Raw genomic sequence first — 56,817 nt, forward strand, 5'->3', positions numbered from 1 at the left:
ACGGTGCACAATCCGCTCGACCTCGGGCCGGTGGCCCCGGTGCCGGTGCTGGTCGCCGCGCTCGGTCCGGTGATGCTGCGCATCGCCGGTGAACAGGCCGACGGGACCATTCTCTGGATGGCCGACGAGCGCGCGGTGGGAGCCCATGTCGTGCCGCGGATCACGAAGGCGGCGGCCGAGGCCGGTCGTCCCGCGCCGCGTGTGGTCGCCGGTCTGCCGGTCTGCCTGTGCCGTCCCTCCGAGGTCGCCGAGGCCAAGGCCAGAGCGAACCGCATTCTCGGCGAAGCCGAGGTCTCACCGAACTACCAGCGGTTGCTCGAAACCGGCGACGCCCGCGACATCGGCGACATCTGCGTCGCCGGTGACGAGAGCGCCATCGCCGAGGGGCTGCGCCGATACGGCGACGCCGGGGCCACCGATCTGTCGGTGCGCCTGCTGCCCATCGGCGACACCCGCGACGAGCTGGTCGCCTCCAAACGGCGGACCAGGGAGATGATCGCCGCGCTGGCGAAGGACTTGCGATGATCGGGGCGCGGGGCGAGGGCGTCCGGCCCTCGGGCGCCCGTGCCGCGCGGGACGGGTCGGCGACCGGGCCGCTGGCCGGCGTCCGGATTCTCGAGGTCGGCACCATGCTGGCCGGGCCGTACGCCACCATGATGCTCGCCGATCTCGGCGCCGAGGTCACCAAGGTGGAACCGGCGGGCGGCGACATCTCCCGGCAGGTGAGTGACAGCTACTTCGCCAGCCTCAACCGGGGCAAGCGCAGCATCAGCATCGACCTGAACACCGCGCGCGGCCAGGACCAGCTCGGGGAGCTGGCCGCGAACGCGCATGCGCTGCTGGTGAATCTGAAGCCGTCGGCGATCCACCGGCTCGGCCTGACCTACGAAGCGCTACGCCGGTGGAACGAGCGCCTCGTGTGTGTCGCGATCACCGGATTCGGTTTGGACGCCGGTGACGACCCGGCCTTCGACTACGTCATCCAGGCGGCCACCGGCATCGCGGCGCTCACCGGCGATCCCGCGGGCCCGCCGACGCTGCCCGGCTACTCCTCGGCCGACAACTCCACCGGATTGACCGCGGCGCTGGGTCTGCTCGCGCAGATCGTGTCCGGGCAGGGCGGCCAGGTGGAGGTGTCGCTGCGCGATGTCATGCTCTCGCAGCTGAACTACCACGCCTCGGCCTACCTCAACGACGGCACGGCGCCACAGCGGCGCCCGTTCGGAGCGCACACGTATTACGTTCCCGCGCAGATGTTTCCGACCGCCGAGGGGTATCTGGCGCTGTTCATCACTCACGACGGATTCTGGCGGCGCTTCGCCGGGGAAGCGGCGGTGGCGGGGTTCGAGACGATGGTCGAGCGCGCGAGCCGGCGTGAGGAGGTGCTCGCGGCGGTCACCACCGCGCTCGCGGCCGACACCGCGGTGGGCTGGGAATCGCGGCTGCGCCCCCTCGGCATCCCGGCCGCAGCCGTCCGGACACTGCCCGAGGCGCTGGAGGCGACGCCGGAGGTGCTGGTGCAGGCGGGACCACATCGACTGGTGGGCAGTCCGATTCGGATCGCCGGGTACGAGCCCACCTACGGCCCGCCACCGCGTTTGGGCGAGCACAACATCTGATCACTCATCCGAGCCAGGGGGAGCCGGACCCCGGGACCTGTTCAGGTCCCGGGGTCCGTCGGCGTGCGCCGGGCGCTCACTCGTAGCGAACGGTGGTCTCGGCCGTGTCGGGAATCGCCTGGCAGGTGAGCACGTAGCCCTCGGCGACCTCGTCGTCGGTGAGCGCGTCGTTGACGCGCATCGTCGCCGAACCCTGGGTGAGCACGGCCATGCAGGTCGCGCAGTTTCCCGATTCGCAGGAGAACGGCGGGGTGAGGCCGCCGCGTCGCGCGCTCTCCAGCAGCGTCTCGCCCGCATTGCGCGGCACGGTCACCTTCTTGCGACCGAGGATGACGGTGACCGTGCCCGCGGTGGCGGCGGGCTCCGGCGTGGCGGTGGGTTCCGGTTCGGCCACCGCGACAACCGGTTCGGCCGCGCCGAAGCGCTCACTGAAGATCGCGCCCGGACCCGGCAGCGCTTCCTCCACCATCGCCATGAACGCCTCCGGCCCACAGATGTAGCTGTCGGCCGCGCCGTCGTCGGCGACGAACGCGCGCACGGCGGCCGGATCGAGCAACCCGCTGTCGGCATCCAGATGCCGGAGCACCTCGAGCCGGGTGGGGTAGCGCGCGACCAGTTCCTCGAGGGTGGCATCGAAGATCGCCGACGCCCGGTCACGGTCGACACACAGCAGACGCACCCGACGATCGGTCGTGGCCAGCGCGCTCTTGGCCAGCGACAGGACCGGGGTGATGCCGCTGCCACCGGAGAAGCCGAGCAGGGGGCGCTCGCTCTCGCGCAGACAGAATTTGCCCGCCGGCCTGCTCATCTCGATCACATCCCCCTCGCTGAGGTTGTCGATCAGCCAGTTCGACACCCGGCCGCCGACGACCCGCTTGACCGTTGTCATGAGCTCGGCATCGGTTTCGGGCGCGCTCGACATGGAGTACGACCGGAACAGCTCGACATCGTCGACGCGCACCCGGAACGTGCAGAACTGGCCGGCGACATAGGACACCGCGCCCTCGTGTGGAGCGAGGACGAAGGTGCGGGCGTCGGCTGTCTCCTTGATGATCCGGGTCACCGTCGCGCGTTGGAACAGGGGAGTTCTCGCCATGGACCGGCTCCTTCTGGTATGAAGATTCTTATGGAAAGAGAATACTATTCTCTCTTGCAAGATGGGATCTTCTCAGTCCCGGCCGCGGAGGCGAGATGAACGACCGGATCGCACTCAGTTTCGATGAGCGGCACTACACGCTCAGCGAGTTGGACGGGCTCACCGCTGGCCTGGCCGAAGCCCTGATCGAACGCGGTGTGCGCCAGGGGGATCGGGTCGCGCTGATGTCGTCGAACCGGCCGGAGTTCGTGCTCGCGGTGCGCGCGATCTGGCTGGCCGGCGGCGCGGTGGTGCTCATCAGCCCGGCGTGGAAGCGCGGTGATGTCGAGCACGCGCTGGCCGTCACCGAGCCCGCCTACGCCATCGGTGACCAGCCGGTGCTGGCCGAGCTGATGCCCACGCTCTCGCTCGACGCCCCGATCACCCCGAGCACCGCCACTTTCGCCGAGCCGGTGCCATCCGAGGACGCCGTGCTCGTCTTCAGTTCGGGCACAACGGGATTGCCGAAAGCGGTGCGCCACACGCACGCGTCGTTCGCGGCCGCGGTAGAGCACTGGCGGGTGGCGCTCGGCTTCACCGGCGACGACCGGATTCAGATCGTCACCCCGCCCTCGCACATCCTCGGGCTGCTCAATATCGTGCTGGCGCTGCGGACCGGCGCCTGGATGCGCCTGCATCGCCGGTTTGACCTCGATCGGATGCTGCACCACATCGAGGCCGACCGGATCACCGTGGAGATGGCGGTCGCGCCGATCGCGCTGGCGATCGCCTCCCATCCCGACCTCGAGTCCTATGACCTGTCGTCGCTGCGCTACATCATGTGGGGCGCGACGCCGGTGACGCCGAGCGTCGCCGAGACCGTCACGCGCCGAACCGGCGTCGCGTGGGTGCCCGCCTACGGCGCCAGCGAACTGCCGGTGATCGCCTGCAATCCGCTCGAGGGCGCACGCCTCGACAGCGTGGGACGCCCGGTGCCCGGCGTCGAGATCCGGGTGGTCTCCACGACCTCCGGCGAGGAGGTCGAAACCGGCGATACCGGCGAGATCCAGGCTCGCTCCGCGTCGTCGATGGCCGGATACCTCCCCGACGACGCGACCGCGGCGGCCTACGCCGACGGCTGGTACCGCACCGGCGATGTCGGCTATCTCGACGACGACGGCTGGTTGCGGCTGACCGACCGGCTCAAGGAGATGATCAAGGTGCGCGGATTCCAAGTGGCGCCCGCCGAGGTGGAAGCCGTCCTGCACGGCCACCCGGCCGTGGCCGACTGCGCGGTCTTCGGTGTTCCCGATCCGGCCGACGGCGAGGTGATCGTCGCCGCCGTCACCACCACGGGCTCGGTCGACGCCGACGAACTCATAGAGCTGGTCGGCACCCGGCTGGCCTCCTACAAGCGGCCGCGCCGAGTGGTGTTCGTGCCCGAAATCCCGCGCCTGCCCTCCGGCAAGGTGCTGCGCCGAGTACTGAAGGAGAGCCATGGACGTCCGGCTGACCTCTGAACAGCGACAGCTGCGCGACGCCGCTGCGAAACTGGCCGACGACCTCGGCCCCGGCTCGGTCAGCGACCTGGCCGACGAACAGCGGATCGCCCGGCTCGAGAAGACGGTCGCCAGCACCGGCTGGCGAGCCCTGCGCTCCGACGGCGCCTCCGGCGTCGAAGTGGCCATCGTCGCCGAGGAATTCGGCCGCGGGCTCGTCGACGTGCCGTTCCTCGGTCCACTTCTCGCCGACGACCTCTGGTCGCCCCCCGAATCGGTACCGCACTGGACCGTCGCCGTCGACGACCGCGCGATCGACGCGCGAGGCGCCCGCCAGGCCCTGATCGTGCGGGGCGAGTCGATGCTGGCCAGCGCGGTCGCCACCGCGACGACCGGCGCCGATCAGACACGGGCCGAGGCCGCGCTCACCGGCGTACCGAAACTGCTCGGCGAGCTGTCCCCGGCGCAGGTCACCCAGTGGCGAGCGCTGGCGCTCGTGAGCACCTGCGCCGATCTGGTCGGCACCGCGCGCGGTGCGCACGCACTGGCCACCGACTACGCGAAAGTCCGTGCGCAATACGGCAAGACGATCGGTTCCTATCAGGCCGTCGCCCATCTGCTCGCGGAGAGCCTCGCGCTGATCGAGGGCTCGGTGAGCGTGCTGCGCCACGCCGCGTGGGCCGTGGACGCGATCGAACCCGAGCGAGCCGTACAGGCGGCCGTGATCGCCAAACTCTATTGCGCCAGAGCGGCATTGACCGTGTGCGAGACCGCGGTGCAGGTGCACGGCGGAATCGGCAACACCTGGGAGTGCCTGGCGCACGTGTATCTACGGCGGGCGCTGACGTCCACCGAGCTGTTCCCCACGAGCCTGGAGGAGATCGACCGTGGACTTTCGTGATTCGCCCGAGGAAGCGGCGTTCCGGGAACGCCTGCGCGAGTGGCTGTCCGGTGTCGCGGGACAGTTCCCGACCTCGGGTGACGAGTACTGGGCCAAGCAGGGCGAGTGGCACCGAGCGCTGCACGCGGCGGGTTTCTTCGGGCTGTCGTGGCCGCGCGAACACGGCGGCCACGAACTGCCCCCGGTCTACGACGTCATCCTCGACGAGGAGCTCGCCCTGGCCGGCGCGCCACCGCGGCCCAGCCTGGGCTATCTGATCCAGGGTCTGGGCAGGCACGCGAGCAAGCAACTGCAACAGCGCTTCCTGCCCGGCATGATCGACGGGACGCAACGCTGGTGCCAGGGGTTCAGCGAACCGGACGCGGGTTCGGACCTGGCCGCGCTGCGGACCACGGCCACCCGTGAGGGCGATTCCTATGTGCTGCACGGGCACAAGATCTGGACGAGCTATTCCGACGTCGCGGACTGGTGCCTGCTGCTGGCCCGCACCGACTCCGAAGTGCCACGGCACAAAGGCATCTCGGCCTTCGTGGTGTCGATGAAACAACCCGGCGTGCAGCAGCGGCCGCTGCGCATGATCAGCGGGATCACCACCGAATTCGGGCAGGTGGCCTTCGACGGCGCGGTCGTGCCCGCCGATCAGATGGTCGGATCGCCCGGCGACGGGTGGAAATTGGCGATGACAGTGGTCGGGCACGAGCGCGAACCCTCCACGCTCGGCTACGCGGCCCGCTACGGCAAGCTGGTGCGCCAGATGGCGGCCCGGACCTCGGGCCCGCTGCCCGCCGAGCTGGCCTGGGCCGCCGTGCAGACCGAGATGCTGCGCCTGCACGTGCGCCGGCGACTGTCCGAACAGCTCGACGGCGTCTCGCACGGCCCGGAGGGTTCGCTCGACAAACTGCTCATGACCTGGGTGGAACAGTCGGTCGGCCACGCCGCGCTCACCGTCGGCGGCACCCGCGATCCCGAACTGCTCAGCGCCTACCTCTACAGCCGCGCGCAGAGCGTCATGGGCGGGACGTCACAGATTCAGAAGAACATCATCGCCTCGCGCATTCTCGGATTGGGAGCCTGACCATGTACGACCTGCCTGCCGAAATCGACGTCCGCGCCGAAGGTCCGCTGCGGATCATCACGCTGAATCGGCCCGACGCGCTCAACGCGGTCAACGACGACCTGCACACCGGGCTCGCGCAGCTGTGGCCGCGCCTGAGCGAGGACCGGGAAGCCCGCGTCGCGGTGCTCACCGGCAGCGGCAAGGCGTTCTCCGCCGGCGGCGACTTCGCCTACCTCGCCGAGCTGAGCCGCGACGCCGACCTGCGCGCCAAGACGATCGCGCACGGGCGCGACCTCGTGCTCGGTATGGCGCGCTGCCGGATTCCGGTGATCGCGGCGGTCAACGGACCCGCCGTCGGCCTCGGGTGCAGCCTGGTCTCGCTCAGCGACATCGTCTACATCGCCGAGACCGCCTACCTCGCCGACCCACACGTGCAGGTGGGCCTGGTCGCCGCCGACGGCGGCCCGCTCACCTGGCCGCTGCACACCAGCCTGCTCTTCGCCAAGGAGTACGCGCTCACCGGCGCGCGCATCCCGGCCGAACGGGCCAGGGAGATGGGCCTGGTCAACCACGTCGTCGCCGACCCGGTGGCCGAGGCGCTGGCCTGCGCCAAGCGCATCCTGGAACTGCCTCGCCAGGCCGTCGAGAGCACGAAGCGACTGCTCAACCTGCACCTGGAACGGGCGGTGCTGGCCAGTCTCGACTACGCGACCACCGCCGAGGAGATCTCGTTCCAGACCGCGGATTTCCACGCCACCATCGAGCGGCTCACCGCGGGCAAGAAGTAGCCGGACCGGACACTCGGGAGCCGTCGATGAACACTGGCCTGTCCGACGACATCGCCGAATTGATCGCCATGGCGCGCGCGGGTTCGGTCCGCGCGGCCGGGCGGTTGCTGAGCCTGGTCGAGAGCGATCGCCGCGAACAGGTGCTCGCCCACCTCGATTCGGTCCCGGTGCGTGTGATCGGGCTGACCGGGCCGCCGGGCGCGGGCAAGTCCACCACCATCGCGGTCCTGGTGACCGGTTACCGCGCGCGCGGGCAACGGGTGGCGGTGCTCGCCGTCGACCCGTCCTCGCCCTACAGCGGCGGCGCGCTGCTCGGCGACCGCATCCGGATGGCGGCGCACATCGACGACCCCGACGTCCTGATCCGTTCGGTGGCCACCCGCGGACACCTGGGCGGCCTGGCCGCCGCCGTGCCCGCCGCGATCCGGCTGCTCGGCGCGCTCGGCTACGGCCTGGTCCTGTTGGAAACAGTGGGGGTGGGCCAGTCCGAGATCGAGATCGCCGCGGTCGCCGACCCGACCGTGGTCATCCTCAATCCCGGTGCGGGCGACGCGATCCAGGCCGCCAAAGCCGGGCTGCTCGAGGTGGCCGACATCCTCGTCGTCAACAAGGCCGACCGCGACGGCGCCGAGCAGACCGCGCGCGAACTCCACATCGAAACCGGCCTACCCATCCTCACCCTGGTCGCCTCACGCGGCACCGGGGTCGAGGAGCTGATCGAGGCGATCGAGACCTACCACCGGACCGACACCGACGCGCGCAGCACAGCCCGCGCACGGGCACAGATCCTCTCGCTCGCGCAGTCACGGCTGCGCGGCCATCCCGGCCTGGACGAGTTGGCCGCCGCAGTCGCGGCCGGGGACCGCGACCCCTACAGCGCGGCGGAGCAGTTGCTGATCGGGGTGACCCACTAGTACTGCGGCGGCATCATCCTCGACACCGTCGTCCGTCTCGGTGTCGCTGCCGAGTTCTGCTGTGGTGCGGACTTTCCGGATCATCCGGGTTGTAAATCTCCGGGCATGCGAGCTCGGCGAACATCGGCATCGTCACCGCACACCGAGCGTGGTCATCACCGACGCGCCCTGACCAGCGAGTTTACCTACCGGCGGGTTTACAACCGGTCACGCACACTCTATGGTGTTCGAATATAGGACACTGAGCACCGAATATTGAGTATCAATTTTCCATAGAGTAGTGGAGGAACGGTGCCGTACTACCGGACGGTGGGACTCGTACCACCCAAGCGTCACACCCTCTTCGAGGATGTGGACGGACAGCCGCTGTTCGAGGAGTTCATCGGTGAGGAGGGCTTCTCGAGCGCGGGTTCTTTGCTCTACCACCGCGGAGTGCCGTCCAGCCTGGTCGACAGCCGAATCTGGGAGGTGCCCGACCAGAGCCTGACGCCCAACCTGCCGCTGCGGCCGTTGCACCTGCGCCTGCCCGACCTGTGGGCCGATGGCCCGTCCGGCGATATCGTGCGCGATCGGCGCCTGTTCCTGGGCAACTCGGACGTGCGGCTGTCCTACGCCGTGTCGACCGAGCCAACTCCGCTGTACAGCAACGGCATCGGCGACGAGGTCGTGTTCATCGAGTCCGGTACGGCCGTCCTCGAAACGATCTTCGGTCGGCTCGAGGTGCGCCAGGGCGACAACGTGGTCATTCCCCGGGTCGCGATCCACCGGTGGATCCCGGCGGACGTCGAGTCCAGCGGCCCGCTGCGGGTCCTGATCGTCGAGGCCGCCGGTCACGTCCGGCCGCCGGACAAACACCGCTCCCGCTACGGCCAGTTCCTCGAGGGCTCGCCGATGACCGAGCGTGACCTGCGCGGGCCGACGGAGCCGCTGATTGCCGACGACCACGCGGGCGACCACGAGGTCTACGTGAAGCACCGCGCCGGCTCGTCCGGCGTCGCGGGCTCGATCGTCGTCTACGACCACCACCCGTTCGATGTCGTCGGCTGGGATGGTCATCTGTACCCCTACGCGTTCAACTACCGCGACTTCGCACCGGTGGTCGGGCAGTCGTTGATGCCGCCGCCCACGTATCAGGTCTTCGAGGGTGACGGGTTCGTCATCTGCAACTTCGTGCCGCGTCCGCTGGAGTTCGGCGAGCGGACGTTCAAGGTTCCGTACTACCACTCGAACGTGGACTCCGACGAAGTCATGTTCTATTTCGCCGGAGAGACCGCGGCCCGCAAGGGATCCGGGATCGTCACCGGGTCTGTGTCGCTGCATCCCGCGGCCTACACGCACGGCCCGCGTCGCGAGGCGTACCTCGAGTCGGTGAACATGACCGAGCAGAACGAGATGGCATTCATGATCGACACCTTCCGTCCGCTGGAGGTGGGCGAGGCCGGCCTGGCCGGCAACCAGCCGGATTACCCGTGGACCTGGTCGGGCCGCGGACCGAACGGCCCGGTGGTCCGATGAGGGCGCACGTGCGAGCCGAAACCTTCCGCCGGGTACCGGTGATCCTGCACAGCGACGAAATCCCCGCCGCGCGTGAGACTTACGGCTTCGCCGCCGGGCACGGAACCGTCCTCGAAGGCCAACTGTTGCGCGCCGAGCGTGACGCCGACACGGTGTTCGTGTTCATGCACCCGACGAGCACATTGCATCTGTTGCCGATGCCGGCGGCGCTCGCCGAGCGTGGGCATCACGTCCTGTGCGCGGCCAGTCGCTACCCGAAGAACGACAGCGCGCTCGTTCTGGAAAAGGTGGTGCTCGATCTCGGCGCCTGGGTGCGCTGGGCACGCGAGGTGGCGGGGTACGAACGAGTCATCCTGGTCGGCTGGTCCGGTGGCGGTTCGCTGTCCCTGCTCTATCAGGCCGAGGCCGAAGACCCGACCATCACCGACACACCGGCCGGCGATCCGGTCGACGTCGTGGGCGCCGGCATCGGCCCGGCCGACGCGGTGATCTTCATCGCCGCGCACCTGTCCCGGGCCGAGACTCTGACCGAGTGGATGGACCCGTCCGTGCTCGACGAGTCCAACCCGGACCACCGCGACCGCGAACTCGATATCTACGCGGCCGACGCGCCCCAAAGTCCGCCGTACGGTGCCGAATTCGTGGACCGCTTCCGAGCGGCGCAGCGGGCCCGCAACCAGCGCATCACCGACTGGGCGCGGCACCAGTTGCTCGAACTGCGCGAGGCCGGCGGGCTCGAGGTCGAGCGACCGTTCATCGTGCACCGCACCATGTGTGATGTGCGCTGGCTCGACCCGGCGCTCGATCCGAACGACCGCCGTCCGGACTGGTGCTACCTCGGCGACCCGCGAACGGCCAATGTCGGCCCGGTCGGACTGGCGCGCTACACCACACTGCGGTCATGGCTCAGCCAATGGAGCTTCACCGCCTCCCGCGGGTCCGGCCTGCGCAACGCGGCGCGCATCCGCCGGACGCCGGTGCTGCAGATCGAGAACAGCGCCGACGACGCCGTCCCGGCAACCCACAACACGTTGGTCCGCGATGCCTTGGGCACCGAAGACGCGACGTATCACGTCATTCGGGGCGCGACCCACTACTACGTCGAGCAGCCGAAACACCTGACCGAATGTCTCGACGTCATCGACGCCTGGTGTCGGGCTCGAAACCTGCTGTGAGCGATCGATACGCTGCTGTCTCATGACGGACGCGCCGCAGGCCCAGGGACCAGAACGCTCGCGCTCGAGTGAGACATCGCAAACGCTCAGCCGGGGACTCGACGTGCTGGCGCTGGTGTGTGCTTCGGACACCGGGCTGACCCCGGCGCAGATCGCGGCCGAGTTGGAACTGTCGCGCACCATCGTCTACCGGCTCGTCGGGACGCTGGTCGAGCACCGGCTGGTGCGGCGTAACGCGGATGGACTGTTGAGTGCGGGTCTCGGCACGCTCGCGCTCACCCAGAACTTCGCTCCCACATTGCGTCAGGGTTCGCACGAAATCCTGGAGACGCTGGCGGAGGAGCTGGGAGCTACCGCCCACCTGAGCATTGCCGACGGCGACGAGGCGCTGGCTGTCGCGGTGGTCGAACCCCGCTCGACCACCTTCCACGTCTCCTACCGGCCCGGCAGTCGCACGCCCCTCGAGCTCGGCGCGGTAGGCCAGGCGCTGTTGGCCGCGCGCCATGGTGAACGGAAGACCTTTGCCAGCGAGGGAAAGATCGTCGCCGGCGCGTGCGGCATCGTCGCCTCGTTGCCGGGGATATCGGGGTTGGCCTGCGCGTTGGGCGTGGTGACCTTGGCCGGCACCGATACAGCCGGCTGGGATGCGCGCGTTCGCGCCGCGGCGGTCGAGCTGGAAGCGCTTCTCAACCAGTAGTAGGCGGGCGCAGCTTCCCGACCCGATTGCGCTACCCGATTTATGAATATCGGACGGATGACTTCATAAATCGGGACAGAGCGCTAGAGTTGGGCCCGTTGCACCGTTCTGCCCAGGAGGCTTGCCTGCGATGAGTTCCGACTACCTCTCCACCGATGCGGTGGTAGCCGAGCGCCCGACAGAGTTCCCGCCGCGCGATCTGTGGATCGGCGGCGAATGGCGGCCCGCGACCGGCGGAGCAACCTACACCTCGCGAAACCCGGTGGACGACACCGAGATCACCGAGATCGCGCACGCCTGCGCGGCCGACGTCGACGCCGCTGTCCGGGCCGCGCGGCACGCGTACGAGACCTCCGGCTGGCGTCAGATGGGTGGCACCGAGCGCGGCCGAATCCTGTTCGCCGCAGCCGATCTCATCGCCGCCGACGCCGAGTACCTGACCGCACTCGAGACGCTCGAGGTCGGCAAGCTCTACCGCGACGGGCTGTACGGCGACATCCCCGCCGCCCTCGCGACCTTCCGCTACTACGCCGGCTTCGCCGACAAGATGTACGGCTCCACCGTCGAACTGCCCGACTACGCCGGTCGCCACCGCCTCAACTACACGCTGCGCGAACCGCTCGGCGTCGTCGGCGCGATCACGCCGTGGAACAACCCGATCGTGGTCGCGGGCTGGAAGATCGCGCCCGCGCTCGCGGCAGGCAACAGCGTCGTGATCAAGCCGCCGGAGGACGCGGCGCTGTCGATCCTGCGCCTGGCCGAACTGCTGGAACGGGCCGGAGTCCCGGCCGGCGTGTTCAACGTCGTCACCGGCGAGGGCGAGACCACCGGCGCCGCCTTGGCGAACCATCCGGGCCTGGACAAGCTGACGTTCACCGGCAGCCCGGAGGTCGGCGCCCTGCTGTCCCTGCATGCGCGGGGTCCGGCCGGTGCCCAGTTCCGCAGGGTCACACTCGAATTGGGCGGCAAGAACCCCCAGATCGTCTTCCCGGACGCCGACCTCGACGGCGCCATGCCGTTCGTAGCGGTCGGAAACTTCCTGCACCAGGGTCAGGTGTGCGCGGCGGGTACCCGTGTCTACGTGCACGATTCGCTCGTCGACGAGGTGTGCGAGCGGCTCGCGGCGCACGCCGAGGGCATCGTGCTGGGTGACCCGTTCCTCGACGGGGTCACCATGGGACCGGTCATCAACGAAGCCGCACTGACCAAGATCACCGGCTACCTCGACGGCGCGCAGTCCGACGGCGCGACCCTGGTCACCGGTGGCAGGCGGGCGGACCGGGACGGCTGGTTCGTCGAGCCGACCGTCTACCGCGGCGCGCAGCACCAGCGCATCGCCCGCGAGGAGATATTCGGCCCGGTGGCCACGGTCATCCCGTTCTCGACCACCGATGAGGCGCTCGCGCTGGCCAACGACACCCACTACGGTCTGAACGCGATCGTCTACACCGAGAGCCTGCACACCGCCCAGCGCGCGGCGCGCGAACTCGACGTCGGCAATGTCTGGATCAACGCCTTCGGCATCCCGGACATGACCACCCCCTGGGGTGGTCGCGCGGGCAGTGGCCTCGGACGTGAGCTCGGCCCGCAGGGCATCGAGGCTTACACCGAGGAAAAGACCGTGCAGATGATGTTCTGATGGGACCGCTCGAGGGATTCCGGGTCATCGAACTCGGGACGCTGATCGCCGGTCCGTACGCGGGCCGACTGCTGGCCGACATGGGTGCGGACGTCATCAAGATCGAGGCGCCGGACCGGCCGGACCCGCTGCGCGAATGGGGGCAGGCCTCGGGCGGGCACCAGTTCTTCTGGACCGTGCACGCCCGCAACAAGCGCTGTGTCACGCTCGATCTGCGCAACCCGGAAGGCCGGGAACTCGCGCTCGAACTGATCAAGGGCGCGGACGTCCTGGTCGAGAGCTTCCGCCCGGGCACCCTCGAACGCTGGGGGCTGGGCTATGACGTGCTCAGCGAACTCAATCCGGGCCTCGTGCTCGCGCGCGTGTCCGGCTACGGCCAGACCGGTCCGCGCGCATCCCAGCCGGGTTACGCCTCGGTCGCCGAAGCCATGAGCGGATTGCGCTACGTCAACGGCTATCCCGGTCAGGCGCCGCCGCGCATCGCGTTGTCGCTGGGTGATTCGCTGGCCGGCATGGTCGCCTACCAGGGCATCCTCGCCGCGCTGCTGGCGCGCCAGCGCACCGGCCGCGGACAGGTCGTGGACGCCGCGCTGACCGAGGCCAGCATGTCGGTCCTCGAGTCCACCGTCCCCGACTACGACCAGACCGGGCACGTGCGCCAGCCGTCCGGCACCCGACTCGATCGGGTCGCGCCGTCGAACCTGTACCGCAGCCGCGATGACCTCTGGGTCCTCATCGCTGCCAATCAGGACACCGTCTTCGGACGCCTGTGCGAGGCCATGGGAATGCCGGAGCTGGCAACGGATCCGCGATTCGATACCCATACGACGCGTGGCGACAATCAGGACGAACTCGACGACATCATCGCGACCTGGGCTCGCCAGTTCCCGGCCGACGCGCTGATGAAGCTGTGCAGCGACCACGATGTGGTCGTCGGCGGCGTGAACACGGTCGCGGAGGTCATGAAGGAACCGCAGTTCCTCGCACGAGGCCTCTTCGTCGACCACGACGACGACAACGCCGGAGGCCCGGTCAAGGGCGTCCGGCCGCTGCCGCTGTTCAGTGATACTCCGGGCGAGGTGCGCTGGGGCGGACCGCGTCGTCCAGGCACCCACAACGCCGAGGTCTACGCGGAGTTGCTGGGCATCGACGAGCAGCGTTTGGCCGAACTGGTCGACCGGGGCATCGCGTGACCGGTTGATGCCTATCAGGACCGCCCGTGCTGAGCGCTGGTGACGTCATCGATGCGCAAATGCATCAGAAATGTGTGGGCGACTCGCGTTCGCAAGGCGGCAGATTGCATCGATATGGGCAGATACTGCCGATTCGCCCGGCTGTGGCGTGCGCTGTCGTCGGCGGGCAGGTCTTTCCCAGCGGTGCCGAACCCGTGGACGCCCCTGCGCTCGTCGACCGCATGTCGGCAGAGGGGCTCGAAGTTGGCAGTCGCTGATTCGACTTTCGTGCACGACAGGTCCGGGCAGCCGGGGCTGCTCGTCGGCCGGTTCGACCGCATCCACGACGGGGCTCCGCGGCGTCGTCTCGCGTTCGAAGACGCCACCCAAGTTATCTGACCGGCCGCAGGCCCGGCGATAGTCGAGGCTGGAAGCTGTACTTCCGTGCTGTCTATTGCGGCCAGCCGGGGTAGGGCGGTAATACCTCCGGGGCGGGAACGCGGGCACCCGGCTGATGTGCGGATCTATTCGGGTTCAGCGATGCGGGAAATTCCGCGGGCCACTCACACGGTTGTTCTCTCCAAAGGGAGGTATTGACAGTGGCGGGATAACCCAAATTTTCCCATGTAGTGGGCAGGGGGTGTGCAGGGTACCTCGAACTGCCGGTCATGCGCGGCTCCGGGTTCGGAACGTTCGATCTCCACACCGCGAATCCTTGAATGAAGTGGACCGACTGTTCTGTCGACTTCTGGCCGAAATAGGATAGTTCTCCGGACGGCTGTTCTGCCGCGTTCCGGCTGGAGAAATATTCTCCAGCCCCGTTCCCGTATGCGACGTTACCGCCCCATACGCACGCGTCTACGGCCCAGGATTCGAACCCGTTGCGGCCGCCATCTTGTTCGACGCGGCGTATTTGGGCGAATATCGTGCCTCGGACCTTCCAGTGGTAGTCGGCGGCTCGCTCATCCACTTGCCACAGAGTCGGCGGATCGTAGCTGAGCATTCTCAAACCCTGCCGCTCTTTCAATTCTTCCTCGCTGAACTGTCCGGCTCCCCCCAGGAACGCGGTCTCCACCACCGAACGCATCTGGACAGCGGCCCCGGTCGCCAGGTCGACACCAGGTCCGCCAATCCACCGGAAGTTGTAGTCGAAGCGGTCGGGCCACCGATCCGAAGGTTCGGACGGCCCAGCACAGGCGCTCAGCAGTAGGAAGAGGGCCATCCCTGTCGCGGCGCCGCTCGCCACGCGCCTGCGCTTTATCGACATCATTTCGGCTCGGTCGTCGAGCGACCCAGACTGCTCGGCGGCGGGCCGTTTCACTGCGGCATCTCCCCGGAATTCAAGTCGCTCACGGCGGCGATGCGCGCCGCGGCGGCCACGTCGGTGTCAGTGTAGGACTCGGCGGAAGTGCGCAGTGGCGAGCCGAATTCGCGGTAGCGACCACCGACGATCTGCAGGCTCCGGGTGCGCGCGGGCTCGATCCGATCGAGCTGCGGCGCGACGTCGGCGCCGCTGAGAAAGGTACTGAGCGTGCCGAGCGAACCGGCCGATGTGTCCATGACCGGCAATCTGCCGATGTTGTCATCTGCGAGTCTGTCCATTTCGGTTGCGGCAGAGCGCAACTCGGACGGCGAAACCTGCATGATCCCCCTCCGGATGATGTTCGGCCGATGGTATCAACGCCTCGATCGGGAGAGGGACTTCCGCAGAGCTGTTGGCTGACTATTCACCGATCGATAAGGTCCTGAGCTGTCCGCGAAACGAAGCCCACCTGTGAGTGCCGGTTGTCGAACAACGCTTCCGGACGAATGAAGTGATCTGCCTCCGAGTACGAGCGAGTCTGTCACCGGCGAATGCGCTGGTGACAGACTCACTGTGACGGGGTTGCCTTCGCGCTGCCGGAATTAGGTGAGGTGGTTCTCCGTCTTACCCGGGCGCGCCGAGGTTTCGAGCGGTCGGGCATACGGGATCGGTCGGGCGGTCAGGGCTGTAGGTACAGCCGCTCGTTGGGCAGGCGAGGCAATCCGGTGCAATGGCTGGGATAGACGGCGACGGTGCCGGGACGGCGGGCGGCCACATCACAGACGAACACCAGTGCAGCGGTCAGGCATGCCGCGAATTCCATTCGCACGCTGGGGAACTGGATCGCGAGATGGATGTCGGGCTCGTCAGGGCACGGTGATCGGCCAAGAGCAGGGGCGCGTGGCCCGCTGACTTCGTCCGTGGGTGTGGCGGGCGCGCTTGTGAGCCAGCCGGCCTCACGCATCGCTTCGAGCGCTCGGCGCAGTTCAGGCAGTGACTGCTGGGGCACGGCGGGGGTGAGTCTTCTCATCGCGAGCTCTGCGGTTCCGGGAGAGGCTGCCCGACGGTTACCCGCCATTGGGCGTGCTGGTTCCGGAAGGCGTCACCGTTGCGGCGCAACGAGTTCAGGGCACGCGCCACGCGCCACGGCGACATGTTCAGGTTGCGAGCGATTGTGTTGGCGGTGAGCAGACCGCCCGGGGTCAGGACATCGAGCACCTGTTGCTCGACAACTGTCAGGCTCTTGGTAGTCGTGTCGGTTGGGAGGTCGGCGACTCGCCGCCGATTGTCAGTCGCTGATGAGTGCGTGAAGACCGTCATGGCTGCTAACTCCTGTGGGGTGGCGGTGGTTGCTGCTGATCACCCTCCCAGTCGGTCAGGGGCCTTCACACCTGCTGAGCGGTACGAGCTCCCACGGATTCTTGGGTAGCTTGACCTGCTCAGATTGTTCGAAATACGGAAGTTGCCCATTGTGATGGGTAACCTTCCTCCCAACTACTGCTCATGGGGTGAAGGGCTGTCGGTCATGGGAACGTCGTCGAGGTCACCGGGCGTGAACGCACGCACGAGCCATCAGATGAGTCCGCAAGCGCGCGGCCGGGAGCTGGCCGCGCAGGGCAAGAAACTGTGGACCGAGTTGGGGTCGGTGAAAGGTGCGGCGGCTGAGCTGATGGCCCGGTACCCGGACGTGCCGAGTTTGCAGGCGTACCGATACGCGGCGGGCCTATCCCAAGATCAGGCGGCAGCGCGATACAACGATGTGACCGGAAACCAGACCAGCCTTGGTGGTACATCTGTCAACGCCTGGGAGTCGTGGGCGCGCCGCAGGGGGCAGGGTTCCCCGCCCCCGATGTCAGGTTTGCTCATCTTGTGTGCGGCCTACGGACGAGGGCCGCTGGGGGTCGCGGAGGAGAGCATCAGCCCAACAGAGCTCATAGCCGAAGCCTACGAGCGGCTGCCAATCGAAGATCAGCTAGCGCTGAAAAATTATACAGCGGACAAGGTTCCAGCCGGTGGACCAACATCGGCACTCGAGCACGGCGCGATGCGGAGTCAGCCCCCCGCTCTACACATTCGAGGAGGCCAAGTCGGCCCGGAGTTCATATTGACGGTTCCAACTGTCGAATACGGGAACCCCGACGTAGACGTGTTCACCCTACCCAATCCTCAGCCCGGCAGATTGATTGATCTCACGTGGGAGACCTTCGGTTATGGGGTGGAACGGTTATCGCAACAGATCAAGAACCTGGGAAAACGCCTTGACATGGATATCTGCTTCGGAGTCAATGAAGCCGGCTTGGTTATAGCAACATTCCTGGCTTCATCTCGCTTTTCTCGATGCCGAATAGGCTACTTGCGGTGCAACAAAATGCGCGACGGCATAGACTTGGATGGTGCATCCTTCTACCCTGAAGCCAATGAATCTCCTACGATTCTCATCTGCGACTTCGAAGTCAAGCACGCTGACGTAATCGGCTACCTCGCCCGGCAACTACGTAGCCGCTACCCCAAGGCTGAGCTGTACTTCGCCGTCTTCGGCGCAATGACCAAAGACCGACAATTGGACGTCGACAGCTTCGACGACCTAACCGGCGCCAGGATCATGCGCGCAGCAGAATTTGAAGCAATTTTCATCGCCGCAACAATGAGCCCTCCCGGAATTGAACCTCCATTGGAGTTGCGCTAGATTCGAGCAAAGGTGACCTTCGCATGAGCGACCAGAACACGACCGAGTTGGCGCAGTACATCACCGACATGGTGCCAACTATGATGGCCGAGATACGTCCCCGCCTGGTACAAGCCGCGCTGACCGGGCACCGTTCGGAGACCGAGAATGTCCGCCACGAGGACAATTTCTTGTCGGAGTACGACTTGTGGATGCACGGACGCTACAAGGAACTTCTATCCGAGTACTTACCGTCGTTCATATACGCATCAGAAGAGGCTGATCCGCACGTTGTTGGAAGCGACCCGGAACCAGACTTGTGCATCCTCGTCGATCCGCTGGATACCAGCGAATTGGCCGTTCGATCCCTGCATGGTTACACCCACATCATGGTCTACTCGCGATCTTTGAAACGGCCCATCATTGCGGTAGTCGGCGACATTTTTCATCATGTTCAGCTATACGCGGCCATGCGAGAACCAGATGGCGCCGATCGTGCGTTCATGGTCACTGCAAGCGGCGACCGCCATGCACTGAACCAGCCTTCGCGCGCCCGGCTTCCCCAAGCGCTGGTCACGAACTACCTGATGCGTCCAGATGAGCGATTTCGCCCCCTGGCAAAGCAGCAACAATTCTTCGATGCACTGAGCGCGGCATCGGCGGACGGCAAGAGAAGAGGGCGAATCGGGGTTGATTTCGGCTCTGTCAGTTTGTGCCACGTCGCTGCCGGGTTCACTGATGCGACTGTGGAATTCGCCAAGGGATTTGCCGTCTGGGATCTGTCGCCCGGACATTATATTTTGCACGCAGCCGGGGGCGTGACGATCGATCTCGATGGTGATCCGATCCCGCTGGACTGCGGCCTCAACAGCACAGCGGAGATCAACCAGACGATGGGTACGCGCCGAAAGTTCATCGCGGCCGGCAATCGAGTCCTCGCAGAGGAGATACGCGAAACCATGCAGCACTGACCGCGGCTGTTGCTGTGATCCGGCGTGGTCTCGGTTACCCGCGCTGTGCGGCGGGCTGGGCCGAGATCGCTTCGGCCGCTTCGGCGCCGAAGCGGACCAGGGCTTCCTGGGCGAAGGAGGCGACGAGTTCGCCTGCCACGGTGAGGACGTCGCCTCGGCCGAAGGAGCGGCCGTGTGCCAGGACCGGGCTGTGCTGGCGCAGCAGTAGCCAGTCGTCGGTGCGGAACGGGCGGTGGAACCACAGGGTGTGGGCGGTGACGGCGGAGTTGAACGCGGTGCCGTTGCCGCGCTGGCTGATGCCCTCGAGTGGGCGCAGGGCGGTGCCGATGAGGTTCAGGTCGGTGGCGTAGGCGGCCAGCGCGGCGGACAGGCCGGCGTCGACGGCGGGCGTGCGCATCCAGAACTCGTACTCGGGCAGGGCGGCGGCGGTGGCGTTGAGATCGTCGAAAGCTCTTGTCTCCCAGGGGAGAAGGTCGAAGGTGACGCGGTATTCCGGATCGAGCAGCGCGGGGACGTCCTCGATGTGCTGGATTTGCGGGCCGTCCTCGTCGACGTGCATGGATACGGCGGCGGTGGCGATGACACGCCCGGACTGCCTGGCGACGATCGCGAGGGTGGCGAACGAGCGGCCTTCGTGCTGGCGGGTCACCTCGTAGCGCAGCGGCGCGTCGTAGCCGCCTTCCTTGGCGAAGAGGGTGTGGATCGACTTGACCGATTTGTCCGGGCAGGCGAGTTCGGCGGCGCGGACGAACTGCCCCAGGATCTGGCCGCCGAAGAGCCTGCGATAGTTCAGCGGCAGGTGGGGTCCTTCGAACACGGTCGTGGCAGGGCCGAGGTCGGTGGCGCTGTCGTCGGGCGGCGACACACCCAGATCCAGGCTGGCGAGCAGGCTGTTCCAGAGATCGGTCATAGTCGAATCTTCCTATTCTACCTGAAAGAGAATTATGTTCTCACGGTACCGGTGACGCCCGCGGCGCAGAATTCCCAGACTTCCTCGGCGGTGATCGGGCGCGCTGCCAGGTCGTCCTGGCCGCCGCTGGACTGGGCGGTGAACATCACGGTCTGCATCGTCATGGCGGCCACCCGGCGGGGATTGAGGCCGGGGCGCAGCGTGCCCGCCGACGCGGCGTCGGTCACCAGGTCGACGAAGAGGTCGAGTAGTGGTGCGTGCGCGACCTTCACGTGGGCGGGATGGGTGACCAGCAGGCGCGGCGCGAAGTCGGTGAACAGCGGGTGGCGATCCCGGGGATCGGACCGGCACAGCGAGAACAGCAGCTGTACCGCGACTCCGAGCCGGGTCAGCGGATCGTCCTCCTCGGCCGCCGCCAGGCGGATCTGCTCGGCCGTGCGCAGCAGCGCGTCCTCGAACAGGGCGAGCAGCAGTTCGTGCTTGCCGTCGAATTGCAGATAGAAGCTGCGCAGCGACTGGCGCGACCGCTCCACCACCTCCTGCACGGTGAAATCGGTGCTGCCGTTCTCGGAGATGATCGCCTGGGCCGCTTCGAGGAAACGCTGCACCCGCTGTTCGGCCCGCAACCGGGTGGACTTGATCGACCGTTCCACCGCGCGTTGTTTCCAGGCGGGTTCCGCGCGCTCACTCATAGCTGCACCAGCCGCGCGGCCGTGCCCGAAGCGCGCGCGATGGCGCCCGCCTCGCGGACCAGTTCGCGGGAACTGCCGAGCAGTCCGTCCAGGACCAGCACCCGGCGGATGTGGCGGTGCAGATCGTGTTCGGCGGTGAAGCCGATGCCGCCCAGCGTCTGCTGACAGTGCCGCGCGGTGATCAGGGCGGCCCGCCCCGCGGCGGCCTTGGCCAGCAGCGACCCCAGATCGTCGGTGGCCGCGGCTAAGGTGGCCTCGGCGCCCTCGATCGCGACGAAGGTCTCGGCGAGGCGGTGCCGGATCGCCTGGAACGAGGCCACCGGCCGCCCGAACTGCACGCGATCGACGGCGTGGGTGCGGGCCAGCGCCAGCATGGCCCGGCTCGCGCCGGTGAGCCACCAGCCCAGCGCCCGCCGGCCCTCGGCCAGTGGGATCGGTGCCCCCGCCGGGACCGCGCGAATCGGCAGATCGGCGTCCAGGGTCGGGGACCGGTCGGCGCCGGACGCGTCGTCGGCGTGGTCCCAGCGCACCCAGGTTCCCCCGGACCAGGGCAGCGCGACCGGGTCGTCGGCGGACAGTCCGCCAGCCGCCCGGACGACGTCGTTGAGCAGCGGCGCGTGCGCGCCGGTCTCGCCGAGCAACCGGAACACCAGGGGGACAGTGGCGTCAGGCGCGTCGGTCAGCATCTCCTGCCAGCCCAGGTCGACGAGCGCTGTGTGCAGCTCCGCGCCGGAGACGTCGCGCATGGTCTTGCGCAGCGTCTGGGCCAGCAGATCGAGTTCGGCAGCATCCACGGTTCACTCTTTCCCCAGGTCGAGCAGTCGACGCGCGATGATGTTGCGTTGGATCTCGGCGGTGCCGCCGTAGATCGTCGCGGCGCGCGAGTACAGGTATTCCGCGCGCCACGGTGAATCGGCGAGCTCGATGACGCCGGGCAGCAGATCGCGGACGGTGTCGAACAGGTGCTGTTCGGCCGTGGCGAGCAGCACCTTGTCGACGGAGGTCTCCGGTCCCAGCTTGCCGCCGGCCGCCAGACGTTCCTGCGTCGCCAGCGAGCGGCAGCGGATGGTGTGCAGGGCCAGGTGGACGGCGCCGAGTTCGGCGTCGTCGTGGCCGGCCCGGTCGTCGTGCGCGGTCTGCTCGAGCAGCTGGTCGAATCGCCTGTAGAGATAAGCGATCCGGTGCCAGAAGCAGGTGGAGCGCTCGTGTGGGAGCAGATCCATCGCGATCCGCCAGCCGTCGCCCGGTCGGCCGAGCATGCGGTCGGCGGGCACGACGACCTCGTCGAAGTACACCTCGGCGAACTCGTCGATGCCGTGCATCGTGCGCAACGGCCGCACGGTGATGCCGGGGGAGTCCATGTCGACGAAGAACGCGGTGATCCCGTCGTGGCCGATTCCGGTGCGGGTCAACAGGACACAGCGCGCCGCGTACTGGGCCAGGCTGGTCCACACCTTCTGACCGGTGATCACCCAGTGATCACCGCGCTGCTCGGCCTTGGTGCTCAGGGAGGCGAGATCGCTGCCCGAGCCGGGCTCGGAGAACCCCTGGCACCACTGTTCGCGGCCGCTGAGCAGTCGCGGCACCATTTCCGCTGCCAGCTGCGGGCTGGCGTAGGAGATCATCGTGGGCGCGAGAACCTCGATCATGGAGTAGATGCCGGGCTCGGCCAGGTCGCGGGTCGCGACCTCCTCGCCGAGGATCGCCCGCAGCACCGCCGGTCCGCCGAGACCTCCCACCTCGGCGGGCCAGCCGTACCGCATCCAATCCGCGTCGAAGAGCGCGCGCCGGACCCTGGCCAGTTGCTCGACCTGTGCGTCGAGCGAATGGTCGGGCCCCGCGGACAGGTCGTTCGCGTCGAGCCAGGACCGCAGACCGGTCCGGAAGTCGGCGCGGTTCACGCACTCGGTCGTTCGAAGGCGTGCGGACGGCCGGAGTCGTGGTCGCCGTTGCGACGGATGAACGTCATGGCCCTGGTGCGCAGCCGCCAGCCCGCGTCGGTGCGCGCGTAGGTATCGCTGTAGTAGCCGATCCGCATGTCGTGGGTCGACTGCTCGATGAAGCACAGCGGCTGGGTGCCGCTGGCGGTGTCGCCGTCGATCTCCAAGGCCGGGGTGCCGGTGAGGAACAACCCCTTCGGCGCCGCGGCGACGAGATCGGGGAACTCGTCGAGCGGGTAGGTGTCGCCGAAGGCGCTGTAGTTGCCGTCGGGGGTGAACACCGCGACCAGGCCCTCGATGTCGCCCTTGGTGATGGTGACCGCGTACCGCGCGAGCAGCTGTTCCAGCTCGATCACGTCGTCAATTCTGGACAAAGACTTTTCCGCCTTTCATCACGAACCGCACCCGCTGGGTGACGGTGATGTCGGTGAGTGGGTCGCCGGGAACCGCGATGATGTCGGCGAGCAGACCCTCGGCCAGCCGGCCCCGGTCGGTGACATCGATCAGTTCGGCGGCCGTGGTGGTCGCAGCGCGCAGCACGGCCAACGGGCTCATGCCGCGGTCGACGAGCGCGACCAGCTCGTCGGCGTTGCGGCCGTGCGGGATCGCGGGGGCGTCGGTGCCCACCGCGATCTTCACCCCGGCCTTGTAGGCGGCCAGCACCGAGGTGCGGGCGCGCGGGAACATCTGTGCCGCCTTGGCCTGGAGCTCCGGCGGTGCTTTCGACACGTCCATGGCGTCGGCCAGGCGGGTGGTCGGCACCAGGTAGGTGCCCTTCTCGACCATCAGTGCGATGGCGTCGTCGTCGATCAGGAAGCCGTGCTCGATGCAGTCGATCCCCGCCTCGACCGCGGCGCGCACCGCGTCGGCGCCGTGGGTGTGCGAGGCGACCCGCAACCCGCGCCGGTGCGCCTCGTCGACGATCGCCCGCAGTTCCTCGGACGAATAGTGTTGTGCCCCAGGCGCTCCGGTGAGCGACATGACGCCGCCGGAGACACAGACCTTGATCAGCTGCGCGCCGTGCTTGATCTGGTACCGGACCGCCTTGCGCACCTCATCGACACCGTTGGCGATGCCCTCCTCGATGCTGAGCTCCAGCACGTGCGGGGCGAACGCGGCGAACATCGTCGGATCGAGATGTCCGCCGGTCGGGGTGATCGCGTGCCCGGCGGGCACGATGCGCGGCCCGTCGACCCAGCCGGCGTCGATGGCCTTGCCGAGCGCGACATCGAGCAGATACCCGCCGGTCTTGACGAACAGACCGAGGTTGCGCACGGTCGTGAAACCGGCCCGCAGCGTGCGGCGGGCATTGCCCACCGCACGCAGCATTCGCAGCGGGGGATCATCCTGAACGCTGGAGGCCAGCCCGGTCTCGCCGCGCCCGCCCATCAGGAGGTTGACCTCCATGTCCATCAGGCCGGGCAGCAGGACGGCGTCGCCGAGGTCGATGATCTCGCCCTCGGGTTCGCCACCGAGGCCGACGATCCGATCACCCTCGATCCGGATGACTCCTGGTCGGACGATCTCGCCGGTGTCGATGTCGAGGTACCCGGCGGCCAACAGCGTCAGCATGATCAGACCACCGGCTCCCGGATGAGGTGGACCATGGCGGCGCCGGAGTCGGGCACCCGCGCCTGCTTCCAGACCTCGACGGGGAAGGACACGTTCACCAGCGACTGCATCAGATGCAGCAGTGCGCGGGCATCATCGGGCAGGTCGTCGAGCGGGAACTTGTCGCAGTAGGTGATCGCGTCCTCCAGCCGGGGGAACGCCTTGTCGTAGAACTCCTGCATGTCGGGCATGCTCGAGGCGAGACGCTTGGTGTAGCGCTGCGGCTCGGTGGGCAGGACCCAGTCGGAGAACTGCTCCAGATCAGCGAATTCAGCGGGCAGCAGTGGCATCTCGGTACTCCTGAACCTTGTCCTTGGCGACCTTGTGCAGGTGGCGCAGCAAGATCTCCTGGTCGTTGAGGGGGAAATCGGACACGATGCGGGTGGCCAGCATCGTCTGGGTGGCTTCGAGGGTGTTCGCGTCCTGCAGCGCGTACTCCTTGAAGGTGACCGCGGCCAGCTCCTGGCCCAGGCGTTCGCGCGCGGTCTTGGGCGGCACGAAGTACAGGTTCGCCTCGAAGATGTGCTTGTTCACCGCGGTCGGCCAGTAGTGGTAGGTGAGGTACCAGCCGGGCTCCCAGAACAGCAGCGACATGTTCGGGAAGATCTCGAACTCGTCGACGCCCCAGGCCCGGTGGCGGGCGGGGTTGATGCCCTCGGGCAGCTTGTCCAGGCCCTCGATGTCGGGCTTGTCCCACGGTCCGAACAGGCCGCTGCGCAGCACGCGCTCGATCGGCTTGACCATGTTGGGGTCCTTGGGCGGGGCCATGCCGCCCCACGAGGAGATCATCGAGTGCGGGCTCTGCAGCTCGTAGTGCAGCGCCTCGTACCCGGTGCCCGCCAGCTTGTCGGCCTCGTCCTTGACCGCCTGCTTCATGTGCAGGATCGGCGCGTGGTAGAACTCGGCGAACGCGTCGATGAACAGCTTCCAGTTGCTGCCGATCTCGGCGCGGTAGCTGTAGACCTCGGTGAACTCGTGGAACGGGTAGCCTTCGACGCCGGCGACGAGGGTGCCCAGGTACTCGGTGAGCGGCGGGGCGTCCTCGTCGAGGTTGACGAAGATGAAGCCCTCCCACACCTCGCAGCGCACGGTCTTGAGGCCGTAGAGCTGCTTGTCGAGGTCGAAGAACTCCTTCTCCTGCTGGACGAAGTTCACCTCACCCTCGAGGCTGTAGCGCCAGGCGTGGTACTTGCAGGTGAACTGGCGGCACGTGCCCGAGGTCTCCTCGTTCGGGAAGTCGTCCCAGACCAGCTTGTTGCCGCGGTGGCGGCAGATGTTGTGGAACGCCCGCACGACCTGATCGTTGCCCTTGGCGATGATGAGCGAGGTGCCGACCGAGGGCAGTTCCCTGGTGAAGTAGCTGCCGACCTTCGGAAGTCGTTCGACGCGACCGATATTGAGCCAGGTCTTCTTGAAGATGGCGTTGCGCTCGTCCTCGTAGAAGTCGGGGTCGATGGAGTCGGTGTAGTCCACCGGCTCGGTGCCGAGCTCGGGGTAGTGCTCCGTCCAGCTACCCGCTGTCGGCTTGGTGAAGTGGGCCAAAGGATTACCTTTCCGTGTGTTCGACTTCGACGCCGAAGGTGTTGAAGGCCATGGCCAACATGCCGTAGCCGCCGACCGTGAAGACCAGATCCATGCACTGCCGCTCGTCGAGGTGCGCGCCGAGGGCGGCCCAGGTCGAATCGGACAGGTTCGCTGTGGTGTCGAGTTCGTCGGTCGCGGTGAAGATCACGCGATCGAACTCGTCGGTGGGGGGCCCGCCCTGTGCCGCCGCGATATCGGCGGCGCTCACGCCGGACTCGTGGGCCATCTCCACGTGATGGGCCCACTCGTAGGCGCAGCCGCGTCGATGGGCGACGCGCAGGATCGCCAGTTCGCGTACCCGCGCCGGCAGTGTCGACCGGAACAGCAGGTGCACACCGAGGCTCAGGTAGGCCTTCGTCAGGTCCGGATGGCGGACCAGGGTGGACAGTGCGTTTCCGGCGTCCGCCGGGTTCTGCCGGTCCCGGGGCAGCAGACCGGACAGGGCGCGCTGAACCTGCTCGTCCCATTGGTCCGCCGGCAGCGGGGGTAGGCGCATCACTGCCTCCTCTCGATTCGGAGAATCACGTTCTCGTATTTGAACTGTAAGATTTCCATGGGTTGGGCGGATAGTCAACGGGTCATTGATTCTCGCTGAATGAGAAGCTAGTTTTCATTGAGAGAGAGCGACGTAACCTCAGGAAGGGAGATCCACCATGACCGCAGTGCCACTGCGTCCCGGTGATCAACTCGCCAGCACCGTCTGCGGTACGCGAGTGGTGGTGATCCGGGTACCGGCCAACCGCACGCCCGTGATCACCTGCGGCGCGAGCCCGATGATCCCTGCCGTCAACGCCCCCACGGTCGCCGCGAGCGGTGCGCCGCGCACGGTGATCGGCAAGCGGTATGTGGATGTCGCCGAGGGCGTCGAGGTGCTGTGCATCGCGGCGGGCGCGGGCTCGTTGAGCTGCGACGGCGAGCCGATGACGGTGAAGGCGGCCAAAGCGCTGCCCGCCTCGGACTGATGGGGGAACCACGCATGTCCGCCGGGATGAGTTTCGCGCTGAGCGAGGATCAGCAGCTGATCCGCGACTCGGTCGCCGAGCTGATGAAGAAGTTCGACGACAAGTACTGGATGGAGCGCGATCAGGCCCACGAGTTCCCGACGGCGTTCTACGACACCATCGCCGCGGGCGGCTGGCTCGGCATCACGATTCCGCCGGAGTACGGCGGGCACGGGCTGGGGATCACCGAGGCGTCGATCCTGCTCGAGGAGGTCGCCCGCTCCGGCGGTGGGATGAACGCGGCCACCGCGATTCACCTGTCGATCTTCGGCATGCATCCGGTGGTGGTGCACGGATCCGAGGAGCTCAAGCGCCGGACCCTGCCCCGCATCGTCAACGGTGATCTGCACGTGTGTTTCGGGGTCACCGAACCGGGTGCGGGCCTCGACACCACCCGGATCAGTACCTTCGCCCGGCGCGAGGGCGACCACTACGTGGTCAACGGGCGCAAGGTGTGGATCTCCAAGGCCATGGAGTCGGAGAAGATCCTGCTGCTCACGCGCACCACCCGGTACGAGGACGTCGAGAAGAAGACCGACGGCATGACCCTGTTCCTCACCGATCTCGACCGCACCAAGGTCGACATCCGGCCGATCGCGAAAATGGGTCGCAACGCCGTCACCTCGAACGAGCTGTTCATCGACGACCTGCGGATTCCGGTCGAGGACCGGGTCGGCGAAGAGGGCATGGGTTTCCGGTATCTGCTGGACGGGCTCAATCCCGAGCGGATGTTGATCGCCGCCGAAGCACTCGGCATCGGCCGGGTCGCCCTGGACCGGGCTGTGCGCTACGCGGGCGACCGCGAAGTCTTCGGCAGGCCGATCGGGATGAACCAGGCCATCCAGTTCCCGCTCGCCGACTCGTTGACCCATCTCGACGCCGCCGAGCTGGTCCTGCGTAAGGCCACCTGGCTCTACGACAACGGCCAACCGTGCGGTCGCGAGGCCAACACCGCCAAGTATCTGTGCGCGGAGGCGGGTTTCACCGCCGCCGATCGCGCGCTGCAAACCCACGGCGGGATGGGTTACGCCGAGGAGTACAACGTCGCCCGCTACTTCCGCGAGGCGCGCGTGATGAAAATCGCGCCGATCAGTCAGGAAATGATCCTGAACTACCTGGGATCGCACACGCTGGGAATGCCGAGGAGCTACTGAAATGACCGTCAACACAGCACTGTTCGATCTGACCGGACGATCGGCACTGGTCACGGGTGCGGCAGGCGGCATCGGTGCCGCTGTCGCGCGGGCCCTGGCCACCGCGGGCGCCGCGGTGCTGGTCACCGATGTCGACGGCGCCGCCGCGGCCGTGGTCGCGGAGAAGATCGTGGCCGAGGGCGGCACTGCCCGCAGCGCGGCGCTCGACGTGCGCGACCGAGCGTCCGCGGACGCGGCCGTCGCCGCGGCGGCCGAGCTTGCCGACGGGGTGCTGCACATTCTGGTGAACAACGCCGGTGTGACCGCTCCGGCCATGTTCGCCGAGACCAGCGAGGAATCGGTGTCGCTGTTGCTCGACATCCACCTGCTCGGCACGTTCCGGTGCTCGCAGGCCGCGCTGGCGAAATTGGCGACCGACGGCACCGGCCGGATCATCAATGTCACCTCGTCGGCCGGCATCGTCGGCACGCTCGGCCAGGTGAACTACTCCGCGGCCAAGGCCGGCATCATCGGCGTCACGAAGTCGCTGGCGCGCGAGCTGGCCCGCAAGCAGATCCTGGTGAACGCGCTCGCCCCGCTGGCGGCGACTCCTATGACCAGCACCCTGCGCACCAACGAGAAGTTCTCCGCGCAGATGCTGAACCGAATTCCGTTGCGCCGCTGGGCGGAACCGGATGAGGTGGCGGGCGCCTTCGTGTTCCTCGCCTCCGACGCGGCCTCCTTCGTCACCGGGCAGGTGCTGCCGGTCGACGGCGGCATGGTGATGTGATGGCCGCACACGCGGCGGCGGACCCCGCGCCGTTGGCCGGCGTCACGGTGGTGGCGCTGGAGCAGGCGGTATCCGCGCCGATGTGCACGCGCACCCTGGCCGATCTCGGTGCGCGGGTGCTGAAGATCGAGAACCCGGACGGTGGCGATTTCGCCCGGTACTACGACGACGTGGTCGACGGCCTCGCGGCGCACTTCGTCTGGGTGAATCGTGGCAAGGAATCGGTGGCGCTGAACCTGAAGTCGCCGGCCGGAATGGAGGTGCTGCACCGGCTGCTCGACCACGCCGACGTGCTCGTCTCCAATCTCGCTCCCGGCGCCACCGCGCGGCTCGGCATCACCCCCGCCGACCTCGAGCACAGCCATCCCGACCTGATCGCGGTCGAGATCGACGGCTTCGGCGCGGGCGGTCCGCTATCGGGCAAACGCGCGTACGACCTACTGGCACAGGCGGAATCGGGAGTGTGCGCGGTGACCGGTGCGGCGGGCGCGCCCGCCAAGCCCGGTCCACCGGTCGCCGATGTCTGCTCCGGTCTGTACGCGGCGATCTCGATCCTGGCCATGCTGTCCGCGCGCGACCGGCGCACCCGGAAGGGGGCGGCGGTCACGGTCAGCCTGTTCGACACGATGGCCGAGGTGATGGGCTACCAGCTCACCTACACCCGGCATTCCGGCATCGATCAGCAGCCGCTCGGCATGAGTTCGCCCGCGGTGGCGCCCTACGGCGCGTACCCGACCGGTGACGGGCAGACCGTCGTGCTGGGCACCACCAATGACGGGGAATGGCAACGGCTCTCGCGCGAACTGCTGGGGCGAGCGGATCTGGCCGACGACCCACGTTTCCGGAGCAATTCCGACCGGGTTCGTCATCGCGAGGTGCTCGACGCCGAGATCGGCGCGTGGTGCGCCGGCCACGACCTGGCCCACATCCAGCAGGCCGCCGACACGGCGGGCATCGGCAACGCCCGCTACAACACCCCGAGCGAAGTGCTGGATCATCCCCAGTTGACCGAGCGCGATCGCTGGCGTCGGATCGATACCCCGGTCGGGCAGATCCCGGCGCTGCTCCCGCCGCCGATCATCGCCGGGTTCGACCCGCCGATGGGGGCGGTGCCCGCGCTGGGCGAACACACGAACGCGGTGCTCGCGGAGTTCGGTCTCACCGACGACGAGATCGCCCTGCTGCGCCTGCACCGTCTCATCGCCACGGCCGTGCCCTGATGACGTTGGGGGACAAAGACATCCGCGATGAACGGATCCTGCTGACCGAAGACCGCAACGGCGTGCGCACGCTGACCCTGCATCGGCCGCACCGCAAGAACGCGATCAATCGCGAACTGTGGGCGGCGCTGCGGGAGGCACTGGACGCGGCCGGCCGCGACCGCGACGTCCGCGCCCTCGTGCTCACCGGCGCGGGCGGGGCCTTCTGCTCCGGCGCGGATATCGCCACACCCGACCCCAGCCATCCCCTGCACAAGTTGCGCGCGCTCACCGATGTCGCGCTGCTGCTGCACGAGTTGCCGATTCCCACCATCGCCAAGGTGCACGGGGTGGCGGTCGGCGCGGGCTGGAACCTGGCACTGGGCTGCGATCTGGTGGTCGCGACGCCGCAGTCGCGGTTCTCGCAGATCTTCACCCGTCGCGGGCTCTCGCTCGATCTCGGCGGGTCCTGGTTGCTGCCCAAACTCGTGGGACTGCAACAGGCCAAGCGGCTGGCGCTGCTGGCCGAGACGATCGACGCCGAGCGGGCGCACGCGCTGAACCTGGTGACGTGGGTCGTCGCCGAACCCGAGCTCGATGCCTTCGTCGTCGAGCTCGCCGAACGGCTCGCCGCCGGACCGCCGGTGGCGCTGGCCCAGACCAAGGCACTGCTGAACGAGGGCGCGGACCGCACCCTGCGCGACGCGCTGGCCAATGAGGCCCGGGCGCAGGGGGTGAACTTCGCGACCGCCGACGCACCGGAGGCCTTCGCGGCGTTCGCGGCCGCCCGGGAACCGGAGTTCACCGGCCGCTGGGCGATCGCCCGGCAGACCGAACACAACGATGACTAGTTCGAATGGAGAGCGCCATGCGTGAGGTAGTAGTGGTCGAGGCGGTGCGCACGCCGTGGGGCAAACGCAACGGCGGCCTGTCGGGCACCCATCCGGCGGATCTGTCCGCGGTGGTACTCAACGCCCTGATCGAGCGCACCGGGATCGACCCGGCCGTGATCGACGACGTGATCTGGGGCTGTGTCTCCCAGGTCGGTGACCAGTCGAGCAATATCGGGCGCTACGCGGTGCTGGCCGCCGGATGGCCGGAGAGCATTCCCGGCACGACGGTGAACCGGGCGTGCGGCTCGAGCCAGCAGGCGGTGGATTTCGCTGTGCAGGCGGTGATGTCGGGGCAGCAGGATGTCGTCGTCGCGGGTGGGGTCGAGGTGATGAGCCGGGTCCCGCTCGGCGCGGCGAAGGAGGGTGGTGCCCCCTACGGCCCGAAAGCCCGTGCGCGCTACCAGGATTTCTCGTTCAACCAGGGCATTTCCGCGGAGCTGATCGCCCAGAAGTGGGGGCTGGATCGCCATCGGCTCGACGAATTCGCCACGCTCTCGCACGAACTGGCCGCGGCCGCGCAGGACCGTGGCGCGTTCGACGCCCAGCTCGTGCCCGTCGAGACCGAGGCGGGGACGGTGACCGCCGACGAAGGCGTGCGCCGCGGGACGACACCCCAGACCCTGGCCAAACTCAAGCCGGCCTTCCAAGCCGACGGCGTGATCCACGCGGGTAACTCCTCCCAGATCTCCGACGGTGCCGCCGCGGTGCTGGTGACGACACCGGAGCGGGCCCGCGAACTGGGGCTGACACCGCTGGTGCGCTACCGCGCGGGCGCGGTGACCGGCGCCGACCCGGTACTCATGCTGACCGGTCCGATTCCGGCGACCGAGAAGGTCCTGCGCAAAGCAGGTCTCGATCTCGCCGAGATCGGCGTCTTCGAGGTGAACGAGGCGTTCGCGTCGGTGCCGCTGGCCTGGCTCGCCGAAACCGGCGCCGACGCACAGCTGCTCAACCCGCTCGGCGGTGCCATCGCGCTCGGTCATCCGCTCGGTGGTTCGGGGGCGGGTCTGCTCACCCGGATGGTTCATCACATGCGCGACAACGGAATTCGCTACGGCCTGCAAACGATGTGTGAGGGCGGCGGCACCGCCAACGCCGCCATCGTCGAACTGGTCGCCTGAGCAACAAGGAGACATCGGTGCGCCGAGACATCTACACCGAGGACCACGAAGCCTTCCGCGGGCTGGCCAGGGAATTCATCGACAAGGAGATCGCGCCCCACTACGCCGAGTGGGAAAAGGCCGGGCAGATGCCGCGCGAGGTCTTCGAAAAGCTCGGTGCCCTCGGCATTCTCGGCGTCGCCATCCCACCGGAGTACGGGGGAGCGGGCCTGCGGGACTACCGCTACAACGCCGTCCTGCAGGAGGAAGCGGCGCGAGCGCTGGTGACGCTGAGCACGGTGCGCACCCAGCTCGATGTCATCCTCCCGTATTTCCTGGCCTACGCCGACGAGCAGCAACGTGAACGCTGGTTCCCCGGGCTGGCGAGCGGTTCGTTGCTGACCGCAATCGCGATGACCGAACCCGGCACCGGCTCCGATCTGGCCGGGATGCGCACCTACGCGGTGCGCGACGGCGACGACTATCTGCTCAGCGGCGCGAAGACGTTCATCACCGGCGGCCTGCTCGCCGATCTGGTGATCGTGGTGGCGCGGACCTCGACCGATCCGGAGAACCGGCGCGCGGGTCTGACCCTGCTGGTGGTCGAGGACGGCATGCCCGGCTTCGAGCGCGGGCGGGTGCTGGACAAGATGGGCTGCAAGGTGCAGGACACCGTCGAGCTGTCGTTCGACGCGGTCCGGGTTCCCGTGGCGAATCGGCTCGGGGCCGAAGGCGAGGCCTTCGGCTACCTCGGCAACAATCTGTCGCAGGAACGGATGACGGTCGCGGTCGGCTCGGTTGCCCAGGCGCGGGCCGCGATCACCGCCACGATCGACTACGTCAAGGAACGCAAGGCCTTCGGGAAACCGGTCGCGTCCTTCCAGAACACCAAGTTCGAACTCGCCGCGATGTCGGCCGAGGTCGAGGCGGCGCAGGCCATGGTGGATCGTGCCGTGCTGGATCTGGTCGACGGTGAACTGTCCGGCCCCGATGCGGCACGCGTGAAGCTGTTCACCACCGAAATGCAAGGCCGGGTGGTCGATCGGTGTCTGCAGCTGTTCGGTGGTTACGGCTATATGAGCGAGTACCCGATCGCACGGTTGTACACCGACGCGCGAGTGGCCAGGATCTACGCCGGAACCAGTGAGGTCATGAAGGTGATCATCGCCAAATCCCTCGGCCTCTGAGACACCGACGAAATCCGCCCCACGACAATCCTTGTCGTGGGGCGGATTTCGTTGATCGGCGATCTCAGCGGCGCGCGATCACGCATTCCTCGATGAACGACATCACCCGGAGGTGATAGGCGGTCGCCGAATGCCCCATGCTCAGGTTGTGGCCCGCATCGGCCTGCTCGTGGAGCAGCACGCGCGGCGCGGCCGTGAACAGCGCGGTGATCTCGCCCAACGCGAGTGGGTCGGTGCGCCAAACCTTTTCGTACGCGCCCACGGTGAACTGGACGGGAACGCGGACCTTCGCGGCGGTGTGCTCGAAATCGTGCGCCACCCACTGCGGCATCATGGTGGCCTCGTACGCCGGGCCCGGCGACGCGATCGCCGCGCCACCGAAGACCTCGGCCGGGTACAGACGGCTCGGCTGCCAGAGCAGTTCGCGCAGACGTTCGCCGCGCCCCGGCCCGGCCGCTGTCAGGTTGCTGATGGCTTCGGGGTGGTGTTTCCTGCCGGTGCCGGCGAGTTCGATGCCGAGCAACTGCGCGCCACGCTCGTCGGCGGCCATCCGGACGGCCAGTTCACACCCGGCGGAATGCGCGAGGATGAACATCCCCGCTCCGCGCTCGCGCGTCCCGAGCACGCGCTCCACCAGGGCGTAGGCGAGGTCGACGCGGCGGGCGGCCGGTGCGATGTCGGCCGCGTGCGGCGCCGAACTGCCGTAGCCGGGGCGGTCGATCGCGACCACCGTGAACCCGAGCGCGGGCGCGGTGCGCAACAGCGACAGCCGGGGGTGGCCGGGGCAGTCGAAGTAGGCGGAGGTCGTCACGCCGCCGTGGACGGCGATGATGACGGCGCGCGGGTCGGCCGCCTCGGCGACCGTGGCCGACATCGGGATTCCGTCGATATCGACGACGTAGGAGCTGATCGGTACCTCGTGCGGTAGCCGCACCAGATCGGAACCGGCACTGGTCATGGTGTGGAGTCGCCTTCGGAGTCGGTGGGGGTGAGGGTGAGATGGCCCGCCTCCGCGGAGACGAGCACGGCACAGGCAGCGATCGTGAGATCCGGCAGCACCGCCGTGCCGTAGTGGTAGGTGTACGCGCGCAGGCGCCCGATGACGGTGATGCCGCCGCTGGGCAGCGGGAGAGTTGTCCCAGTCATGAGACTCCCCATTCAATTGTCGGAAAGATCCAGGGAGCGGATCGCAATGTCACCGATTCCGGCCTGTTGCTAGACTGCATTCTCTAATATGAGAATCACATTATCACCTAGGTCGGGAGAGCACGATGCCGTTGATCGCTTCGGTCGGTACCTATCTGCCGTGCTGGGGTACCGCCGAACAGCGCGTACCCGGTGACGACGAGGACGCGATCACCCTCGCCGTCGAAGCGGGCCGGGCCGCGATCGCCTCGGGGGCCGGGGTGGAGCACGTCGTGCTGGTCAGCCGGGATCTGCCGCTGCTGGAAGGCGGCAACGCCGCGGTACTGCTGGCAGGCCTCGGTCTGGATTCCGAGCTCGAGGTCACCGAACGGCTCGGCGGCGCACCCGCGACCCTCGACGCCCTCGGCTCGGCGCGGCCGCGAACCCTGGTGATCGGCGTCGACCTCGATCCGGCCGGCGCAGCCGCCGCCGTCACGGGCGAACGCGGACTGCAGGTGCGCACCGCGGCGCGCGTCGCCCGGAGTCTGCCGGTCCGGACCCGCTACGCCACCGGCGTCGTGCACGACTACGGCGACCCCCGACTATTGCGCGAACGCGGACTTCTCGGGTCACTGGCCGCGTCCTGGCTCGACACCCCGGTCGCGGTGGCCGGTGTCGATCACGAACAGGCCACCGACCTGTGTATCGGTACTCCGCCGCCGCTGCCCACCTTGGGGGCGAGTTCTGGATTGTTCGCGCTGGCGGCGATGGTGGACGCGGGGCAGGCCGGCCCGCTGGTCGGGGTGGAACAGGGCAGTCTGTCCGGCGTCACGGTCGCGGCGGGCGCGGTGCCGGTGCATCGGCGCGAACCGCCGCCGCGGGAGAAACCGGTGACGAGCTTCGTGCCCGGGGCCGACATCCCGATCTCGCTGGCCGCCTATGAGCGCGCGTTCGAGGCGAAAGTGCGCTGGGCGGCCGGACGCCACGACGGCACCGACGAACTGGACTTCCCACCCCGCTATCGGGTGGACGACGACGGCACTTTGCGCACCGACTACACGCTGGTGCCGTTGCCCCGCACCGCCACCGTGTACACGTCGGTGACGGTGCATGTGCCGGTGCCCGGGCTGAAAACGCCGTATTCGCTGGTCATCGTCGAACTCGACGAGGTCGGCGTGCGCGCGCTGGTGAAAGTGACCAGCGCCGAACCGGGTTCGGTGGACATCGGCGATCGCGGCCGCATGGTGTTGCGGCGCGTGGCGGTGCGCTCCGGCGTGCCGGACTACGGCTACGCCTTCGAACCGGAAACCCCCGAACGACAGGAGTCGGCAGCATGAGAAGAGTCGCCATCGTCGGCGCCGGAATGACGCCCTTCGCCGAGCATTTCGCGCTCGGTATCAAAGATCTGGTGCCGATGGCCTTCGCCGACTGCGCGCGCACCATCGACAAGGGGTTCCGAAAATCCGACATCCAGGCGGCGTGGTTCGGTGAGCTCGGCACCGCCGACGGGTTCGCCTCCGGCATTCTCGCCGACACCCTCGGGCTGCCCGACATTCCGGTGACCCGCGTCGAGAACGCCTGCGCCACCGGGCACGACGCGGTCCGCAACGCGCTGCTCGCGATCGCCTCCGGCGCTATCGACGTGGCCCTGGTGGTCGGCGCGGACAAGCTGCGTGAGTCGGCATCCAAGGACATGCTGTGGGAGTGGGAGGCGATGACCCGTGACATGGCCTGGGACTACCCGCTCGGGCTGGTCGCGCCTGCCGGGTTCGCGCTGCACGTGGCACGGTACCTGCACGAATCACCTGCCACACGCGAACACATGGCCATGGTCGCGGTGAAGAACCATCGGCACGGTGTCCGAAACCTCAAGGCGCGGTTGCGCTTCGAGATCAGTATCGAGGAAGCCCTCGCGGCGCCGACGGTGGTCACGCCCTTCGGGCTCTACGACTGCGCGCCGCAGAGCGACGGGGCGGCGGCGCTCGTGCTGGTGGCTGAGGACGTGGTTGATCGCTACACCGACCGCCCCGTGTGGATTCGCGGGGTGGGACTCGGCATGGATTCGGTGATGCACCAGCACAAGCGGGACATGACGACATTCCCCGCCACGGTCCGTGCCGCGCGCCAGGCGTTCGGCATGGCCGGGCTGACCCCGTCGGACATCGATGTCGCCGAGGTGCACGACTTCTTCACCGGCATCGAGTTGATGAGCTACGAGGATCTCGGGTTCGCCGATCGGTTCGAGGCCCACAAGCTCGTCGAAGCGGGCGTCACCAGCGTGGGCGGCGCGCTACCGGTCAATCCGAGCGGCGGCTTGAAGTCGAAGGGACATCCGCCGGGCGCCACCGGGGTGGCGCAGTGCGTGGAGTTGTTCGAGCAGTTGCGCGGCGACGCGGTGAACCAGGTCGACCGGGCCCGAATCGGGTTGGCGCACTCCATCGGTGGCCCCACGGCGGTCGCGGCCGTGACGATCCTGGCCGGGCCCGACGCGCGAGACACGGCTCAGTCGTAGGCGGGTCCGTCGATGACGGTGGCCGCGATCGCTGAGTCGATCAGCACAGTATTGGCGGCAATGCCAGGTGATCGCATCTCGCTTCGGGGTGATGCGGTCATCCGACGTCAGTTGCCCATAGTCGTTGATCGCGGACTTCCGTCAACGGGTGGTGGCAGCTGAGGCAGTGTGAGCGCTCGGTATACGCCGACTACAGTTGCAGCACCGATGATTTCGCCACGGTCGATCATCTGCACAGCCTCATCGATCGGCACCCACCGAATTGCCTCGGCTTCATTGACGTCCGGGCGCGTGTCGGTGAGGTCGGCACCGCGAGCGAGGTACACCTCCTGTGGATGGTCGAGAGTGCCGATCGCGGGTTGGTAGGTCACCAGGTGTTGCATGGTGCGGGGGCGCCACCCGGTTTCTTCCTCGACTTCGCGGGCCGCTGCCGAAGCCACGTCTTCGGTGTGGTCGACATACCCGCCAGGCAGCTCCCAAACCCACTGGTCGACGATCCATCGGTGCCGGTACATCAGCAGCACCTCGCGGGAGTCGTTGAGCACCAGAGTCATCGCGCACCGTGGCATCCTGGCGACGTACTGAGTGAACTCCACCCCATCCGGCAGGCGGATATCGGCGGTCGACAGCCGGATGTGCCGACTCTCGTCGAGTACCCGCTCACCAAGGATTGTCCACTGGGTATTGCGCATACCGTCGACGGTAGTGGAATGCGATGGCAGAACGGGATTGCCGAGTGTGAGGTCCCCAAGCGTTCTCGAACTACGCACCGAGACCGTCGATTCGACACCAGCAGTGCGCTGATTCGGGCCCGTACGCGGTCGCTGCGTGGATTTTCGCGGCTCCACGTCTGGGCGCGGGAGTTCAGCCGTGCAACGGTTGGCGGTCGGCGATGTTTCGTCGGACGTGGAACTTCTGCACCTTGCCGCTGGCAGTTCGGGGGAAATCCTCGACCTGGTGCAGCTCCTCGGGCCACTTCTGTTTGGCGACACCGGCTTTGTCGAAATGCGTACGCATCTCGTCGATGGTCGGCATCTCGTGGCCGGTGCGCAGTCGCACCACGGCGGCGGCGTGCTCGCCGAGGCGGGCATCCGGTGCGGCGACGACGACCGCCTCGGCGATTCCGGGCATTGTCAGCAGGACCTCCTCGACTTCGAGGGCGCTGATGTTCTCGCCGCCGCGGATGATGATGTCGGCCTTGCGGTCGGTGATCGTGAGGTAGCCGTCGGCGTCGAGTTCGCCGATGTCGCCGGTGCGGTACCAGCCGTCGGCGTCGAAGGCGGCGGCGGTCAGGGCGTCGTCGGTGTAGCCGAGGCACAATTCCGGTCCGCGACTGAGGATTTCGCCGTCGGGGGCCAGGCGGATCTCCACGCCGGGTAGGACATCGCCGTCGGTGAACAGGCGTTTGTCCGAGGCCGCGGTGATCTGTGACCCGGTGATCGACGGGTGCTCGGTGCTGCCGTAGGAGCGGAAGACCGTGATGCCGAGTTCGTCGAGCCTGCGGGTGACCGCCGCGGGCACCGACGACCCGCCCAGGCCCGCGTACCGCATCCGGGGCAGATGCGCGGCGGTGAAATCGGGGTGGTCGAGCAGGCTGGTGACGAAGTACGTCGCGCCGCCGCCCACGGTGAGTCCGTCGCTGTGCATCAGCGCGAGGACGCGCTGCGGGTCCCACACATCGGCCAGGTTCACCGGCGACGCGTCCAGCACCGGGATCAGGAAGGCGTTCACCATGCCGATGAAGTGCCCGACGGGTGCGGCGGTGAGTTGTTTGCCGCGGTCGGGCGGGTACCAGGCGGACAGCTGCCGGGTTTCGTGACCGAGGGTTTCATGGCTGTGTACGACGCCCTTGGGCGCGCTGGTGGTTCCCGAGGTGAAGGCGATCAGTGTGGGGCCGGCCGGATCGGTCGGGAGGAATCCGGGCATCGGTTCGTCGGCGAGCAGGTCGTCGAAGTCGCGTCCCACCACGCCGACGATCGGGATGTCGGCGCAGAGATCGGCCTGGAACTCGAGGCGCCCGAAGCGCTCCGCTCCGATGAACACCCGTGGCGTGGTCGCCTCGAGGATGTAGGTGAGTTCCTTGCGGCCGTAGAAGTGCACGATGGGCACCACCACCGCGCCGAGGAAGGCCGACGCCCAGAAGGTGGCGGCGGCCTCCATCCAGTTGGGCAGCTGGAAGGCCACGACGTCGCCGGGCCCGACGCCGCGGGCGCGCAGGCCCGCGGCGAGGCGACGGGCCCGGTGCTCGACCTCGCCGAAGGTGCCCGACCAGGGACGCTCGGCGGAGTGCACCCGGAATTCGGTGTCCGGGGCGGCGGCGAGGCCGCGCGTCAGCAGCTCGCCGATCGGTTCGCCGGTCCACCAGCCCTGCGTTCGGTAGTGCTCGACCAAGTCGGCGGGAATGCTGCGCACGTGAGACTCCAATGCCCGATCCGAAGTTCTGCGGCGATGATGTTATTCTCTGAAAACAAGAATGACAATCTCGTGATGGGAGAATCTTAGATGGTCGAGCTCGAGCTGGACGAGGGCGTCGCGGTCATCACGATCGATCGACCGCACGCGCGCAACGCCATCGCGCCCGTCACGATGGACGAGCTCGACGAGGCGCTCGACAAGGCGGCGGGTGCGCGTGCTCTCGTCGTGCGCGGAGCCGGTGAGCGCGCGTTCGTCTCCGGCGGTGACCTGAAAGAACTCAGCGCTCTGCGCACCGAGGAACAGGCCGCGGCGATGGCCTGGCGGATGCGCTCGATCTGCGACCGGCTGGCGAGTTTCCCCGCCCCCGTGATCGCCGCGCTCAACGGGCATGCGCTAGGCGGCGGCGCCGAGTTCGCGGTGGCCGCTGACATCCGCGTCGCCGCCGACGATATCAAGATCGGCTTCAACCAGTCCGCGCTGGCGATCATGCCGGCCTGGGGCGGCGCGGAACGCCTCGCCGCCCTCGTCGGCAAGAGCCGCGCGCTGCTGCTCGCCGGGTCCGGCGCGATCCTCGACGTCGTCGAGGCGCAGCGCCTCGGCCTGGTGGATCGGGTGCTGCCGCGCGCGGAGTTCGAGGACGGCTGGCGCGCGCTGGCCCGGTCGCTGGCCACCCCGCAGGCCGCCGAGATCAAGCGGGTCGTCGGTGGGGTGTCGGCCGAGGAGGCCGTCGCGGCCTTCGCGCGCCTGTGGGTGGCGGATGAGCACTGGGCCGCCGCCGACGCGGTGCTCACCCGCCGCGGATAGTCCGCGCCCACCTGCCCGCGCTCACTCCGGTGCGGGCAGGTACGGAACCAGCGCGGCCTCGGCCGCCACGGCGAACGAGCTCAGGGCCATGGCGAGCATCGCGTACATGCCCACGGTGAACACCACATCCATCAGCTGGTGCTCGTCGAACTCGGTCGCCAGGGCGGTCCAGGTCGGGCCGCTCACGGCCCCGTCGCCGAGCAGCTCGTCGACGGCGGCCAGCAGCGCGCCGTCGATCGCCGACCACCCCGACGCGCTCGGACCCCGTTCGATTCGGGCGATCTCCTCGGGCTCCAGGCCCGCGTCGGCGGCCAGGATCGAATGCTGGGCCCACTCGTAGCCGCAGCGCTGGACCGCCGCCACCCGCAGCACCAGCAGCTCGCGCTGCCGGGCCGAGAGCGTGGAGCCGTAGAGGAAGTGCCCGTTGAAGGTGAGGAACGGTTTGGCCAGCGCCGGATATCTGGCCAGCGTGCCCAGCAGGTTCGCCCCGCTCTGCCGCCCGGTCGACGGCTTGTCGCCGATCGCCGCGCTGCGATACTCGGCCATGAACGTGGTCATCTCCGGGGACCACTCCGCCTTCGGCAACGGCGCGATGCGGGGCTCTTGCGCCGCCGTCACGTGTTCCGCCCGCCGTTGACGCCGATGATCTGACCGGTGAGATAACCGGCCTCCTCGCTCACCAGGAACGCGCAGGTGGCGGCCACGTCGGCGGGTGTGCCGATCCGGCCGACCGGGGTGCGCGCGATCTGCGCCTCGACGTCGATGAACCCCCGGTCCACGGTGTGGCGCAGCATCGGGGTGTCGATGAAGCCCGGCGGAATGGTGTTCACCGTGATGCCGCGTTTGGCGAACTCGAGCGCGAGCACCTTGGTCAGACCCACCACGCCCGATTTCGCCGCGACGTACCCGGCCAGCCCGGCCGCGCCGCTGTGCACGCTCGACGACGAGATGTTGACGATGCGTCCCCAGCCCTGCTCGATCATGTCCGGGATCACCGCCTGGCAGCAGTCGAAGGTCCCGGTGAGATTGATCGCCAAGGCCCGGTTCCAGGTCTCGGCGCTGATCTCGAGGAACGGTCCGTCCAGGGTGAGACCGGCGCTGTTCACCAGCACCGCCGGTCGGCCGAGCCGAGCGCGGACCTCGGCGACCCCGGCGTCGATCGCCGCGCGGTCGGTGACGTCGACCGGCAGGCCGATCGCCCGACCGCCGGCGTTCTCGATCGCGGCGGCGGCATCCTTGGCCGCGTCACCGTTGAGGTCGAAGATGGCGACGGATGCCCCGCCGGCGGCGAGCCGTGCGCTGATCGCGCCGCCGATCCCCGACGCGCCGCCGGTGACGATCGCGGTGCGGGCGCTCATTTGATGGCCTCGTCGCCCGCGAGGGTGGTGCGGTGCATCCGGCGCGGTTCGCGCCGGTCGAACTCGCACGCCCGGTGGACCAGGCCCCGGTTGTCCCAGATCACCAGATCGCCCACCGACCAGGCGTGGCGCAGCACGCGCTCCGGTGCGGTGGCGCGCGCCTGGAGGTCGTCGAGCAGTGCGCGCCCCTGCTCGGGGTCCATGCCGACGATGTGGGACGTGGTCGCCCCGAAGACCAGGGAGCGACGCCCGGTGTCGTGCTGCCACACCAGCGGATGCTCGCGCACCGTGCGCGAGGCCCATTCGGTGAGCTGCTCCTCGGTGGGGTCCGGGTAGGTCAGCTTCTGGATCGCGGCGAAGGTGTGCACCACCCGCAGGTCGGCGACGCGCTGCCGCTCGTCCTCGGAGAGGTTGTCGTAGGCCGCGTAGGTGCTGGCGAACTCGGTCTCGCCGCCCTCGGTGGCGATCACGTGCGCGCTGAGCATCGACGCCTTGGCCGGGATGGCGTCCAACGCGCCGTCGAGGTGCCAGAAATCGTTGCTCGCGAAGTACTCCGCGTTGGGATTGTCGGGGTCGAAGCTGATCTGCATGACATCGGGGTTGGCGTAGAGCGGGAATTGCACCAGCTCGCCCAGCCGCCGCCCGAACGCCGCCTGCGCGTCGTCGCCGATGTGCAGTTCGCGAAACAGCAGGACGCCGTGCTCCTCGAGCGCCGCCATGCACGCGGCCGGAATGTCGGGGTCGTGCAGCAGCCGGTCGGCGTCGGCGTCGAGCACCTCCACGCCGACGGCGTCGCTCAGTTTCTTCGTGGCCAGGATAGGCATCGGTCGCCTCTCATTCTTCCGGCGGCGCGTAACCGAGCACGCCCTTGATCTCGAGGTAGTCGTGGAAGCCGAAATCGCCCCACTCGCGGCCGTTGCCGCTCTTCTTGTAGCCGCCGAAAGGCGTGTGGAAATCGAACCCGTCGTTGATCGCGATCGACCCCGCCCTGATCCGGCGGGCGACCGCGCGCGCCTGCGCCAGGTCGGTGCCGGCGACGAAGCCGGCCAGGCCGTACTCGGTGTCGTTGGCGATCTCGACGGCGTGGTCGAGATCGTCGTAGCCCAGGATCGTCAGGACCGGCCCGAAGATCTCCTCGCGGGCGATCGTCATGTCGTTGGTGACCTCGGCGAAGACGGTGGGCCGCACGTAGTAGCCGGTGCTCAGACCGTCCGGTTTGCCCGGCCCGCCCGCCACCAGCGTGGCCCCCTCGCCGATGCCCTTGGCGATCAGTGTCTGGATCTTGTCGAACTGGTTGGCCGAGACCACCGGGCCGATGGCGAACTCGCCGTGCGGATCGCCGACGGTGACCCCCTCGGCCGCTGCGCGTGCGACCTCGATCGCCTCGGCCATCCGCGCGCCGGGCACCAGCATGCGCGAGGGCGCGCTGCAGGTCTGGCCCGAGTTGAGCATCATGCTCACGACGCCCTTGCCGACGTTCTCGGCGAAGGCGTCGTCATCGAGGATGATGTTGGGGTTCTTGCCGCCGAGCTCCTGGGTGACCCGCTTGACCCCGGCCGCCGCGTTGCGCGCGATATCGATGCCCGCCCTGGCCGAGCCGGTGAACGAGACCAGGTCGACGTCGGGATGACTCGCCAACGGCACGCCGACCGCGAGGCCGTCGCCCTGCACCAGGTTGAACACCCCGGCCGGAACACCGGCGGCATCGAGGATCTCGGCGAAGATCTGGCCGGAGAACGGCGCGAGTTCGGAGGGCTTGAGCACCATGGTGCAGCCGGTGGCCAGCGCGGGGAAGACCTTCACCGCGATCTGGTTCAGCGGCCAGTTCCACGGGGTGATCAGGGCGCAGACCCCGATCGGCTCCTTCACGATCAGCGACGCGCCACGCTGTTCCTCGAAGCGGAATCCCTCGAGGACCTCGATCGTGGTGCTGAGGTGGCCCGTCCCCAGGTCCACCTGGAAGCCGTTGGCCAGGGCGGCCGGTGCCCCCAGCTCCTCGATCAGCGCCGCCCCGAGATCGGGGGCGCGTTTCTGATATTCGGCGAGAACCGCGCGCAGCAGCGCGAGCCGTTGCGCGGGCTCGGTGCTCGACCACCCGTCGAACGCGGCGCGCGCGGCGGCGACCGCGCGGTCCACGTCCGCCGCCGTGCCGACGGCCACCGTGCCGCACACCTGCTCGGTGGCCGGATTCACCACGTCGATGGTGTGCGGTTCGGCGGGGTCGGTCCACTGCCCGTCGATGTAGAGCTTCAGATATTCACGCATGATTTCCTCACTGAGTGCCTTCCGCGTACCAGGTGCGGAATTCGTCGTAGCTCGGCATTTCTTCCGAATTCGCCTTCGGGTCGACCGCGACGTGGATGACGCCCGGACGCCCGCTGGCGTAGGCGCGTTTGATGGCGGGGGCGATGTCCTCGTCGCGCTCGACGTATTCGCCGTAGCAGCCGAAGCCCTCGGCGACCTTGTCCAGCCGGGTGTTCTTGCTCCAGTGCACGCCGGTCTCGAGCGAGCCCTGCCCATAGGTGCGCTTGTAGACGCCGACCTCGAGCCCCCAGGCGTAGTCGACCGCGACCACGCAGACCAGGGGCAGGTTCAGGCGCGCCGCGGTTTCGAGTTCGGCGATGTGGAATTGGAACGAGGAGTCGCCGGTGATCAGCATCATCGGTCGTTTGCCGCCGTCGGCCACGCCCGCGCCTACCGCGTAGGGCAGGCCGGTGCCCAGGTGCCCGAAGTTCTGATTCCACATGACGTCATGGGGTTTGGCCTGCGAGTAGGTCCAGCCGAAGATCGTGGTGGCGCCGCCGTCGCGCACCATGATGCCGTCGGCCGGGAACGCCTGCGTGGCCTCCACGATCAGCCGCGCCGGGTGCACCGGCGACATCCCCGACGGCGCGGTCTCGGCCAGTTCCGCGAGCTGGGCCGCGTCCTGTTCGATCCAGCCCGCGAGCTCGGGGGTGGGGGTGCGTGGGGTCTCGCGCAGCGCCTCGACCAGCTGCGGGACGATCGCGCGCAGGTCACCGACCAGCGGCACGTCCACCGATCGGTTCACCCCGATGGCCTCGGGGTCCTGCTCGACGAGGATCCACTTGCGGTTGGCCTCGTTGGCGACCCAGTGCCGTCCGCGCCCGTAGTGCACCGGTTCGCCCAGCTCGGTGCCGATGGCCAGGCACAGATCGGATTTCACGACCGCGTCGATCGCCGCCGCCGAGAACCCGTATGGGAAAGTGCGGTCCTCGAGCCCGGGGATGAAGGAGGTGCCGCCCGAGGTCTGGATGACCGGGCAGGCCATGGCCTCGGCGAGCGCACGGACGGACTCGCCGGCGCGCGTGGTGTGCACGCCGTGTCCGACCAACAGCACGGGCTGGCTCGCCGCGCGGATGTAGTCGACCGCCTCGGCGATCCGGTCCGCACCGGCGGTCTGTCCGACCAGGCGATACGCCGACGGCGCCAGCGCGGGCGCGACCTCGAGCTCCTCCTGGATGACGTGCGAGGGGTACTCGATGTACACCGGGCCGGGGGTGCCCGAAAGCGCCTTGCGCAGACCCTGCCGGATGACCTCGTCGGTCTGGTCGGCGTATTCGATACTGGCGCAGTACTTCACCGACGGCTCGAACAGTTCCGCCTGCTTGACGAACTGGATGCGACCGCGCCGCACCCGCTGTTCGGTGATCCGCGCGCGCTGCCCGCCCAGGAAGATCACCGGCGAGTTCTCGACCTTGGCGCACATCATGGCTCCGGCCAGGTTGGCGACGCCGGGGCCGAGGGTGCCGATGCACACCGCGGCCTTGCCGGTCATCCGGGACACCGCCTCGGCCATGAAACCGGCCGACTCCTCGTGGTGCGGGGCCACCACCGTCCAACCGCGTTCTTCGGCGAGATGGAACATGTGCACGAAGTTGGGGTCGGGAATGCCGAACAGGGTGTTGATGCCCTCGGCTTCGAAGAGTTGCAGAATGCGTTCGTAGACTTTAACCGACATGCGTGCTGCCCTTCATAGCTGTCGCGAAGCTCTTGGTGATGTGGTCGATGTGTCCGGAGGGGACGACCGGCAGGATCCAGGGATCCTCGGTCGCCCGGATGTCGTCGATCCGCGCGCCGACGTCCTCGATCGACCAGCTCGGCTGGTACACCCCGGGGGTCTCGGCGATGAACGCCCGCGCCACGCGTCCCGCGATCGACACCAGCATCTCCCCGGTGATCGAGCAGGATTCGTGCGCGAGCCACCCCACCACCGGCGCCGCCAGTTCCGGGTCCATGGGCGGGTAGGCCGAGGTGTCGATGCCCTCGGCGAGGCGGGTGAGCGCGGCGGGCACGATCACGTTGCAGCGCACGCCGTGCTCGGCGCCCTCGAGCGCGATCACGTTCGACAGTCCGATCAGCCCCGCCTTGGCGGCGCCGTAGTTGGCGACGCGGTGGTTGCCGTAGAGCCCGCCGATCGAGGAGGTGAGGACCACCCGGCCGTATCCGGCCTCGCACATCAGCGGAAACGCCGGGCGCACCACGTGGAACGCGCCGCGCAGGTGGACGTCGAGGACGGCGTCGAAATCCTCGTAGGACATCTGCGCCAGCGGCGCGTACCGGTTGTTGCCCGCGTTGTGCACGATGATGTCGATCCGGCCGAAGGCCTCGATCGCGGTCGCCACGATCGCGCGCCCGCCCTGTGCCGTCGCCACCGAATCGGTGCTGGCCACCGCGATGCCGCCGGCGGCGGTGATCTCCTCGACCACCGCCGCGGCGACTCCGGCGTCGCCGCTGTCCCCGCTGATGGTGGCGCCGGGATCGTTGACGACCACCTTGGCGCCCTTCGCGGCGAGCAGCAGCGCGTAGGCGCGGCCCAATCCGCGTCCGGCGCCGGTGATCACGGCGACTCTGCCCTCGAACCCGAGTTCAGACATGGTGGGCTCCGCTCGCCGCGCGCCTCATCGGGCCGGTTCGGTCGGGGTGCCCAGCGCCAGGCCGGGCAGCTCGCCGGTGTCGCGCCACGCCTGGAGCAGATCCTCGAAGGCGTAGAAGCCGGGCCAGTACGGGTCGCCGAGATGGGAGCGGATCTGCTGTTCGCCCTCGTTGTTGTAGTAGCCGGGGGTGCACTCGCGCTGGAAGTTGCTGTTGTCGATCGCGCTCTCGCGCACGGTCGCGCACCACTGTTCCTGCGCGTCGGCGGTGGGTTCCACCGTGGTCGCGCCCCGGCTCATCGTCTGCTCGATGATGAAGGCGATGTGGCGGGCCTGCTGTTCGAACATGGCCGTCGTGCTCGCGGTCACCCCGCCCTGGACGAACCCGGTGAAGAACTGGTTCGGGAAACCGGTGGTCATCGTGCCGTGCAGGGTGCGGTAGCCCTTGGCCCAGTGGTCGTAGAGCGAGAGCTCGTCGCGGCCCACGTAGGGGGCGATGCCGAAGCGTCGGTCGAGGTCGGTGGTGATCTCGAAACCGCTGGCGAAGATGATGCAGTCCACCTCGTGTTCGACGCCGTCGGCGACGATGCCTGTGGCGGTGATCCGCTCGACGCCCTTGGTGCCGGAAACATCGACGAGCGTGACGTTGTCGCGGTTGAAGGTCGGCAGGTACTCGTCGTTGAAACACGGCCGCTTGCACAGGAACCGGTAGTAGGGCTTGAGCGCCTCGGCGGTCGCCGGGTCGGTGACGATCTCGTCGACCCGGTCGCGCACCCGCTGCATCGCCCGATAGTCGGCCAGCTCGCGCAGCTCCATGAACTTCTCCGGCGTCAGCTCCGCCCAGCCGCCGGTGCTGTCGAGGTGGTCGCGCACGTTGCGGCTGACCTCGGTCCAGCCGTCGCAGACCAGATCGTCCTGACCGGGACCGTAGGCTTCGAACGCGCCGGTGTGGAAGTTGCGGCGGATCTCCTCCTGCCAGCCGGGCTGCAAGCTCTCGGCCCACGCGGGGTCGGTGGGCACGTTGCCGCGCTCGTAGATGTAGGACGGGGTGCGCTGGAAGACGGTGAGATGGCGCGCCGAGCGGGCCAGGTGGGGGATGGACTGCACGCCGCTGGCGCCGGTCCCGATGATCGCCACCCGCTTGTCGGCGAGCTTGTCCAGGCCCCCGCGCATGTCGCCGCCGGTGTACTCGTAGTCCCAGCGCGCGGTGTGGAAGGTGTGTCCCGCGAAATCGCCCAGACCGGGGATGCCGGGCAGCTTGGGCCGGTTGAACGGGCCCTGACACATGACGACGAACCGGGCGCGGATCTCGTCGCCCCGATCGGTGCCGATCCGCCAGCGCTGGATCGACTCGTCCCACGCCATCGAGCGGGTGAGCGTGCCGAAGATCGCCTTGTCGTAGAGACCGAAGTGCCTGCCGATGCGCTGGCAGTGCTCGAAGACCTCGTCGCCGTAGGAGTACTTCTGCTTCGGGACGTAGCCGACCTCCTCGAGCAGCGGCAGATAGCAGTAGCAGTCGGTGTCGCACTGGATGCCGGGGTAGCGATTCCAGTACCACGCGCCGCCGAAATCGCCGGCGTGCTCGATGATCCGGAAGTCCGCCACCCCGGCCTCGCTGATCCGGGCTGCGGTGACGAGTCCGGCCAGCCCGCCGCCGAGGATCGCCACGTCGATGTCCTGGGAGATCGGCGGTCGCGGCTGGACCGGGGTGTACGGGTCGGCTTCGTGATACTCGGCGAAGTCCGCCTCGGCCGTCACGTACTGCTGCTGGCCCTCGGGGCGGATGCGCTTGTCGCGTTCGGCGAGATACTTCGCCCGGAGCGCTTCGTGATCGACCTCGGGTGTCTGCGTTGGTGCGCAGTTCTGCATGCGAATTCCTCGGTGTGGTGCGGTGTTTCGGGTGATCAGGGCACGGGACTCAGGCGAGGTCGCGCGGTGCGCCGGTGCCCATGTAGGTGGCCAGGTTGTGGTGCAGGTTCACGACGCTGCGTTCGCGGTAGGGGTTGGGCATCGGCCCGGCGAAGCCGCGCGTCTTCATGCCCTGCTGCACGGCGGCCATGTTCGAGAAGTCCTGGGGCAGGACGGTGCGCCAGGCCGGATCGTCGGCGGCGGTGTACTCCCACTCGGTCTTCGGTTCCTGGCCGGCCGGGAACAGTTCGTAGACGGCCGCCTCGAAGATGCACTTGTCGGGGTCGTAGCCGTAGGGCCGGGCGCTGTAGCAGAGCATGTTGTTGAGCGCGTGCCCGATCTGGAAGTTGGGGAAGATCTGCCACGCGGTCCCCGCCGCCGCGACGACCTGCGGGTCCACCGTCGGCCACACCACCCCGCGATCGGCGTCGTACTCGCGGGCCGATTGCAGCCAGTGTTTGAGCACCTGATCGGCCGGGGTGCCCTCGGGCAGCTCCGCGACCAGCCGATTCGCGGCGTCGACCAGGGTGCGGGTGGTGTTGGTGTTGGCGTTCTCCCAGGTGAAGTTCTGGAGTTCGGCCGTGGACATGCGGGCGTCGGGTCCGGCGCCGAGCCGCAGCTTGGCCTGGTTCTCCTCCATGCCCTTTGGCGCGTCGTAGCCGATGTTGCTGTGCTTGCCCTGGGCGCGCGACCACCCGAGGAAATTGCCGAAGTTCATGAACTCGGGGTGGGTGTAGGGCACGTGGTAGGTCTCCATGAACGCCTCCAACGCGACCTTCCAGTTGCAGTCGAAGACCAGCCAGCGCCGCCACCGATAGCGCATGTTCTCCAGCTGGAACGGATCGAGCAGCCCGGCCGCGGGCTCCAGGTACTCCCGCAGCGGTTCGGCCTCGGGGTCCATGGTGATCCAGATCCAGCCGCCCCAGGTGTCGACCCGCACCTCGCCGAGCCGGGTGCGGTCCGGGGTCAGCCCGCACGGCCAGTCCTGCTGCTCGGCCGCGAAGGTATTGCGGCCCTCGAGGTCGTAGCGCCAGCCGTGGAATCCGCAGACGAACTGCTTGCGGCGGCCGTGTGCCTCCCGCGCGCCCGGGGGAGTGTCGATCAGCCTGCGGCCCCGATGCGAGCAGACGTTGTAGTAGGCGCGCAGCGTGTCGGGCGCCGAGCGCACCACGATGATCGAGTCGTCGAGGATGTCGTAGGTGAGGAAGTCGCCGACCTGGGCCAGTTCCTCGACCCGACCGACCTGCTGCCACACCTTGGTCCACAGCTTGTCGCGTTCGGCGCGCGCGTAGTCCGGCGACAGATAGGCCTCCACGCCGATCGTGCGCGGGGTCGACAGCGCCTCCTCGGTAGCGGTGAGCGCGGACTCGGTGGTGTCGGTCATGACCTCTCCTAGCGGGTGATGGCGGTGCGGAACGCGTCGTCCTCGAGGAACAGCGATGTGTGATCGGCGTCGAGATGGGTCCACTTGAGGTCGAGTCCGCCGTCGACCAGCAGCGTCTGACCCGTGATGTAGGTCGACAGGTCCGAGAGCAGGAACAGGATCGCGCCCGCCTGCTCCTCGGGCCGCGCGCGCCGACCCATGGCGATGGCGCGCCGGTCCCGGTCGGCGTCCTCGCCGACATAGGTCGCCGAAGCGGGGGTCTTGGTCACCCCGGGCGCGATGGCGTTGACCCGGATGCCGTCGGCGGCGAGTTCGACCGCCATGGTCCGGGTCGCGGCCACCAACGCGGCTTTGGCCGTGCCGTAGCCGATGTGGAACGGCGCGGTGTTCATGCCGCTGATCGAGGAGATCGAGACGATCGAGCCGGGCCGTTGCCGCGTTTTCAATTCGGCGGCGACGGCCTGACTCATGAAGAACATCGTTTCGAGGTTCTGGGTGAACAGCGCTCGCCAATCGGCGCGACTCACCCGCAGCGCGGGCATCCACGTCGCCGGGGCCGCGCCGCCCGCCACGTTGACCAGACCGTGCAGGTCGCCCTCGGTGGCGCGGATCGTCGCGAGCACCGTGGCGATGCCGTCGTCGGTGGCGGCGTCGGCCGCCACCGGCACCACCGCGAGCCCCTGCTCGATCAGCGGGTCGATGTGGGTCGTGAGGTTGTCCTTCGAACGGCTCACCGCGATCACGGTGGCCCCGGCCCGCGCGACCATCTCCACCACCGAGGTGCCGATGCCGCCGCCCGCCGCCCCGGACACCACGACGACGCGTCCGCTCAGGTCGATCGACCCGGCAGCCACCGCCGGGTTCATGCCGTGGCGCGCAGCGCGAGCACGCTGCCCTCGGCGTCGGCCGACAGGTACAGGGTCCCGTCGGGTCCGGCGGTGATCCCGGCGAAGGGGCCCTGCGGACCGGAGAACGGCGGCAGCCCACGCAGCGGCTTGGGGGTGACTCCGGGCGGTGCCCCGACCGGCAGGTTCTTGGCCAGGGTGGTCCGGACCTTGGTCGCGAGATCGACGCTGATCAGCGACTTGCTGCCGACATCGACGATGTAGAGCGTGTCGCCGCGCACCAGGATGCCCTGGGGCTGCTCGAGCGCGTCGACCACCGTGTCGACCCCGGCGCTGCTCACCGAGACGATGCGGCCCGCGCCGGCTTCGGCGACCAGGCAGGTCCCGCCGGTGGTGAACGCGACGCCGATCGGCTGGTTCAGGCCCGAGGCCAGTTCCTCGACCCGGCCGCCGGACCGCACGGCCAGCACCCGGCCACGGCCGAACTCCGTGGCGACGATGTCGCCGTTGGGTCCGAGCGCCACGCCGTAGAGCTGGTCGAGTTCGTCGGCCAGCACCTCGCTCTCCTGACTTGCCGGCCGCCACCGCGTGATCTGTCCGCCCGAGGTGGTGACCACGAATTCCCCCGCGCCGACGGCGGTGACGCCCCGGATGAAGCCCGGATAGCCGGGGCTGAACAGCATGCCGACCGTTTCCGGGGCCTGTCCCCGGCGCAGCACGTAGAAGTAGGTGCCGTCGGCGACGTAGAGTTCGCCGTCGCTGCCGACGGTGAGGTCCAGCGGCCAGTTCAGGCCGCCGGGCAGGGTCGTCTTGGTCTCGCCGCCGTCGAGGATCTCGGTGATCTCGCCGGTGAAGTTGGAGACGAAGAGCCGGCCGTCGACGAACGTGCAGTTGTCCAGGCCGGGGTTCAGGGTGGCCAGGACGGTGCGCTGTCCGGTTCGGGGATCGATGCGCAGGACCTCGCCGGTGCTCACCTGGGTGGAGACGATGTTGCCCGCCGCGTCGAACTTCACCGAGTCGGGCACGCCGAGATCGCCGACGACGCGTTCGGGTTCGCCGCCGCGCGGGTCGATCCGCCAGATGTCGTTGGTGCCCATCACCGGGTAGTAGAGGAGCCCGTCGGGACCGACCTCCATGGCGTTGGGCATGGCCAGGTTCTCCGCCAGGACGCGGGGCTCGCTGCCGTCGGTGAACAGCTCCATCAGCCGTCCGCCGACGCGACATTCGTTGACGAACAACCGGTTCTGGTGCACGGTGATGCCGTTCGCGCTCGGCAGATCGTCGCGCAACACCCTGGTCTGGCCGTCGGCGCCGCGCATGCTGACCCGCCCGTCCATCACCTCGGTGGCGAACAGGTTGCCGTGGTCGTCGAAGGCCAGGTCGTCGGGGGCGATGATGTCGCCGCCCTTGGCGCTGATCGTCTCGAGTCCGCCGGTGGCGACGTCGAGGGCGCTGATCTGGCTGCCGGTCACCTGGGCGACGTAGATGCGGCCGTCGGGGCCGGTGCGCAGGCCGTTGGCGCCGAAGAGCCGGCTCGGCGGCGTGAGGCGTTCCAGGCTCCACCCTTCGGCGAGGCTCGTTGCTGTGGTGCTGATGTAGCGCGCCCCTTGTATCAAGGTGGGGCCTCCTCCGGGTGAGTGCGTCGGGGTCCGCGATGGGGTGGCGTCGCAGTCCTGCGGATCGCCGGAGGGTGATGCGGACCACTTCATCGGTGGCTCGGAGCCTGCCAGCAAGCGGTGAGCATTGCAAGTATTGTTATCCTTGTAAGGATTAGCTAGCATGCGCGAAGAGTGAGAATTGCAATCTCTTCTGAGGCAAGGCAAACTCTACCGCTGATGACGTGCGGTTTTGTGGGGAATCGCGTGGTGATCCGCGCACGAAGAAGCCTCGCGCTGGGTCGCACGGGGTGGGTCGCGCGATTCGGCTCCGTCAGCGGGGGTGAACGCGGTGGCGTACTGCAGGTTGGCGCATAGCGGGGGGCTACGGCACGCGGCGACTGAATATTGTTGTGCCCCGCCGTGATTCGACTATCGGCGTGGTGCGGTCAGGATGCGGAGAGCCGCGCGAAGTCCGGGGGGTTCGGCCGGACTCGGCTAGAGGCGAGCGCGGTGGCCGGACTGGATCGACTGGCGCGACATGGCCGACGACGCGTTGACGACACCGCCGTCGAATCGCTCGAGCACCACGGACTGGGTCGCCGCCAGGTGCGCGCGTGCCAACCGCTCGGCCTCCTCGGCCTCACCCGCGGCGATCTGCTCGACGAGCCGGCGATGGAAGCGCACGGCGTCGCGTGCGTCGGCCTCGGACGGGTACTCGCCGCGCCGGGTCGTCGCTTCCGCCCAGGCTTGCTCCTGTGCCGACCACAGGGCTACGAGCGTGCTGACGACGTAGCGAATGGTCACGTTCGGGGTGAACGAGACGACGAGATCGTGGAACTCGCGGGCGGATTGAGTGAAGGCCACGCCGTCGCCGACCTTGGTGGCCGAGTCGTCGACGGCGGCCTCGAGGGCTGGGACGACCACCTCGGCGCGGTCTTCGCGCCGGGCGCACGCGGCGGCGCACATCGGCTCGAGCGCCTGGAGTCCGGACGCGAGATCGCCCAGCGTTACGCGCGCACCCTGCAGGGCGAGCCCGAGGTGATAGGCCGCGGAGACCTCGTCGGGCCGGTGTACCTCGGCGCCGCCGACGTTGCCGCGCCGGACCGTGACCAGGCCCTCGGTCTCGAGGATGCGCAGCGCTTCCCGGATGGAGGGATAGCTGACGCCGAAGTCCTTGACCAGCTGATCCTGGGTGGGGAGGCGGTAGTTGTCGTCGGAGAGGATGTGGTCGCGCAGTTCGGCCGCGACGGTCTCCGCGATGCGACGCTGCGGAACTCGGCCCCGTCTCGGGGTGGTCAACGAACCCGCCGATCATCCATGGCGGGAGTGTAATTGATCGCGGGTCAACCATTCAAGTATTGCTATCCTTATTATGTCAAATATTGCTATCCTTATGAGGATTAACTACAGTCCGATCATGGATTTCACGATGGGAACGGCCGCCGCGGACCTGCGGGGGGAGCTGCGTCGTCTGGTGGACGAGCACGTCCCGGCTGATTTTCTGGGGGCCTTCACCGACGACCCGGCCGATTTCGAGGCCGCCCAGCGGTTCTCCCGCCTGCTGGCCGAACGCGGCCTGCTCTGCCTGGCCTGGCCCGCCGAGTTCGGCGGCCGCGACGCCTCCATCTGGGAACAGACCGTGGTGCGCGAGGAGATGTGGGCCCACCACGAACCGCGCGGTGCGCAATACATGGGCGTGAACTGGGTGGGGCCCACCATCATGCGCCACGGCACCGAGGCCCAGCAGCGGACCCATCTACCGCCGATCGCGCGGGGGGAGGTGATCTGGTGCCAGGGTTTCAGCGAACCGGACTCGGGCTCGGACTTGGCGTCATTGCGCACCGCGGCACGCCGCGACGGCGACGGCTGGCGGATCACCGGACAGAAGGTATGGACCTCCTACGCCGCGATGGCCCAGTGGTGTTTCCTGCTCGCCCGCACCTCGACCGGCGAACGCAAACAGTCCGGGCTGACGATCTTCCTCGTCCCGATGTCCAACCCGGCCATCGAGGTGCGCCCGATCCGTTCCATGATCGGCCCGCACCACCTCAACGAGGTCTTCTTCGACGACCTGCGGGTGACCGAAGCCGATGTACTCGGCCCGGTCGACGAGGGCTGGAAGGTGGTGCAGGAGGTGTTGGCCTTCGAACGGGTCGGCATCGCCCGCTACGCCCGCTGCGAACGGCTGCTGCTCGCCGCGCCGTCGGCGCTGGGCGAGCGCTGGGACGCGCTGCCCGCCGAACTGCGTGGCCGCTGGGCCCGCATGCTGACCCACTGCCGCCGCGCGCGATTACTGGCCTACCGGGTGCTGTCGCTGCAACGCCTGGGCCAGGTACGACCCAGCGACGCCGCCGCCTACCGCATCGCGGTCACCACCCTCGACCAGGACAGCGCGGAGGTACTCGTGGAACTCGCCGCCCACCTCGACCCGGCCGGCGCCGACGGGCCACATCGGTTCCGGCGCGAGGCCGAGGAACACTGGCGCTACTCCCAGGCCGCCACCGTCGCCTCGGGCAGTATCGAGATGCAGCGGATTCTGCTGGCCCGCGCGCTGCTGGCGGCGTCGTGAACATCGAGCTGAGCGCGGACGCGCTCGAATTCGGCCGACAGGCATCGCTGGCGCTGGCGGCGGCGGGCGGTGACGAACTGGTCCAGCTCGGCGAACGCGAACCCGCGCGGCGCGAGAGCGTGTTCGCGCCGGTGCTCGAGCGGTTGGGCGCGTGGGATCTGGATCCGCGCGGCGACGCCGACGAGCTGGAGGCGGCGGCGGCCCTGTGCCGCAGCGCGGGTTACTGGGCGCTGCCCTATCCGCTGGCCGAACGGCTGGCCCGGCCCACCGATCTCGCGGTCGACGGACTGCTCGTCGTCGCCGAGACCAACCCGGCCGCGCCCGTCGCCGACCTCGCGCTGCGCTGGGCGGCGGTCACGATCAGCGGTCGACGCGCCGCCGTCGAGGTCGGGCCCGCGCACGCGCCCCGCACCTCGGCGTTCGTCACCTCGCTCGCGCTGCGCCACCTCGACGACGACGGCGCCGCCGATGTGGCGTTGGGGTTGGTGCTGCCGTGCTGGACGCTGCTCGGCATGCTGGACCGCGCCCTGGACCTCACCCGCGCCCACGTGCTGCTGCGCGAGCAGTTCGGCAAGCCACTGGCCCAGTTGCAGGGCGTGCAGTTCCAGTTCACCGACGCCGAGGTGGAGCGTAGCGGCGTCGACATGCTGGCCAAGTACGCGCTGTGGAGCATCCAGGCCGGGCGGCCCGAGGCGCTCGACGACGCGCTCGCGCTGCGCTCGGCCGCGATCGAGGCCGCCGAGATCGTCTTCCGGGTCGCGCACCAGTTGCACGGTGCCATCGGCTTCTGCGACGAGTCGCCGCTGTCGTGGCTCTCGCGCTACAGCCTGCCGCTGCGGCGGCTGCCGTTGGGCCTGTCCGCGACCAGCGAGGTCCTCACCGACCGCCTCGGCCGCACCGGGCTGACCGGGCTGTTCGGCGTGGGCCATGCCGACGACCGCCCGGAGGTGGCGCGGTGAAATACGACTTGCCCGACGAACTGATCGTCGAATGCGACGGCCCGATCCGCACGGTGGTGATCAACCGGCCCGACGAGCTCAACGCGGTGAACAAGGCGCTGCACTGGGCGCTGGCGAACGTGTGGCGGCAGTTGGCCGCCGACCGCGAAGCCTCGGTGGTGATCCTCACCGGGGCGGGTCGCGCGTTCAGCGCGGGCGGCGATCTGGGCTGGATCACCTCCTTCCTCGACGACCCCGTCGGCCGCGACGAGAGCATCCGGGAGGGCGCGCAGATCATCGAGGAGATGCTGCGTTTCCCGCTGCCGGTGATCGCGGCGGTCAACGGCCCCGCCGTGGGGCTCGGGGCCAGCCTCGCGGTGCTCTGCGATGTGGCGCTGATCTCCGAGCGGGCGCATCTGGCCGATCCGCACGTCGCGGTCGGGCTGATCGCCGGGGACGGTGGGGCGGCGTTCTGGCCGCTGCTCACCCCGATCCTGCGCTCGCGCGAATTCCTGTTCACCGGTGACCGGATCTCGGCGGCCACCGCCGTGGAACTCGGGCTCGCCACCCGCAGCGTCGCCCCCGACGCCCTGCTCGACGAGGCACGGACGTTGGCGCACCGGCTGGCCGCGCTGCCGCCCGAGGCCGTGCGCGGCACCAAGCGGATCGTGAACATGTATCTGTCCCAAGCGCTCGGCGGTCCGATGCAGGCCGGTTTCGCGGCCGAGGTCGCCACCATGCAGTCCGCCGCGCACCGCGATCGGCTGCTGGCCCTGCACGAGAACGCGCGCCCCCGATGACCTCGACCGCGCGCACCATCGACGACTTCCGCGCCGAGGTCAGGCAGTGGTGCCGGACGCGGATTCCCGCCGACTGGCGACAGGCGCAGACAGGAGTCTCCGAGCGCGAGTTCGTCGATTTCCAGCAGTCCTGGTTCCAGACGTTGCGCGAGGCCGGGTTCGCGGTCCCGCACTGGCCGAAGGAATACGGCGGCGGCATGTCGACGGCCGAGCAGGTGGTGCTCTATCAGGAGCTCGCCGCCCACGACGCGCCCCGACTGGTCCTGGCCTTCGTCTCGATCCACCACGCCGCCGCCACCCTGCTCGCCGCGGGCACCGACGAGCAACGCCGCCGCCATCTGCCGGCGATCCTCGACGGCGAGATCTGGTGCCAGGGCTTCTCCGAGCCGGGCGCGGGCTCGGACCTCGCGGCACTCGCGACCACCGCCCGCCGCGACGGCGACGGCTATGTCGTCTCCGGACAGAAGCTGTGGGCCAGCGGCGCGCGGCACGCGGACTGGTGTCTGCTGCTCGCCCGCACCGACCCCGACGCGCCCGCGCGCCACGGCATCTCGTACTTCCTGCTGGACATGCGCGCCCCCGGCGTCGAGGTGCGGCCCATCCGGCAGGCGACAGGGGAGTCGCACTTCTGTGAGATCT

55 protein-coding genes (2 of these 55 only partly in view) are annotated in these 56,817 nt (G+C 68.4%); 28 read left to right on the forward strand and 27 right to left on the reverse strand.

What is annotated here, in order from left to right; all coding sequences use genetic code 11:
- Positions 1-525: the 3' portion of a TIGR03564 family F420-dependent LLM class oxidoreductase gene (locus NA12_RS00805; RefSeq protein ID WP_067444710.1), read on the forward strand. It extends 432 nt beyond the left edge of the window; the window shows 525 of its 957 coding nt (coding positions 433-957); its start codon lies beyond the left edge, outside the window; the stop codon is at positions 523-525.
- Complete coding sequence (locus tag NA12_RS00810) at positions 522-1,619, forward strand: CaiB/BaiF CoA transferase family protein (protein WP_084472252.1); 1,098 nt, start codon at positions 522-524, stop codon at positions 1,617-1,619. Before NA12_RS00805 ends, NA12_RS00810 begins: the two co-directional genes overlap by 4 nt.
- 76 nt (positions 1,620-1,695) lie before the next feature.
- On the opposite strand, the gene NA12_RS00815 is transcribed toward NA12_RS00810, so the two are convergent.
- The gene (locus NA12_RS00815) at positions 1,696-2,715 is read right to left on the reverse strand and encodes a ferredoxin--NADP reductase (RefSeq protein WP_067444712.1); all 1,020 of its coding nucleotides are present in this window, start codon (positions 2,713-2,715) and stop codon (positions 1,696-1,698) included.
- Positions 2,716-2,810: 95 nt separating this feature from the next.
- On the opposite strand from NA12_RS00815, the gene NA12_RS00820 reads away from it, so the two are divergent.
- The 10 genes from NA12_RS00820 (at position 2,811) to NA12_RS00865 (ending at position 14,072) form a co-directional block, all read left to right on the forward strand.
- Entirely contained in the window at positions 2,811-4,214 is a 1,404-nt protein-coding gene (locus NA12_RS00820; protein WP_067444715.1) for a class I adenylate-forming enzyme family protein, read from the forward strand.
- Positions 4,192-5,094 (forward strand): acyl-CoA dehydrogenase family protein, encoded by a 903-nt coding sequence (locus NA12_RS00825; RefSeq protein WP_067445220.1) that lies wholly within the window; start codon positions 4,192-4,194, stop codon positions 5,092-5,094. Before NA12_RS00820 ends, NA12_RS00825 begins: the two co-directional genes overlap by 23 nt.
- Positions 5,081-6,169, forward strand: coding sequence for an acyl-CoA dehydrogenase family protein (locus NA12_RS00830; protein WP_067444718.1), 1,089 nt, complete (start codon positions 5,081-5,083; stop codon positions 6,167-6,169). Before NA12_RS00825 ends, NA12_RS00830 begins: the two co-directional genes overlap by 14 nt.
- Before the next feature lie 2 nt (positions 6,170-6,171).
- Positions 6,172-6,939, forward strand: a complete 768-nt coding sequence (locus NA12_RS00835) for an enoyl-CoA hydratase/isomerase family protein (protein ID WP_067444721.1) — start codon at positions 6,172-6,174, stop codon at positions 6,937-6,939.
- 26 nt (positions 6,940-6,965) lie between these two features.
- Positions 6,966-7,853: a methylmalonyl Co-A mutase-associated GTPase MeaB gene (meaB, locus tag NA12_RS00840; RefSeq protein ID WP_067444723.1), complete on the forward strand. Its 888-nt coding sequence runs from the start codon at positions 6,966-6,968 to the stop codon at positions 7,851-7,853.
- A gap of 291 nt (positions 7,854-8,144) precedes the next feature.
- Positions 8,145-9,368, forward strand: a complete 1,224-nt coding sequence (locus NA12_RS00845) for a homogentisate 1,2-dioxygenase (protein WP_067444725.1) — start codon at positions 8,145-8,147, stop codon at positions 9,366-9,368.
- A gap of 8 nt (positions 9,369-9,376) precedes the next feature.
- Positions 9,377-10,543, forward strand: coding sequence for an alpha/beta fold hydrolase (locus NA12_RS00850; protein ID WP_243654859.1), 1,167 nt, complete (start codon positions 9,377-9,379; stop codon positions 10,541-10,543).
- A 22-nt stretch (positions 10,544-10,565) separates the two neighbouring features.
- Entirely contained in the window at positions 10,566-11,240 is a 675-nt protein-coding gene (locus NA12_RS00855) for an IclR family transcriptional regulator (RefSeq protein ID WP_067444728.1), read from the forward strand.
- 130 nt (positions 11,241-11,370) lie between these two features.
- Positions 11,371-12,879, forward strand: coding sequence for an aldehyde dehydrogenase family protein (locus NA12_RS00860; protein ID WP_084472253.1), 1,509 nt, complete (start codon positions 11,371-11,373; stop codon positions 12,877-12,879).
- Complete coding sequence (locus tag NA12_RS00865; protein ID WP_067444733.1) at positions 12,879-14,072, forward strand: CaiB/BaiF CoA transferase family protein; 1,194 nt, start codon at positions 12,879-12,881, stop codon at positions 14,070-14,072. Before NA12_RS00860 ends, NA12_RS00865 begins: the two co-directional genes overlap by 1 nt.
- Before the next feature lie 1,296 nt (positions 14,073-15,368).
- On the opposite strand, the gene NA12_RS00875 is transcribed toward NA12_RS00865, so the two are convergent.
- Both NA12_RS00875 and NA12_RS33445 read right to left on the reverse strand, forming a co-directional pair.
- Positions 15,369-15,695: a type VII secretion target gene (locus NA12_RS00875; RefSeq protein WP_084472254.1), complete on the reverse strand. Its 327-nt coding sequence runs from the start codon at positions 15,693-15,695 to the stop codon at positions 15,369-15,371.
- Positions 15,696-16,033: 338 nt separating this feature from the next.
- Entirely contained in the window at positions 16,034-16,384 is a 351-nt protein-coding gene (locus NA12_RS33445) for a hypothetical protein (RefSeq protein ID WP_132369822.1), read from the reverse strand.
- A gap of 522 nt (positions 16,385-16,906) precedes the next feature.
- Between NA12_RS33445 and NA12_RS33450 the strand changes: the two genes are divergently transcribed.
- Entirely contained in the window at positions 16,907-18,040 is a 1,134-nt protein-coding gene (locus tag NA12_RS33450) for a hypothetical protein (protein ID WP_132369823.1), read from the forward strand.
- A 23-nt stretch (positions 18,041-18,063) separates the two neighbouring features.
- Positions 18,064-18,990: an inositol monophosphatase family protein gene (locus tag NA12_RS00890; RefSeq protein WP_067444750.1), complete on the forward strand. Its 927-nt coding sequence runs from the start codon at positions 18,064-18,066 to the stop codon at positions 18,988-18,990.
- Positions 18,991-19,024: 34 nt separating this feature from the next.
- On the opposite strand, the gene NA12_RS00895 is transcribed toward NA12_RS00890, so the two are convergent.
- The 9 genes from NA12_RS00895 to NA12_RS00935 are packed head-to-tail and all read right to left on the reverse strand — an operon-like array spanning position 19,025 to position 26,223.
- A complete protein-coding gene (locus NA12_RS00895) occupies positions 19,025-19,900 on the reverse strand; it encodes an acyl-CoA thioesterase (protein WP_067444752.1) in 876 nt (291 codons plus the stop codon).
- A gap of 32 nt (positions 19,901-19,932) precedes the next feature.
- Positions 19,933-20,592 (reverse strand): TetR/AcrR family transcriptional regulator, encoded by a 660-nt coding sequence (locus NA12_RS00900; protein ID WP_067444755.1) that lies wholly within the window; start codon positions 20,590-20,592, stop codon positions 19,933-19,935.
- The gene (locus NA12_RS00905) at positions 20,589-21,338 is read right to left on the reverse strand and encodes an acyl-CoA dehydrogenase family protein (RefSeq protein ID WP_207905607.1); all 750 of its coding nucleotides are present in this window, start codon (positions 21,336-21,338) and stop codon (positions 20,589-20,591) included. The genes NA12_RS00900 and NA12_RS00905 overlap by 4 nt, the downstream gene beginning before the upstream one ends.
- Before the next feature lie 51 nt (positions 21,339-21,389).
- Positions 21,390-22,493 carry an acyl-CoA dehydrogenase family protein gene (locus tag NA12_RS00910; RefSeq protein ID WP_067444760.1) on the reverse strand — a complete coding sequence of 368 codons (1,104 nt, stop codon included), beginning with the start codon at positions 22,491-22,493 and terminating at the stop codon, positions 21,390-21,392.
- Positions 22,490-22,897: a nuclear transport factor 2 family protein gene (locus NA12_RS00915; RefSeq protein WP_371855968.1), complete on the reverse strand. Its 408-nt coding sequence runs from the start codon at positions 22,895-22,897 to the stop codon at positions 22,490-22,492. Before NA12_RS00915 ends, NA12_RS00910 begins: the two co-directional genes overlap by 4 nt.
- A complete protein-coding gene (locus NA12_RS00920) occupies positions 22,893-24,104 on the reverse strand; it encodes a metal-dependent hydrolase family protein (RefSeq protein ID WP_067444766.1) in 1,212 nt (403 codons plus the stop codon). Before NA12_RS00920 ends, NA12_RS00915 begins: the two co-directional genes overlap by 5 nt.
- 2 nt (positions 24,105-24,106) lie before the next feature.
- Positions 24,107-24,433: a hypothetical protein gene (locus tag NA12_RS00925; RefSeq protein ID WP_067444769.1), complete on the reverse strand. Its 327-nt coding sequence runs from the start codon at positions 24,431-24,433 to the stop codon at positions 24,107-24,109.
- Positions 24,414-25,685 (reverse strand): aromatic ring-hydroxylating oxygenase subunit alpha, encoded by a 1,272-nt coding sequence (locus tag NA12_RS00930; protein WP_067444784.1) that lies wholly within the window; start codon positions 25,683-25,685, stop codon positions 24,414-24,416. The genes NA12_RS00925 and NA12_RS00930 overlap by 20 nt, the downstream gene beginning before the upstream one ends.
- Positions 25,686-25,689: 4 nt before the next feature.
- Complete coding sequence (locus tag NA12_RS00935; RefSeq protein WP_067444787.1) at positions 25,690-26,223, reverse strand: carboxymuconolactone decarboxylase family protein; 534 nt, start codon at positions 26,221-26,223, stop codon at positions 25,690-25,692.
- Between the two features lie 157 nt (positions 26,224-26,380).
- On the opposite strand from NA12_RS00935, the gene NA12_RS00940 reads away from it, so the two are divergent.
- Genes NA12_RS00940 through NA12_RS00970 form a run of 7 tightly spaced genes read left to right on the forward strand, consistent with a single transcriptional unit; the run spans position 26,381 to position 33,030 of the window.
- Positions 26,381-26,689 carry a hypothetical protein gene (locus tag NA12_RS00940; protein WP_067444790.1) on the forward strand — a complete coding sequence of 103 codons (309 nt, stop codon included), beginning with the start codon at positions 26,381-26,383 and terminating at the stop codon, positions 26,687-26,689.
- Between the two features lie 26 nt (positions 26,690-26,715).
- A complete protein-coding gene (locus tag NA12_RS00945) occupies positions 26,716-27,882 on the forward strand; it encodes an acyl-CoA dehydrogenase family protein (protein ID WP_084472281.1) in 1,167 nt (388 codons plus the stop codon).
- A gap of 1 nt (position 27,883) precedes the next feature.
- Positions 27,884-28,651, forward strand: a complete 768-nt coding sequence (locus NA12_RS00950) for an SDR family NAD(P)-dependent oxidoreductase (protein ID WP_067444796.1) — start codon at positions 27,884-27,886, stop codon at positions 28,649-28,651.
- A complete protein-coding gene (locus NA12_RS00955; protein ID WP_067444799.1) occupies positions 28,651-29,871 on the forward strand; it encodes a CaiB/BaiF CoA transferase family protein in 1,221 nt (406 codons plus the stop codon). Before NA12_RS00950 ends, NA12_RS00955 begins: the two co-directional genes overlap by 1 nt.
- On the forward strand, positions 29,871-30,701 hold the full coding sequence (locus NA12_RS00960; protein WP_067444801.1) for an enoyl-CoA hydratase/isomerase family protein: 831 nt from the start codon (positions 29,871-29,873) through the stop codon (positions 30,699-30,701). The genes NA12_RS00955 and NA12_RS00960 overlap by 1 nt, the downstream gene beginning before the upstream one ends.
- A 17-nt stretch (positions 30,702-30,718) precedes the next feature.
- Positions 30,719-31,864, forward strand: coding sequence for a thiolase family protein (locus NA12_RS00965; protein ID WP_067444805.1), 1,146 nt, complete (start codon positions 30,719-30,721; stop codon positions 31,862-31,864).
- 17 nt (positions 31,865-31,881) lie between these two features.
- The gene (locus NA12_RS00970; RefSeq protein ID WP_067444807.1) at positions 31,882-33,030 is read left to right on the forward strand and encodes an acyl-CoA dehydrogenase family protein; all 1,149 of its coding nucleotides are present in this window, start codon (positions 31,882-31,884) and stop codon (positions 33,028-33,030) included.
- Between the two features lie 64 nt (positions 33,031-33,094).
- Here NA12_RS00970 and NA12_RS00975 read toward each other — a convergent pair whose 3' ends face one another.
- Together NA12_RS00975 and NA12_RS00980 are read right to left on the reverse strand one after the other, a co-directional pair.
- Positions 33,095-33,988 carry an alpha/beta fold hydrolase gene (locus NA12_RS00975; RefSeq protein ID WP_067444810.1) on the reverse strand — a complete coding sequence of 298 codons (894 nt, stop codon included), beginning with the start codon at positions 33,986-33,988 and terminating at the stop codon, positions 33,095-33,097.
- A complete protein-coding gene (locus NA12_RS00980) occupies positions 33,985-34,176 on the reverse strand; it encodes a hypothetical protein (RefSeq protein ID WP_067444813.1) in 192 nt (63 codons plus the stop codon). The genes NA12_RS00975 and NA12_RS00980 overlap by 4 nt, the downstream gene beginning before the upstream one ends.
- A gap of 125 nt (positions 34,177-34,301) precedes the next feature.
- Here NA12_RS00980 and NA12_RS00985 point away from each other — a divergent pair, with 125 nt between their 5' ends.
- Positions 34,302-35,492 (forward strand): Zn-ribbon domain-containing OB-fold protein, encoded by a 1,191-nt coding sequence (locus NA12_RS00985; RefSeq protein WP_067444818.1) that lies wholly within the window; start codon positions 34,302-34,304, stop codon positions 35,490-35,492.
- A complete protein-coding gene (locus NA12_RS00990) occupies positions 35,489-36,667 on the forward strand; it encodes a thiolase C-terminal domain-containing protein (RefSeq protein ID WP_067444820.1) in 1,179 nt (392 codons plus the stop codon). The genes NA12_RS00985 and NA12_RS00990 overlap by 4 nt, the downstream gene beginning before the upstream one ends.
- Before the next feature lie 107 nt (positions 36,668-36,774).
- On the opposite strand, the gene NA12_RS00995 is transcribed toward NA12_RS00990, so the two are convergent.
- Together NA12_RS00995 and NA12_RS01000 are read right to left on the reverse strand one after the other, a co-directional pair.
- On the reverse strand, positions 36,775-37,359 hold the full coding sequence (locus NA12_RS00995; RefSeq protein ID WP_067444822.1) for an NUDIX hydrolase: 585 nt from the start codon (positions 37,357-37,359) through the stop codon (positions 36,775-36,777).
- A gap of 172 nt (positions 37,360-37,531) precedes the next feature.
- Positions 37,532-39,079, reverse strand: a complete 1,548-nt coding sequence (locus NA12_RS01000) for an AMP-binding protein (RefSeq protein ID WP_067444824.1) — start codon at positions 39,077-39,079, stop codon at positions 37,532-37,534.
- Between the two features lie 90 nt (positions 39,080-39,169).
- Between NA12_RS01000 and NA12_RS01005 the strand changes: the two genes are divergently transcribed.
- Positions 39,170-39,886: an enoyl-CoA hydratase/isomerase family protein gene (locus NA12_RS01005; protein WP_067444827.1), complete on the forward strand. Its 717-nt coding sequence runs from the start codon at positions 39,170-39,172 to the stop codon at positions 39,884-39,886.
- Positions 39,887-39,907: 21 nt separating this feature from the next.
- Here the strand turns inward: NA12_RS01005 and NA12_RS01010 are convergent, their stop codons facing one another.
- The 11 genes from NA12_RS01010 to NA12_RS01060 form a co-directional block, all read right to left on the reverse strand.
- Positions 39,908-40,504 (reverse strand): carboxymuconolactone decarboxylase family protein, encoded by a 597-nt coding sequence (locus NA12_RS01010; protein WP_243654860.1) that lies wholly within the window; start codon positions 40,502-40,504, stop codon positions 39,908-39,910.
- Positions 40,501-41,244 carry an SDR family NAD(P)-dependent oxidoreductase gene (locus NA12_RS01015; protein WP_067444830.1) on the reverse strand — a complete coding sequence of 248 codons (744 nt, stop codon included), beginning with the start codon at positions 41,242-41,244 and terminating at the stop codon, positions 40,501-40,503. The genes NA12_RS01010 and NA12_RS01015 overlap by 4 nt, the downstream gene beginning before the upstream one ends.
- Positions 41,241-42,068, reverse strand: coding sequence for a TauD/TfdA dioxygenase family protein (locus NA12_RS01020; RefSeq protein ID WP_067444833.1), 828 nt, complete (start codon positions 42,066-42,068; stop codon positions 41,241-41,243). The genes NA12_RS01015 and NA12_RS01020 overlap by 4 nt, the downstream gene beginning before the upstream one ends.
- A gap of 10 nt (positions 42,069-42,078) precedes the next feature.
- Complete coding sequence (locus tag NA12_RS01025) at positions 42,079-43,509, reverse strand: aldehyde dehydrogenase family protein (RefSeq protein ID WP_067444836.1); 1,431 nt, start codon at positions 43,507-43,509, stop codon at positions 42,079-42,081.
- 7 nt (positions 43,510-43,516) lie between these two features.
- Positions 43,517-45,223 carry a thiamine pyrophosphate-binding protein gene (locus tag NA12_RS01030; protein ID WP_067444839.1) on the reverse strand — a complete coding sequence of 569 codons (1,707 nt, stop codon included), beginning with the start codon at positions 45,221-45,223 and terminating at the stop codon, positions 43,517-43,519.
- Positions 45,213-46,139 (reverse strand): SDR family NAD(P)-dependent oxidoreductase, encoded by a 927-nt coding sequence (locus NA12_RS01035; RefSeq protein WP_067444842.1) that lies wholly within the window; start codon positions 46,137-46,139, stop codon positions 45,213-45,215. The genes NA12_RS01030 and NA12_RS01035 overlap by 11 nt, the downstream gene beginning before the upstream one ends.
- A gap of 24 nt (positions 46,140-46,163) precedes the next feature.
- The gene (locus tag NA12_RS01040; protein ID WP_067444851.1) at positions 46,164-48,005 is read right to left on the reverse strand and encodes a flavin-containing monooxygenase; all 1,842 of its coding nucleotides are present in this window, start codon (positions 48,003-48,005) and stop codon (positions 46,164-46,166) included.
- 49 nt (positions 48,006-48,054) lie between these two features.
- A complete protein-coding gene (locus NA12_RS01045) occupies positions 48,055-49,428 on the reverse strand; it encodes an aromatic ring-hydroxylating oxygenase subunit alpha (protein WP_067444854.1) in 1,374 nt (457 codons plus the stop codon).
- A gap of 8 nt (positions 49,429-49,436) precedes the next feature.
- Positions 49,437-50,282: an SDR family NAD(P)-dependent oxidoreductase gene (locus tag NA12_RS01050; RefSeq protein ID WP_243654861.1), complete on the reverse strand. Its 846-nt coding sequence runs from the start codon at positions 50,280-50,282 to the stop codon at positions 49,437-49,439.
- A gap of 8 nt (positions 50,283-50,290) precedes the next feature.
- On the reverse strand, positions 50,291-51,889 hold the full coding sequence (locus NA12_RS01055) for an SMP-30/gluconolactonase/LRE family protein (RefSeq protein ID WP_067444863.1): 1,599 nt from the start codon (positions 51,887-51,889) through the stop codon (positions 50,291-50,293).
- A gap of 477 nt (positions 51,890-52,366) precedes the next feature.
- Entirely contained in the window at positions 52,367-53,170 is an 804-nt protein-coding gene (locus tag NA12_RS01060; RefSeq protein ID WP_067444864.1) for a FadR/GntR family transcriptional regulator, read from the reverse strand.
- Between the two features lie 118 nt (positions 53,171-53,288).
- Here NA12_RS01060 and NA12_RS01065 point away from each other — a divergent pair, with 118 nt between their 5' ends.
- The 4 genes in view from NA12_RS01065 to NA12_RS01080 are tightly spaced (each overlapping or abutting the next) and all read left to right on the forward strand, a layout consistent with a single transcriptional unit that may run on beyond the window.
- Entirely contained in the window at positions 53,289-54,440 is a 1,152-nt protein-coding gene (locus NA12_RS01065; protein WP_067444865.1) for an acyl-CoA dehydrogenase family protein, read from the forward strand.
- Positions 54,437-55,399 (forward strand): acyl-CoA dehydrogenase family protein, encoded by a 963-nt coding sequence (locus tag NA12_RS01070; RefSeq protein ID WP_067444866.1) that lies wholly within the window; start codon positions 54,437-54,439, stop codon positions 55,397-55,399. The genes NA12_RS01065 and NA12_RS01070 overlap by 4 nt, the downstream gene beginning before the upstream one ends.
- On the forward strand, positions 55,396-56,178 hold the full coding sequence (locus NA12_RS01075; RefSeq protein WP_067444867.1) for an enoyl-CoA hydratase/isomerase family protein: 783 nt from the start codon (positions 55,396-55,398) through the stop codon (positions 56,176-56,178). Before NA12_RS01070 ends, NA12_RS01075 begins: the two co-directional genes overlap by 4 nt.
- Positions 56,175-56,817 carry the 5' portion of an acyl-CoA dehydrogenase family protein gene (locus NA12_RS01080; protein ID WP_067444868.1) on the forward strand. 527 nt of this gene lie beyond the right edge of the window, so the window shows 643 of its 1,170 coding nt (coding positions 1-643); the start codon lies at positions 56,175-56,177; the stop codon falls past the right edge of the window. The genes NA12_RS01075 and NA12_RS01080 overlap by 4 nt, the downstream gene beginning before the upstream one ends.

The sequence above is a fragment of the Nocardia alba NBRC 108234 genome, from assembly GCF_001612665.1.
Lineage (GTDB): Bacteria > Actinomycetota > Actinomycetes > Mycobacteriales > Mycobacteriaceae > Nocardia > Nocardia alba.

Bases quoted from the DNA above. Each gene is read 5' to 3' on its own strand.
- NA12_RS00895 (WP_067444752.1), bottom strand. From the start codon at position 19,900: ATGACCGATCTCTGGAACAGCCTGCTCGCCAGCCTGGATCTGGGTGTG.
- NA12_RS00935 (WP_067444787.1), bottom strand. From the start codon at position 26,223: ATGCGCCTACCCCCGCTGCCGGCGGACCAATGGGACGAGCAGGTTCAG.
- NA12_RS00825 (WP_067445220.1), top strand. From the start codon at position 4,192: ATGGACGTCCGGCTGACCTCTGAACAGCGACAGCTGCGCGACGCCGCT.
- NA12_RS00815 (WP_067444712.1), bottom strand. From the start codon at position 2,715: ATGGCGAGAACTCCCCTGTTCCAACGCGCGACGGTGACCCGGATCATC.
- NA12_RS01045 (WP_067444854.1), bottom strand. From the start codon at position 49,428: ATGACCGACACCACCGAGTCCGCGCTCACCGCTACCGAGGAGGCGCTG.
- NA12_RS00940 (WP_067444790.1), top strand. From the start codon at position 26,381: ATGACCGCAGTGCCACTGCGTCCCGGTGATCAACTCGCCAGCACCGTC.
- NA12_RS00950 (WP_067444796.1), top strand. From the start codon at position 27,884: ATGACCGTCAACACAGCACTGTTCGATCTGACCGGACGATCGGCACTG.
- NA12_RS00960 (WP_067444801.1), top strand. From the start codon at position 29,871: ATGACGTTGGGGGACAAAGACATCCGCGATGAACGGATCCTGCTGACC.
- NA12_RS33445 (WP_132369822.1), bottom strand. From the start codon at position 16,384: ATGAGAAGACTCACCCCCGCCGTGCCCCAGCAGTCACTGCCTGAACTG.
- NA12_RS01005 (WP_067444827.1), top strand. From the start codon at position 39,170: ATGGTCGAGCTCGAGCTGGACGAGGGCGTCGCGGTCATCACGATCGAT.
- NA12_RS00865 (WP_067444733.1), top strand. From the start codon at position 12,879: ATGGGACCGCTCGAGGGATTCCGGGTCATCGAACTCGGGACGCTGATC.
- NA12_RS00955 (WP_067444799.1), top strand. From the start codon at position 28,651: ATGGCCGCACACGCGGCGGCGGACCCCGCGCCGTTGGCCGGCGTCACG.
- NA12_RS00835 (WP_067444721.1), top strand. From the start codon at position 6,172: ATGTACGACCTGCCTGCCGAAATCGACGTCCGCGCCGAAGGTCCGCTG.
- NA12_RS00945 (WP_084472281.1), top strand. From the start codon at position 26,716: ATGAGTTTCGCGCTGAGCGAGGATCAGCAGCTGATCCGCGACTCGGTC.
- NA12_RS00900 (WP_067444755.1), bottom strand. From the start codon at position 20,592: ATGAGTGAGCGCGCGGAACCCGCCTGGAAACAACGCGCGGTGGAACGG.
- NA12_RS01035 (WP_067444842.1), bottom strand. From the start codon at position 46,139: ATGTCTGAACTCGGGTTCGAGGGCAGAGTCGCCGTGATCACCGGCGCC.
- NA12_RS00875 (WP_084472254.1), bottom strand. From the start codon at position 15,695: ATGCAGGTTTCGCCGTCCGAGTTGCGCTCTGCCGCAACCGAAATGGAC.
- NA12_RS00860 (WP_084472253.1), top strand. From the start codon at position 11,371: ATGAGTTCCGACTACCTCTCCACCGATGCGGTGGTAGCCGAGCGCCCG.
- NA12_RS00905 (WP_207905607.1), bottom strand. From the start codon at position 21,338: ATGCGCGACGTCTCCGGCGCGGAGCTGCACACAGCGCTCGTCGACCTG.
- NA12_RS01030 (WP_067444839.1), bottom strand. From the start codon at position 45,223: ATGTCGGTTAAAGTCTACGAACGCATTCTGCAACTCTTCGAAGCCGAG.
- NA12_RS00890 (WP_067444750.1), top strand. From the start codon at position 18,064: ATGAGCGACCAGAACACGACCGAGTTGGCGCAGTACATCACCGACATG.
- NA12_RS01020 (WP_067444833.1), bottom strand. From the start codon at position 42,068: ATGCCTATCCTGGCCACGAAGAAACTGAGCGACGCCGTCGGCGTGGAG.
- NA12_RS00925 (WP_067444769.1), bottom strand. From the start codon at position 24,433: ATGCCACTGCTGCCCGCTGAATTCGCTGATCTGGAGCAGTTCTCCGAC.
- NA12_RS01015 (WP_067444830.1), bottom strand. From the start codon at position 41,244: ATGAGCGCCCGCACCGCGATCGTCACCGGCGGCGCGTCGGGGATCGGC.
- NA12_RS00855 (WP_067444728.1), top strand. From the start codon at position 10,566: ATGACGGACGCGCCGCAGGCCCAGGGACCAGAACGCTCGCGCTCGAGT.
- NA12_RS00920 (WP_067444766.1), bottom strand. From the start codon at position 24,104: ATGCTGACGCTGTTGGCCGCCGGGTACCTCGACATCGACACCGGCGAG.
- NA12_RS00965 (WP_067444805.1), top strand. From the start codon at position 30,719: ATGCGTGAGGTAGTAGTGGTCGAGGCGGTGCGCACGCCGTGGGGCAAA.
- NA12_RS01025 (WP_067444836.1), bottom strand. From the start codon at position 43,509: ATGCGTGAATATCTGAAGCTCTACATCGACGGGCAGTGGACCGACCCC.
- NA12_RS00980 (WP_067444813.1), bottom strand. From the start codon at position 34,176: ATGACTGGGACAACTCTCCCGCTGCCCAGCGGCGGCATCACCGTCATC.
- NA12_RS00985 (WP_067444818.1), top strand. From the start codon at position 34,302: ATGCCGTTGATCGCTTCGGTCGGTACCTATCTGCCGTGCTGGGGTACC.
- NA12_RS00990 (WP_067444820.1), top strand. From the start codon at position 35,489: ATGAGAAGAGTCGCCATCGTCGGCGCCGGAATGACGCCCTTCGCCGAG.
- NA12_RS00995 (WP_067444822.1), bottom strand. From the start codon at position 37,359: ATGCGCAATACCCAGTGGACAATCCTTGGTGAGCGGGTACTCGACGAG.
- NA12_RS00810 (WP_084472252.1), top strand. From the start codon at position 522: ATGATCGGGGCGCGGGGCGAGGGCGTCCGGCCCTCGGGCGCCCGTGCC.
- NA12_RS00975 (WP_067444810.1), bottom strand. From the start codon at position 33,988: ATGACCAGTGCCGGTTCCGATCTGGTGCGGCTACCGCACGAGGTACCG.
- NA12_RS00820 (WP_067444715.1), top strand. From the start codon at position 2,811: ATGAACGACCGGATCGCACTCAGTTTCGATGAGCGGCACTACACGCTC.
- meaB (WP_067444723.1), top strand. From the start codon at position 6,966: ATGAACACTGGCCTGTCCGACGACATCGCCGAATTGATCGCCATGGCG.
- NA12_RS01065 (WP_067444865.1), top strand. From the start codon at position 53,289: ATGGATTTCACGATGGGAACGGCCGCCGCGGACCTGCGGGGGGAGCTG.
- NA12_RS01040 (WP_067444851.1), bottom strand. From the start codon at position 48,005: ATGCAGAACTGCGCACCAACGCAGACACCCGAGGTCGATCACGAAGCG.